Origin of the sequence: Streptomyces sp. SudanB52_2052 (assembly GCF_964272415.1) — a bacterium.
GTDB lineage: Bacteria > Actinomycetota > Actinomycetes > Streptomycetales > Streptomycetaceae > Streptomyces > Streptomyces olindensis.
In genome coordinates, this window is record NZ_OZ186796.1 from 5,911,883 (window position 1) to 5,969,553 (window position 57,671).

The 57,671-nt window shown below is 71.6% G+C and carries 45 protein-coding genes, 1 tRNA gene and 2 pseudogenes (2 of these 48 running past the window's edge); 23 read left to right on the forward strand and 25 right to left on the reverse strand.

All coding sequences use genetic code 11. The features are described 5' to 3' along the window. The 3 genes and pseudogenes from ACSUPV_RS26485 to ACSUPV_RS26495 all read left to right on the forward strand — a co-directional run. A pseudogene (locus tag ACSUPV_RS26485) lies at positions 1-801 on the forward strand (IS982 family transposase); it begins 95 nt to the left of the window's first position. A gap of 275 nt (positions 802-1,076) precedes the next feature. Next, on the forward strand, positions 1,077-1,388 hold the full coding sequence (locus ACSUPV_RS26490; protein ID WP_436949945.1) for a helix-turn-helix domain-containing protein: 312 nt from the start codon (positions 1,077-1,079) through the stop codon (positions 1,386-1,388). Next, on the forward strand, positions 1,334-1,546 hold the full coding sequence (locus ACSUPV_RS26495) for a hypothetical protein (RefSeq protein ID WP_436950002.1): 213 nt from the start codon (positions 1,334-1,336) through the stop codon (positions 1,544-1,546). The genes ACSUPV_RS26490 and ACSUPV_RS26495 overlap by 55 nt, the downstream gene beginning before the upstream one ends. 268 nt (positions 1,547-1,814) lie before the next feature. Here the strand turns inward: ACSUPV_RS26495 and ACSUPV_RS26500 are convergent. After that, positions 1,815-1,887, reverse strand: a tRNA-Arg gene (locus ACSUPV_RS26500). Positions 1,888-2,208: 321 nt separating this feature from the next. On the opposite strand from ACSUPV_RS26500, the gene ACSUPV_RS26505 reads away from it, so the two are divergent. From ACSUPV_RS26505 to ACSUPV_RS26530, 6 genes and pseudogenes are all read left to right on the forward strand, one after another. Beyond that, positions 2,209-3,816 carry a dynamin family protein gene (locus ACSUPV_RS26505; protein WP_382609331.1) on the forward strand — a complete coding sequence of 536 codons (1,608 nt, stop codon included), beginning with the start codon at positions 2,209-2,211 and terminating at the stop codon, positions 3,814-3,816. A gap of 3 nt (positions 3,817-3,819) precedes the next feature. Continuing rightward, complete coding sequence (locus ACSUPV_RS26510) at positions 3,820-5,814, forward strand: GTP-binding protein (RefSeq protein WP_436948695.1); 1,995 nt, start codon at positions 3,820-3,822, stop codon at positions 5,812-5,814. A gap of 335 nt (positions 5,815-6,149) precedes the next feature. Then, positions 6,150-6,626: a single-stranded DNA-binding protein gene (locus ACSUPV_RS26515; RefSeq protein WP_037765927.1), complete on the forward strand. Its 477-nt coding sequence runs from the start codon at positions 6,150-6,152 to the stop codon at positions 6,624-6,626. Between the two features lie 278 nt (positions 6,627-6,904). Next, positions 6,905-8,317 carry a Cys-Gln thioester bond-forming surface protein gene (locus ACSUPV_RS26520; RefSeq protein WP_436948696.1) on the forward strand — a complete coding sequence of 471 codons (1,413 nt, stop codon included), beginning with the start codon at positions 6,905-6,907 and terminating at the stop codon, positions 8,315-8,317. A 112-nt stretch (positions 8,318-8,429) separates the two neighbouring features. After that, a complete protein-coding gene (bamE, locus tag ACSUPV_RS26525; RefSeq protein WP_359789963.1) occupies positions 8,430-8,711 on the forward strand; it encodes an outer membrane protein assembly factor BamE domain-containing protein in 282 nt (93 codons plus the stop codon). A gap of 135 nt (positions 8,712-8,846) precedes the next feature. Further along, positions 8,847-10,225, forward strand: a pseudogene (locus ACSUPV_RS26530) (IS1380 family transposase). 384 nt (positions 10,226-10,609) lie between these two features. Here the strand turns inward: ACSUPV_RS26530 and ACSUPV_RS26535 are convergent. After that, a complete protein-coding gene (locus ACSUPV_RS26535) occupies positions 10,610-10,972 on the reverse strand; it encodes a hypothetical protein (protein WP_359789966.1) in 363 nt (120 codons plus the stop codon). A 1,128-nt stretch (positions 10,973-12,100) separates the two neighbouring features. Here ACSUPV_RS26535 and ACSUPV_RS26540 point away from each other — a divergent pair. The 3 genes from ACSUPV_RS26540 (at position 12,101) to ACSUPV_RS26550 (ending at position 18,195) form a co-directional block, all read left to right on the forward strand. Further along, the gene (locus tag ACSUPV_RS26540) at positions 12,101-17,308 is read left to right on the forward strand and encodes a DUF6531 domain-containing protein (protein WP_436949946.1); all 5,208 of its coding nucleotides are present in this window, start codon (positions 12,101-12,103) and stop codon (positions 17,306-17,308) included. A 1-nt stretch (position 17,309) separates the two neighbouring features. Beyond that, positions 17,310-17,591, forward strand: coding sequence for a hypothetical protein (locus tag ACSUPV_RS26545; protein WP_359762158.1), 282 nt, complete (start codon positions 17,310-17,312; stop codon positions 17,589-17,591). A 439-nt stretch (positions 17,592-18,030) separates the two neighbouring features. After that, positions 18,031-18,195, forward strand: coding sequence for a cold shock domain-containing protein (locus ACSUPV_RS26550; RefSeq protein ID WP_382609314.1), 165 nt, complete (start codon positions 18,031-18,033; stop codon positions 18,193-18,195). A 291-nt stretch (positions 18,196-18,486) separates the two neighbouring features. Here ACSUPV_RS26550 and ACSUPV_RS26555 read toward each other — a convergent pair whose 3' ends face one another. Beyond that, on the reverse strand, positions 18,487-18,783 hold the full coding sequence (locus ACSUPV_RS26555; RefSeq protein ID WP_333933375.1) for a hypothetical protein: 297 nt from the start codon (positions 18,781-18,783) through the stop codon (positions 18,487-18,489). Between the two features lie 592 nt (positions 18,784-19,375). Then, positions 19,376-19,654, reverse strand: coding sequence for a hypothetical protein (locus tag ACSUPV_RS26560; protein WP_382617416.1), 279 nt, complete (start codon positions 19,652-19,654; stop codon positions 19,376-19,378). A 78-nt stretch (positions 19,655-19,732) separates the two neighbouring features. On the opposite strand from ACSUPV_RS26560, the gene ACSUPV_RS26565 reads away from it, so the two are divergent. The 4 genes from ACSUPV_RS26565 (at position 19,733) to ACSUPV_RS26580 (ending at position 23,564) form a co-directional block, all read left to right on the forward strand. Next, the gene (locus tag ACSUPV_RS26565; protein WP_382617406.1) at positions 19,733-20,488 is read left to right on the forward strand and encodes a GntR family transcriptional regulator; all 756 of its coding nucleotides are present in this window, start codon (positions 19,733-19,735) and stop codon (positions 20,486-20,488) included. A 330-nt stretch (positions 20,489-20,818) separates the two neighbouring features. After that, entirely contained in the window at positions 20,819-22,483 is a 1,665-nt protein-coding gene (gene ettA / locus ACSUPV_RS26570; protein ID WP_037765916.1) for an energy-dependent translational throttle protein EttA, read from the forward strand. A 2-nt stretch (positions 22,484-22,485) separates the two neighbouring features. Beyond that, positions 22,486-22,899, forward strand: coding sequence for an acyl-CoA thioesterase (locus ACSUPV_RS26575; RefSeq protein ID WP_031120823.1), 414 nt, complete (start codon positions 22,486-22,488; stop codon positions 22,897-22,899). After that, complete coding sequence (locus tag ACSUPV_RS26580) at positions 22,896-23,564, forward strand: hypothetical protein (RefSeq protein WP_037765913.1); 669 nt, start codon at positions 22,896-22,898, stop codon at positions 23,562-23,564. The genes ACSUPV_RS26575 and ACSUPV_RS26580 overlap by 4 nt, the downstream gene beginning before the upstream one ends. Positions 23,565-23,608: 44 nt before the next feature. On the opposite strand, the gene ACSUPV_RS26585 is transcribed toward ACSUPV_RS26580, so the two are convergent. Continuing rightward, positions 23,609-24,022, reverse strand: a complete 414-nt coding sequence (locus ACSUPV_RS26585) for a globin (RefSeq protein WP_037765910.1) — start codon at positions 24,020-24,022, stop codon at positions 23,609-23,611. Positions 24,023-24,086: 64 nt separating this feature from the next. On the opposite strand from ACSUPV_RS26585, the gene ACSUPV_RS26590 reads away from it, so the two are divergent. Next, entirely contained in the window at positions 24,087-25,070 is a 984-nt protein-coding gene (locus tag ACSUPV_RS26590) for a methyltransferase domain-containing protein (RefSeq protein WP_037765908.1), read from the forward strand. A gap of 50 nt (positions 25,071-25,120) precedes the next feature. Here the strand turns inward: ACSUPV_RS26590 and ACSUPV_RS26595 are convergent, their stop codons facing one another. The 14 genes from ACSUPV_RS26595 to ACSUPV_RS26660 form a co-directional block, all read right to left on the reverse strand. Then, positions 25,121-26,491, reverse strand: coding sequence for an FHA domain-containing protein (locus ACSUPV_RS26595; RefSeq protein ID WP_436948698.1), 1,371 nt, complete (start codon positions 26,489-26,491; stop codon positions 25,121-25,123). Positions 26,492-26,561: 70 nt separating this feature from the next. After that, positions 26,562-27,908, reverse strand: a complete 1,347-nt coding sequence (locus ACSUPV_RS26600; protein WP_436948699.1) for a vWA domain-containing protein — start codon at positions 27,906-27,908, stop codon at positions 26,562-26,564. Between the two features lie 100 nt (positions 27,909-28,008). Beyond that, the gene (locus ACSUPV_RS26605; protein ID WP_436948700.1) at positions 28,009-29,439 is read right to left on the reverse strand and encodes a PP2C family serine/threonine-protein phosphatase; all 1,431 of its coding nucleotides are present in this window, start codon (positions 29,437-29,439) and stop codon (positions 28,009-28,011) included. A gap of 3 nt (positions 29,440-29,442) precedes the next feature. Continuing rightward, positions 29,443-32,004 carry a tetratricopeptide repeat protein gene (locus ACSUPV_RS26610; RefSeq protein ID WP_436948701.1) on the reverse strand — a complete coding sequence of 854 codons (2,562 nt, stop codon included), beginning with the start codon at positions 32,002-32,004 and terminating at the stop codon, positions 29,443-29,445. A gap of 17 nt (positions 32,005-32,021) precedes the next feature. After that, entirely contained in the window at positions 32,022-33,356 is a 1,335-nt protein-coding gene (locus ACSUPV_RS26615) for a hypothetical protein (RefSeq protein WP_037767631.1), read from the reverse strand. A 53-nt stretch (positions 33,357-33,409) separates the two neighbouring features. Next, positions 33,410-34,471 carry a glutamate ABC transporter substrate-binding protein gene (locus tag ACSUPV_RS26620; protein ID WP_436948702.1) on the reverse strand — a complete coding sequence of 354 codons (1,062 nt, stop codon included), beginning with the start codon at positions 34,469-34,471 and terminating at the stop codon, positions 33,410-33,412. Next, the gene (locus ACSUPV_RS26625) at positions 34,468-35,934 is read right to left on the reverse strand and encodes a hypothetical protein (protein ID WP_436948703.1); all 1,467 of its coding nucleotides are present in this window, start codon (positions 35,932-35,934) and stop codon (positions 34,468-34,470) included. Before ACSUPV_RS26625 ends, ACSUPV_RS26620 begins: the two co-directional genes overlap by 4 nt. A gap of 277 nt (positions 35,935-36,211) precedes the next feature. After that, a complete protein-coding gene (locus ACSUPV_RS26630) occupies positions 36,212-37,183 on the reverse strand; it encodes an N-acetylglucosamine kinase (RefSeq protein WP_359794957.1) in 972 nt (323 codons plus the stop codon). Beyond that, positions 37,174-38,439 carry a 6-phospho-beta-glucosidase gene (locus ACSUPV_RS26635; RefSeq protein ID WP_031120808.1) on the reverse strand — a complete coding sequence of 422 codons (1,266 nt, stop codon included), beginning with the start codon at positions 38,437-38,439 and terminating at the stop codon, positions 37,174-37,176. Before ACSUPV_RS26635 ends, ACSUPV_RS26630 begins: the two co-directional genes overlap by 10 nt. An 8-nt stretch (positions 38,440-38,447) precedes the next feature. After that, a complete protein-coding gene (locus tag ACSUPV_RS26640; RefSeq protein ID WP_436948704.1) occupies positions 38,448-39,341 on the reverse strand; it encodes a carbohydrate ABC transporter permease in 894 nt (297 codons plus the stop codon). Continuing rightward, positions 39,338-40,282 (reverse strand): carbohydrate ABC transporter permease, encoded by a 945-nt coding sequence (locus ACSUPV_RS26645; RefSeq protein WP_031120806.1) that lies wholly within the window; start codon positions 40,280-40,282, stop codon positions 39,338-39,340. The genes ACSUPV_RS26640 and ACSUPV_RS26645 overlap by 4 nt, the downstream gene beginning before the upstream one ends. A gap of 3 nt (positions 40,283-40,285) precedes the next feature. Continuing rightward, positions 40,286-41,623, reverse strand: a complete 1,338-nt coding sequence (locus ACSUPV_RS26650) for an ABC transporter substrate-binding protein (RefSeq protein ID WP_436948705.1) — start codon at positions 41,621-41,623, stop codon at positions 40,286-40,288. 52 nt (positions 41,624-41,675) lie between these two features. Further along, positions 41,676-42,887 (reverse strand): ROK family transcriptional regulator, encoded by a 1,212-nt coding sequence (locus ACSUPV_RS26655; RefSeq protein WP_359794962.1) that lies wholly within the window; start codon positions 42,885-42,887, stop codon positions 41,676-41,678. 256 nt (positions 42,888-43,143) lie between these two features. Further along, on the reverse strand, positions 43,144-44,253 hold the full coding sequence (locus ACSUPV_RS26660; protein WP_037767618.1) for a mechanosensitive ion channel family protein: 1,110 nt from the start codon (positions 44,251-44,253) through the stop codon (positions 43,144-43,146). A gap of 313 nt (positions 44,254-44,566) precedes the next feature. Between ACSUPV_RS26660 and ACSUPV_RS26665 the strand changes: the two genes are divergently transcribed. Beyond that, positions 44,567-45,103 (forward strand): HNH endonuclease, encoded by a 537-nt coding sequence (locus tag ACSUPV_RS26665; RefSeq protein ID WP_019760491.1) that lies wholly within the window; start codon positions 44,567-44,569, stop codon positions 45,101-45,103. Between the two features lie 88 nt (positions 45,104-45,191). On the opposite strand, the gene ACSUPV_RS26670 is transcribed toward ACSUPV_RS26665, so the two are convergent. From ACSUPV_RS26670 to ACSUPV_RS26685, 4 genes are all read right to left on the reverse strand, one after another. Further along, positions 45,192-46,547 (reverse strand): FtsX-like permease family protein, encoded by a 1,356-nt coding sequence (locus ACSUPV_RS26670; protein ID WP_436948706.1) that lies wholly within the window; start codon positions 46,545-46,547, stop codon positions 45,192-45,194. Beyond that, positions 46,544-47,230 (reverse strand): ABC transporter ATP-binding protein, encoded by a 687-nt coding sequence (locus ACSUPV_RS26675; protein ID WP_031120801.1) that lies wholly within the window; start codon positions 47,228-47,230, stop codon positions 46,544-46,546. Before ACSUPV_RS26675 ends, ACSUPV_RS26670 begins: the two co-directional genes overlap by 4 nt. After that, entirely contained in the window at positions 47,227-47,760 is a 534-nt protein-coding gene (locus ACSUPV_RS26680) for a PadR family transcriptional regulator (protein ID WP_436948707.1), read from the reverse strand. The genes ACSUPV_RS26675 and ACSUPV_RS26680 overlap by 4 nt, the downstream gene beginning before the upstream one ends. 78 nt (positions 47,761-47,838) lie before the next feature. Next, positions 47,839-50,988 (reverse strand): beta-N-acetylglucosaminidase domain-containing protein, encoded by a 3,150-nt coding sequence (locus tag ACSUPV_RS26685; RefSeq protein ID WP_436948709.1) that lies wholly within the window; start codon positions 50,986-50,988, stop codon positions 47,839-47,841. Between the two features lie 225 nt (positions 50,989-51,213). Between ACSUPV_RS26685 and ACSUPV_RS26690 the strand changes: the two genes are divergently transcribed. From ACSUPV_RS26690 to ACSUPV_RS26700, 3 genes are all read left to right on the forward strand, one after another. After that, positions 51,214-51,471 (forward strand): hypothetical protein, encoded by a 258-nt coding sequence (locus ACSUPV_RS26690; protein WP_031120797.1) that lies wholly within the window; start codon positions 51,214-51,216, stop codon positions 51,469-51,471. Next, positions 51,472-53,556 (forward strand): 4-alpha-glucanotransferase, encoded by a 2,085-nt coding sequence (gene malQ / locus ACSUPV_RS26695; protein WP_037769738.1) that lies wholly within the window; start codon positions 51,472-51,474, stop codon positions 53,554-53,556. Between the two features lie 87 nt (positions 53,557-53,643). Next, on the forward strand, positions 53,644-53,931 hold the full coding sequence (locus ACSUPV_RS26700; RefSeq protein WP_436948710.1) for a hypothetical protein: 288 nt from the start codon (positions 53,644-53,646) through the stop codon (positions 53,929-53,931). A 139-nt stretch (positions 53,932-54,070) separates the two neighbouring features. Here the strand turns inward: ACSUPV_RS26700 and ACSUPV_RS26705 are convergent, their stop codons facing one another. Next, the gene (locus ACSUPV_RS26705; protein WP_031120793.1) at positions 54,071-54,685 is read right to left on the reverse strand and encodes a TetR family transcriptional regulator; all 615 of its coding nucleotides are present in this window, start codon (positions 54,683-54,685) and stop codon (positions 54,071-54,073) included. A gap of 197 nt (positions 54,686-54,882) precedes the next feature. Here ACSUPV_RS26705 and ACSUPV_RS26710 point away from each other — a divergent pair, with 197 nt between their 5' ends. After that, positions 54,883-56,325, forward strand: a complete 1,443-nt coding sequence (locus ACSUPV_RS26710; RefSeq protein ID WP_436948711.1) for an FAD-dependent monooxygenase — start codon at positions 54,883-54,885, stop codon at positions 56,323-56,325. 61 nt (positions 56,326-56,386) lie between these two features. On the opposite strand, the gene ACSUPV_RS26715 is transcribed toward ACSUPV_RS26710, so the two are convergent. Continuing rightward, positions 56,387-56,896 carry a MarR family winged helix-turn-helix transcriptional regulator gene (locus ACSUPV_RS26715; protein WP_436948713.1) on the reverse strand — a complete coding sequence of 170 codons (510 nt, stop codon included), beginning with the start codon at positions 56,894-56,896 and terminating at the stop codon, positions 56,387-56,389. A gap of 105 nt (positions 56,897-57,001) precedes the next feature. Here ACSUPV_RS26715 and ACSUPV_RS26720 point away from each other — a divergent pair, with 105 nt between their 5' ends. Then, positions 57,002-57,671: the 5' portion of an EamA family transporter gene (locus ACSUPV_RS26720; RefSeq protein WP_037769731.1), read on the forward strand. 269 nt of this gene lie beyond the right edge of the window; the window shows 670 of its 939 coding nt (coding positions 1-670); the start codon lies at positions 57,002-57,004; its stop codon lies beyond the right edge, outside the window.

The following is a 57,671-nucleotide window of genomic DNA, read 5'->3' on the forward strand; positions in this document are numbered from 1 at the left end:
GACCGACGCTGAACTGGTCACCCTGGCCGTGGCCCAAGCCATGCTGGGCTTCCACTGCGAGGCCCGCTGGCTGCGATTCGCCCACGCCCACCTGCATGGCCTGTTCCCCTACCTGCCCCAGCGGCCCGCCTACAACAAGCGCCTGCGGGCCCCTCTGGGCCTGGTCAAACGGGCCATCCGGTCCCTGGCCGCAGACACCGACCTATGGCTGGACCCGCTGTGGATCGTGGACTCCACGCCGGTCGAGTGCGCCCGCTCCCGCGAGACCGTCAAGCGCTCCGACCTGGCGGGATGGGCGAACTACGGCTACTGCCGCTCCCACCCACGCTTCTACTGGGGTCTGAAGCTGCACCTGGTGTGCACCCCCGGCCGGCCTGCCGAGCACCTGGGCCCTGGCCGACCCCAAGATCGACGAACGGCAGGTTCTGGCCGGCCTGATCAACACTGAACCGCACCTGACCGGTGACCGACCCGGTCTGCTCATCCTGGCCGACAAGGGCTGCATCGCCGCCGAACTCGACCGCTTCCTGGCAGCCCGTGGCATCAGCCTGCTGCGGCCCTCCTACCGCAACCGCGGCACTCCACGGCCGGGAGAAGCCCTGCTCAAGACGGTCCGCCGGCTGATCGAGTCGGTCAACGACACCCTCAAGGGCCAGCTCGACCTGGAACAGCACGCGGCCGGACCATGGAAGGCGTCGGTGTCCGCGTGGCTCAGCGGATCCTGGCGCTGACTGCGCGATCTGGCACAACCGCGCCATCGGGGCACCTATCACCCGCTCACTGATCGCCTACGACCACTGAGCCATATCGGAACTACTCGTCTAGTGATCTGGTCTTGAGTTCACGTCTCGCCACATGAGTCGCGGTTCGTTTCAGATTGCGGTGTGGGTGATGACGGCGGCTGCCGGCTGCGGTCTGCTGGAGGTGTGGGCGACAGCAGGCTGCAGCCGCTGGTGTTATCCGAGGACGAGCGGCTGGTGTTGCAGGGGTGGGCCAAACGCCGGACAACCGCGCAGGGTCTGGCCAGGTGGGCACGGATCGTGCTGGCCTGCGCGGACGGACTGAGCAACACCGCGGTGGCCGCGCGGCTGGACATCGATCGCGGGACCGCGCGCCGGTGGCGGACCAGATTTCTGCAGCGCCGTCTCGATGGCCTGTCCGACGAGCCGCGTCCCGGCGCGCCCCGCATCATCACCGACGCCCAGGTGGAAGAGGTGGTGGTGCGCACGCTCGAAGAGGTGCCCCAAGGTGCCACCCACTGGTCGAAGCGGGAGTTGGCCCGGCGGGTGGGTATCTCGCCCACGCGTTTGTGCTGTGGATCTGGCGGGCCTTTGTGCTGCAGCCCTGGCGCACGCAGGACTTCAAGATCTTTCCGGACCCGCTGCTGATCGACAAGATCCGTGACGTGGTCGGGCTGTATCTCGCCCCGCCGGCGAACGCGGCCGTCTTCGCGGTCGACGAGAAACCGCAGATCCAGGCCCTTGAACGGACCGCCCCGGTACTGCCGATGGTCCCGGGCACTCCCGAGCCCCGCAGTTTCGACTAGGTCCGGCACGGCACCGTGGGCCTGTTCGCCGCCCTGAACCCCGCCACCGGCAAGGTCATCGGGAAGCTGTCGGCGATGCATCGGGCGGTGGACTTCCGCGACTTCCTCGACGAGACCGACCGCCAGAGCCACCCGCAGGAAACCCGGCGACAGTTGGACGGTGCCGGGCTCTCCCTGCGGTGGCCGGAAGCGGCCCGCGATCTTCAGCGTGTGGCTACGTCCGCCCCGGCCGACACAAAGCCCTCCCCAGAGGGAGGGCGGAGACTTGCGCCCCCGGCAGGACTCGAACCTGCGGCCAAGCGCTTAGAAGGCGCCTGCTCTATCCACTGAGCTACGGGGGCCGGGTGTGGTGGCCTCTGTCGTGGTGCCCTGGTGTGGGCTGATCCGTGACGTTGCCGGGGACAAGGATAGGGCTCCCGCGTCCTTGTCCCTGTTGCTTCGCCTCCGTGGCTCGATGTGGAGGTTCGGTGAAGCGGTCCTGATAATCGCAGGCAGGTACGAATCGTGCATCGCTTTTGGGGTCTGGCGCATCGGGTGTTGTGCACTCGTTATGCCTGGAGGGTGCCCGTGTCCCAGAAGTCCCTTCCGCCCCTTGTGTTCCGTCGGCGCGCAGACATGCTCATATGCTTCAGAATTCCCCTAAAATTGGGCATTCTGCACATGTGGTGACCTTGGACGTACGGCCTCAGCTGCTCGACGCACTCTCCGCCCTGCGCGACCGTGTCGCCGCCGCACGCTTCCCGCTGCCCCTGGCGGGGGCCCCACGCGCGCGTGCCAACCGCGACGAACTGCTCGCGCAGCTCGACGACTACTTGGTGCCCCGGTTGCGGCAGCCCGAAGCGCCGCTTCTGGCCGTCGTGGGCGGCTCGACCGGCGCCGGGAAGTCCACGCTGGTGAACTCCCTCGTCGGGCGGCGGGTCAGCGAGGCGGGCGTGCTGCGGCCGACGACACGGACGCCCGTGCTGGTCTGCCATCCGGAGGATCACCACTGGTTCAGCGGGATGCGGGTGCTGCCCGACCTCACGCGCGTGTGGGTGCCCCAGCAGGACGCCATGGACGACCTGCTCCTCCCCGGCGAGAACCCCGCGCGCGTACTGCGCGTCGAGACCGCCGAGACCCTGCCGCCCGGCCTCGCCCTGCTCGACGCCCCCGACATCGACTCCCTGGTCTCCGACAATCGCGTCCTGGCCGCCGAACTCATCTGCGCCGCCGACATCTGGGTCATGGTCACCACCGCCGCCCGCTACGCCGACGCCGTGCCCTGGCACATGCTGCGCACCGCCAAGGAGTACGACGTCACTCTCGTCACCGTCCTCGACCGGGTGCCCCACCAGGTGGTCAACGAGGTGTCGCGGCAGTACGGGGCCCTGCTCACCAAGGCCGGCCTCGGGCACGTGCCCCGGTTCACCGTCCCCGAACTGCCCGAGTCGGCCTGGGGCGGCGGGCTCCTGCCGGCCAGCGCCGTGGCCCAGCTGCGCACCTGGCTCGTCCACCAGGCCCAGGACCCGGCAGCCCGGCAGGAGGTCCTGGCCCGCACCGCGTACGGCGTCCTCGACTCCCTCAAGTCCCGGATGCCCGCACTGGCCGGCGCCGCCGCCGCGCAGTACGCCGCCGCCCTACGGCTCACCGCCGCCGTCGAGGGGGCGTACGACAGCGAGCACAGGCGCGTGCGGGGCCGGTTGCAGTCCGGGGCCGTGCTCGCCGGGGACGCCCTGAAGCGGTGGCGCGCCTTCCCCCTGGACTGCACCGCCGGCGAACTGCTCGACGCGCTCGTGGAGAGCCTCAGCGCCCTGCTGCTGTGCGCCGTCACCGCCGCCGACGAACGGGTCGAAGACGCCTGGCGGCGTGAACCGGCGGCGGCCGCTCCGGAACTCGCGGTGCGCGACTCCGCAGCGGACAGCGCCGAGCACCGGATCGGGCTCGCCGTACGGCGCTGGCGGCGCGAGCTCGAGGAGTACGCCGAGGACGAGGTGCGCGAGCTCGACCGCGCCCTCGCGCCCGACCCCGAGCTGGTCGCCGCCCTGGTCGCCACCTCCCTGCTGGGCGGCCGCCGGGGGCGGATGGCCGGGGAGGGGCTCGCCGAGCGGATCGGCGCCCACGGGGCGCTGCGGCTGCGCGACCGGGCCGGACGGCTGCTCACCGAGCACGTGGACCGGGTCCTGCACGTCGAACGCGAGCGCCGGCTCGCCCCGCTCGACGCGCTCGACGTCCACCCGGAGCCCCAGGCCGAACTCATCGCCGCGCTGTCCGTACTGCAGAAGGAGAGGTGACCGGTGACCGCCGTCACTGACCAGGACCACACCGAGCACGCCGACCAGCCGGACGACGCGGATCAGCCGAACGGCGATACGCACCAGGCGGAAGCAGCGGGGTCCGCCGGGGGGGCTGCCGCAGGGTCCGACGGGAGGTCCGCCCCCCGGGCCGCTGGAGGGTCCGCCGGGGGGGCCGCCCCACGGGCCGCCGGAGGGTCTGCCGCGTCGGCCCCCCCGAGTCCGGACGCTCCCGAGGGCGGGCAGCCTTCCCAGGAGCGCGCCGACCATGGCACCCACGCGCGTGGGCGGGACGGCCGTACGGACTCCGGCGGCGCCTGGGACGACGGGCTCATCGCGCGGCGGGTCGACGAGACCACCGGCGGAGAGCGGTACCACGCCGCGGACAGCCGGTCCGCCGCCCCGACGGCGGTGACCCCGCTGGTGTACGACGGGGTGCTGCGCTCCCGGCTGGAGGCGCTGCGCGAACTCGTCGGGCTCTCCCGCACCCGGCTCGACAGCCGGACGCTAGCGGGCGCCGGCCGGGTGCTCGACGAGGCGTCCGCGCGGCGCAGGCTCTCCGGGCAGCACACCGTCGTCGCCATCGCGGGTGCCACCGGCAGCGGCAAGTCGCAGCTGTTCAACGCGCTCGCCGGGGTGACCATCTCGGAGACCGGAGTGCGCCGCCCCACCACCGCGGCGCCCATCGCGTGCAGTTGGAGCGACGGGGCGGCGAGTCTCATCGAACGGCTCGGCATCCCGCCCCGGCTGCGCCGCCGTCCGCTGCCGACCGGGGACGCGGAGTCCCAGCTGCGCGGGCTCGTCCTGATCGACCTGCCCGACCACGACTCGGCCGCCGTGCAGCACCGCGAGCACGTCGACCGCATCCTGGGGCTCGTCGACGCCGTCATCTGGGTCGTCGACCCGGAGAAGTACGCCGACGCCGTCCTCCACGAGCGCTATCTGCGGCCCATGGCCGCCCACGCGGAGGTCATGTTCGTCGTCCTCAACCAGATCGACCGGCTGCCGGGTGAGGCCGCCGAGCAGGTCCTCGACGACCTGCGGCGGCTCCTCGACGAGGACGGCATCGCCCTCGGGGAGTACGGCGAACCGGGGACGACCGTGCTCGCGCTGTCCGCGCTCACCGGGGACGGCGTCGGGGAACTGCGTGAGGCGCTCGGCCAGTTCGTCGCGGAGCGCGGGGCACCGGCCCGCCGTATCTCGGCCGACGTGGACATCGCGGCGGCGCGGCTGTGGCCCGTGTACGCCACGCAGCGGCGGACCGGCCTCAGCGAGCAGGCCCGGGAGGAGTTCGCGGACCGGCTCGCGGACGCGGTGGGCGCCACGGCGGCGGGCGAGGCGGCCGAACGCGCCTGGCTGCGCAACGCCAACCGTGCCTGCGGCACGCCCTGGCTGCGGCTGTGGCGCTGGTACCAGGACCGCGGTGAGGCCACCACGGGGCGGCTGCCCTCGCGCACGCAGGCCGACGAGGAGGCCACCGCCCGGCAGCGGGTCGAGCAGGCGGTGCGGACGGTGGCCGACCGGGCCTCGGCCGGGCTGCCCGCGCCGTGGGCACAGGCGGTGCGCGAGGCGGCCGTGCGCGGCTCGCAGGGGCTGCCCGAGGCGCTGGACGAACTGTCCGTGCGCGCGGGCGTGCCGACCGGACGTCCGCCCCGGCCCGGGTGGTGGCCGGTGGCCGTGCTCTCGCAGGCCTCCATGACGATCCTGCAGTTCCTGGGCGGGCTGTGGCTGCTGGGCCAGATCGTCGGGGTCATGGCGCCGAACCTGGGGGTGCCGGTGCTGCTGATGGTGATCGGCATCGTCGGCGGTCCGCTCATCGAGTGGAGCTGCCGGATGGCGGCCCGGGGCCCGGCCCGGCGCTACGGACTGGAGGCGGAACGCCGGCTGCGGGAGGCGGCGGCCGGGTGCGGGAGGGCGCGGGTGCTGGATCCGGTGGCCGCGGAGCTGTTGCGGTATCGGGAGGTGCGGGAGCAGTACGGGAGGGTGGTGGGGGCCTGACTCAAGGGGCTCAAGGGGCTCACGCTCAAGGGGGTCTGAGGGGCTGAAGGGACTTGAGGGACCGGGGGAACAGAGGGACCAGAGGGGGCAGCCTGAGGGACCGGAGGGGCGCAGGGGGCCGGAGGGGCGCAGGGGGTGTAGGGCGTAAGGGGTGCGGGGGTAAGGGTGGCGCTCGGCTCACCCGTTCGGGTGGCGGTGTTGTCCACAGGCAGGCGGTGGTCCACAGCGCTCAGCGGGCCCGGCCCGGCGGCGGCAGTCTGGCGGACACAGCCGTACGGGACGGGCCCGTACGCGTGTCGGCCCGGTTCGGATTCCGGGCGAGGGAGGGGTTCGCGATGAACGAGACGATGGTCTGCGCGGTCGGCCGTGTGGCGACGCAGCCGGTGTACCGGGAGGTGGCGTCCGGCCCGTCGGCGCGGTTCCGGCTCGCGGTCACCGCGCGCTACTGGGACCGCGAGAAGAGCACCTGGACGGACGGGCACACCAACTTCTTCACGGTCTGGGCCAACCGCCAGCTCGCCACGAACACGGCGGCGTCGCTGACGGTGGGCGAGCCCGTGATCGTGCAGGGCAGGCTGAAGGTGCGCACCGACGTGCGCGAGGGGCAGAACTGGACCTCGGCGGACATCGACGCGGTCGCCATCGGTCACGATCTCGCCTGGGGCACCTCTGCCTTCCGGCGCGGAGGCAAGCAGGAGACGGTGACGTCACCGCCGCAGCCGGAGCCCAACTGGGAGACCCCGCCCGAGGATTCCGGGTCGGCCACCGACGTGCCGCCTCAACACCCGGTAGAGACACCGGCGTTGACGTGACGTCAATCACCACCCACCGGCCGTCCGAACTGTGGCTTATCGGCGAGTGCGCACTGTACGCCAGACGTGATCTGCCGATAAGCCCTGCTCACAAGGGGTCTTGGCGATAACGATTCCGAGTCGGATCACTCGTCCGACCGTCTCACCGGCGAGCATGGCTCACCGCGTCCCTAGGATGCCGGACATGGCTCTCGGGGCTTTTGGGGCCCATGAGACCTCTGATTCTGCTGGTGGGACCGTCCCCCCACGTCAACGGGTCCTGCTCGAAGGGGAATTTGGTGTTTGCTTCGTTCTCTGAGCTGTTCGTACGTCGGCGAGGGGCAGCCCGCCTCGCCGCCGCGACGGTGATGTCCGGGCTCGTCACCGCCGGCGGTCTGGCCGGTGCCGGCCAGGCGTCGGCCGCCGACGAGACGACGCAGAGCCAGGGCGGAGCGACCGCGACGATAGCCGGGCTCAAGACCTTCGGGACCGCGGTGATACACGGTGGCACCGGCGACCAGCACGTGTCGGCGGGCCTGTTCGAGATGTCCGTCGAGGGCGGCGGCATGCTGCAGACGTACTGCGTCGACCTCCACAACCCCACCCAGCGGGACGCCAAGTACCACGAGACGTCCTGGAGCGGCACGTCCCTGGGCACCAACAAGGACGCCGGCAAGATCCGTTGGATCCTGCAGAACTCCTACCCGCAGGTGAACGACCTCGCGGCGCTCGCCCACAAGGCGGGCGTCCGCGGCGCGCTGACCGAGCAGGACGCGGCGTCCGGTACGCAGGTGGCGATCTGGCGCTACTCGGACGACGTGGCCGTCGACGCGCTCGACCCGCAGGCCGAGCAGCTCGCGGACTACCTGGAGAGGAGCGCCCGGAACCTCGCCGAGCCCCGCGCCTCGCTCACACTCGAACCGTCCGCGGTCTCCGGCCGCCCGGGTGAGCGGCTCGGTCCGGTGACGGTGCGCACCAACGCCGGCAGCGCGACGGTCACCCCGCCCGCGGACGCCGCCACGAGCGGGGTCCGGATCGTCGACCGGCAGGGCAAGGCCGTCACCTCCACGCCCGACGGCGGGCAGGTGTTCTTCGAGGTGCCCGAGGAAGCGGCGGCCGGCACGGCCGAGCTGACCGTCCAGGCCTCCACCACCGTGCCGGTCGGCCGCGCCTTCGCCTCCGAGAGCCGGAGCCAGACGCAGATCCTGGCTGGGTCCAGCGAGTCGACGGTGTCGGCGACGGCCGAGGCGACCTGGCGGAAGCAGGGCCCTGTCCCTGCCCTGACGGCGGCGAAGAACTGCGCCGAGGGCGGTGTCGACGTCATCGCCTCCAACAAGGGCGACGAGCCGTTCACCTTCGAGCTCGCCGGTCTGGAGCACACCATCGCCGCCGGCGAGACCCGCACGGTGACGGTCCCGCTCCAGGAGGACCAGGCGTACGACTTCACCATCCACGGCCCCGGGAGCTTCCAGAAGCGCTTCACCGGCATGCTGGACTGCCAGATCCAGGGCAGCGGAACGGGCACGACCACGCAGACCCTGAGCGAGCCGAGCCCGGCCGCGGTGGGCGGCACGGCCTCGGACACCGACCTCGCCGAGACTGGCGGCTCCGGCGTCACGCCGCTGATCACGGGCATCGCCATCGGCCTGGTCCTGATCGGCGGGGCGACCCTGGTCGTGCTGCGGCGCCGGGAACCGACGGCGGGTGAGTGACTGCGGGGGCTGCCGGCGAGGGCTGACGGCGGGACCGACCGTTGGGGCTGACGGCGGGGCTGACCGGCCCCTCCGGGGACGGGTCCCGGCAGGCTCCGCCTACCTTGCGCCCATGACCATGGTGGAACCGGGCATGACGCGCAGGCAGGTCAGACGCCTGCTGGGGAGCCCCACGAACTCCGTCGACGACCGGCAGTTCCTGGGCCGGTACACGACCAGGTCCTACCTGGACCTGCGGGTCTGGCGCCGCCGGAGCCGGTCCGAGGCGTGGGTGTACGCGAACACGCCGGACGCGGGCCTCGCGACGTTCATCCACTTCACGCGCGGACGAGTGGAAAAGGTCCTCGTCACTCCCGTGCCCGCCCGCGGGGAACCCGCCGAGGGCGCTGACTGAACCGTGTCGACGTCGTCGGTGTCGCCGCCGCGGTGCGTCAGTGGTGGTGATCGAGAAAGCAGAAAGTGCCTCTGAGCTGCAACGATAGGACTTGCTGAGGGTCCTGTACGTGGTAGCGAAAGAGGCACTTCCCAGGTGAAGAAGAGTAGCGGGTCCTACCCTCGTGTCCGTGTCGGGAGTGGCGGTCGCCGGGTGGTTGCCCAGGCTGGCTCGGTGCTGCTGGTCGAGACGGTTCGCAAGTCCGGTCTGGATACCGCGATATCGGCGGCACTGGCGCCGTGGCGCAAGCCGCGGGCCGTGCACGATCCGGGCAAGGTCCTGCTGGATGTGGCCCTGGCCGTGGCACTCGGCGGCGACTGTCTGGCCGACGTCGGCATGCTGCGGGCCGAGCCGGCTGTGTTCGGCCCGGTGGCCTCCGACCCGACCGTCTCCCGCCTCGTCGACGCGCTCGCCGCGTCCGGCCGAAAGCTCTTGCGGCGATCCGTGGCGCACGTTCCGAAGTGCGCCAGAGGGTCTGGGAGTTGGCCGGGGCAAGCAGCCCGGCCGCCGGCGGCCAGGTGATCGTGGATATCGACGGCGTACTGGTCCTCGCGCACTCCGAGAAACAAGACGCCACCCCGACCTGGAAGAAGACCTTCGGCCATCACCCGCTCGTCGCGTTCGTCGACCACGGCCCAGCCGGGTCCGGGGAGCCGGTGGCCGCGCTGCTGCGGCCCGGCAACGCGGGCTCCAACACCGCCGCCGACCACATCGAGACCGCCCAACTCGCCCTGGCCCAGCTGCCCAAACATCTGTGGCGGGGACGGCAGACGCTGATCCGCACCGACTCCGGCGGCGGCACCCACGCCTTCCTCGACTGGCTCTCCCGGCGCGGGCGATGGCTGTCGTATTCCGTCGGAATGACCATCACCGACGCCATCCACCAGGCCGTACCGAAGATCCCGAAGAAGGCGTGGACGCCGGCCTACGACGCGGGCGGCACCGAACGGCCCGGCGCCTGGGTCGCAGAGATCACCGACATGCCCGACCTGAGCACCTGGCCCACGGGCATGCGGCTGATCGTCCGCAAGGAACGCCCGCACCCCGGCGCCCAGTTGCGCTTCACCGACCTCGACGGCAACCGGCTCACCTGCTTCGCGACCAACACCAAAGGCGGTCAGCTCGCCGACCTCGAACTGCGTCACCGCAGGCGGGCCCGCTGCGAGGACCGCATCCGAGGCGCCCGCGCCACCGGCCTGCGCAACCTGCCGCTGCACGACACCGCGCAGAACCGGATCTGGCTGGAGATCGTCTCGCTCGCACTCGACCTCCTCGCCTGGATGCCGATGCTCGCGCTGACCGGCGAGGCCCGCCGCTGGGAGGTCAAGAAGCTCCGGCTTCGGCTGTTCTCCGCCGCCGCACAGCTCGTGAACACCGGCCGTCGCTGCTGGCTCCGCCTGCCCGCCCGATGGCCCTGGACCGCTGTCATCAGCCACGCGATCGTGAGGCTCCACACTCTGCCGAACCCCGGCTGACCAGCCACATCGACCGTCCCGACAACCCGCACCACCACACCGGTGAAGTGGAACCCGGCGCCCACCCGACGCGAGAACCGGGCCCTCGGCCTGCCCCGGCCCGAAAAGACCGCACCACACAAACGCAGAGTCCCCGTCAGCAAAGCGACGAGGACTCATAAACGAGCGAGGCTAGACGGCTGAATGAAGATCCTCGAAGTTGGTCGAACCGTTCCCAGGCGGGAGGACAGCGAGGCATACGCGCGCCTGGTCGGTGGGCACACCCACCATCGTGGCCGACTGTCGTCGGCTGAGGTTCGTGCCACAACTGTGCCAGACGCAGGGGTCAGCCACGGTCAACACTGGTGCCCCGCGGTCGAGTAGCCACGGTGTCGAGGGTCGACGTCAATCCTCGCGGTGCTGAGCGAACACCTGCTTCTGCTCGTCCTGCCAGTTCCAGTTCGCCGGCCGGGAGAAAGGCAGGCTCCGGGCAAGGGCAGAGAACTGGTCGGACGGCTCCCGACTGGCCTTGTTTACCACGATCGCCGAGAGCATCGGTGCTCGTCCGTCCTCGTTGTGGTGGAGGCAGACAGCCTTGAGGAGGTAGGCCATAACTCCGCGGTGAGGCGGGATGGAGTCGAAGCCCTGTGCCGCCAACTCGGCGCTCAGCTCCCCATACGTGATGGTCTGTCCCTGCCGGGCCCGCTTCCGCAGGATCTCCACGGCCGCTTCGACCGCTGCCGGGTACTCCGGGTCCTTGATCCGCATTGCCCCTCCCCCATCGCGTGGACGTTGCCCAGCCCGCGCATCGTACCGGCCGGACACCAATCCGGTACTGCTACAAGCGGTACAGCAGCGAAGTACAGCAACCTTTCTGACCTCAGCCGACCACCAACGGCCTTCCGACCAGCCCACTGCCCCTCGATGGGCTTTCAGCCAGTAGTTCGGGACGAAGAGGTCGCTCCGTTAGGGTGCGCCGCATGACCGACGACGCCCCGGCCTGTCCTGAGTGCAACCAGACCTTGAAGTCCGGCGGTCTCGTGCTGTCCAAACGAGATGAAGACGGCCGGAGGATCTGCCGCTCTCTGTGGCGGTGTGCTGGTCGGCACACCTGGTGGCAGTGGGCGGACCGGCCGGCCGAACCGCTGGAGGTCTGCCCAGTTCCGGAGCTGTTCCGTTGACATCCAACGCTGACATCAACGAGCCCGGACGGCGGCACACAGCTGCGATCCTGGACGGCCGCCGGATCAGCCAACGATGGCATCAGGGGCGGGCGTAGATCCAACTCCCAAAGCGGGTGTCGCAGGTTCGAATCCTGCCGGGGGCACAACGCCTTACCGCTTCGACCTCTTCCCCAGGGAGGGCTCCTGTTCGACCTCGGACTCCTCGCCCGGGACCATTTGCGTGAACGGATGAGTCGCCAGGCTCTGATATCTCTCGCGACCAGGTTACTAATCCGCACCGTCCGACCCTCCCCAGCATCCACCTTGCAGACACTCTTGCTCATCTCCACGTTCACGTACGAAAAGCAACCTGGTTGGCATGGTCCAGCCATATTTGGAAGAGCGCGCACCGGACACCGATCCAGCCAGGCACTCTGCACCATGGCGGTCGGAGCCAGGGCTGCGAATCCAGCCATAGCTGCAAACCGCACTTATTTTCCACGCCTCCTGATCAAGGATCATCCCTGCACGTAGTTCACAGCCGTCACGCAAGGGATGCACAGTGCGGAAGAGATCACGAAGATCAGTCATAGCCCTGCTGGTTCTGGCCTTGATGGCCACTGCTGGCGTCGTACCGGCTTGGGCTCTGCCCGAGCAACCTGCCTCCACCCTGGCCGCCGTTCAACAGCTCAAGGCTCGGACGGCGGCGGACCTGCCGAAGCCGCCCAAGGCCATGACGTTGGCGGAGCGGCGCAAGCAGGTGAAGCAGTCCCGGGACGAGCTGTCGCCGATGCGCCGCTACCGGGACTCACCCGCCAGGAAGCCGGTGGGCAAACCCCATCCTCGGCCCGCCAAGGGCGCCGTCGAGCGCCGCCTCCTCGCCGAAGGGAGTCCGACGCGCCACCCCTTCGCGGCGGCTACTGCTGATCCGGCGTGGGTGTCGGGCTCGTCCGGGGTGTGGCCGGGGACCCTCTCGATCGGCGGGCACGTGAAGTTCTCCTCCGGTACCGGGTCGTCCTATTCGAGGCTGTTGTTGCTCATCCGGAACGAGGCGGGGACGGTCGTCAAGGCCGAGGAGATCGACAAGGCCACCTACGATCCGGAGGGAAAGGGGCATCTGGACAACGGAGCCTGGTGCTACGGCTGGTGGTCTCCCAACCCATACCCGGACCGTGCCGACGAATGCTTCTGGTGGAGTTCGAGCGCGCTGGGCGGACACCTCGAGGACGGAAAGAAGTACTACGCCCACGTCTACCTCATGGGTTCGGACGGTACTTACAGTCCGAACGGCACCACCTCTCCGCTGATCGATGCGTTCTACACCCCGGACATCCCGGGCGCGCAGGCCGGTATCTGCTCCTGCTACGCGCAGGCTCACCGCGCCGACCCGGTCAACACGGCCACCGGCATGTTCTTCGAGCAGCTCACCGACGCCCAACTGGTGGGTGTCGGCGAGCAGGTGACCCTGGAGCGCACGTATCGCTCCGACTCCACGGCGATCGGTCTGCTGGGTCGCGGCTGGGCCACGCCCTTCGATGTGAAACTGACGGTCGCATCCGGCAAGGTCACTTACCAGGCCGACGACGGGGCGAAGTTCGTCTTCACGCAGAAGAGCGACGGCACGTACACCGCGCCGGCGGGTTCGGCCGCGAAGCTGGTCAAGGGCAGCAGCACCTACAGCGTCACCACCCCTGATCACACCAAGCGCACCTTCAGCAGCACCGGTCAGCTGACGTCGGTCGTCGACCGTAGCGGCCAAGGCCTGACGCTGACGTACACGTCCGGCAAGCTGTCCTCCGTCAAGGACGCCGCCGGCCGCACCACCGGCTTCACCACGAACGCCGACGATCAGGTCACCAAGGTCAGCCTCCCCGATGCCACGTCGGTCTCCTACGCCTACACGGATGGCCTGCTGACGTCCGTCACCGACCCGGCGGGCAAGGTCTCCACCTACGGCTACAGCACCGACAAGCGGCTCTCCTCCCTCACCGACCCGGCGGGCGGCAAGGTCTCCAACACCTACGAGACCAACGGCAGGATCAGGTCCCAGACGGACCAGAAGGGCAAGACCACGTCCTTCACCTGGGACAGCGGCGGCGAAGAGTCCCACATGACAGCCCCGGACGGCGGAGTGTGGACCGACATCTATGCCGGCAACGTGCTGATGGAGAGCATCGACCCGTACGGCAAGAAGGTCTCCTACACCTACGACCGCTACCTGCGCCCGGTCGAGATCACCGACCAGCGTGGCAACACCACGTCGATGACGTACGACAGCGCCGGACGCATGCTCACCCGCAGCGCGCCCGCGTCCTTGGGCTACAAGGAGAGCTGGACCTATGACAGCGCCGGCAACGTCCTCAGCCACACGGACGGCCGCGGCAACAAGACGACGTACACCTACAACGCGTCCAACGAGCTGACCTCCAGTACCGATCCGCTCGGCGGCAAGACGACGTACACGTACACCGCACTCGGGGCCCTGGCGACCGTGACCACCCCACGCGGCAAGACCACGACGTACGGGTACGACGCGAAGGGCAACCGCACCTCTGTCACCACCCCGCTCGGTGAGAAGACCACCTTCACCTACGACGACGTTGGCCGCATCACCTCCAAGACCGACCCCCGCGGCAACACCTCCGGCGCCGACCCGACCGCCTACACCACGAAGTACACCTACGACGGCCGCGGCCTGCTCAGCACCGCCACCGACCCGCTGGGCCGCACCACCAGCTACGGCTACAACGGCGCCGAACAGCTGACCTCGGCCAAGGACCCGGCCGGCAACACCACCCGCTACGAGTACGACGACGCCGGGAACCTGACCAAGACCACCGACGCGGCGGGCAAGTCCGTCACCCGTGGCTACGACGCCGGCGGCCGCCTCACCTCCGAGACCGACCCGCTGGGCAACAAGACGACCCACACCTACGACAAGCTCGGCCGACTGCTGAGCACAGTCTCCGCCCGCGGAAACGTCACCGGCGCCGATCCGGCCGCCTACACCACCAGCTACACCTACGACGCCGCAGGAAACCGCACCAAGGTCACCGACCCCAGCGGCGCGACGGTCAGCACCGAATACGACGCCGTCAACCGGCCCGTCAAGGTCACCGACCCGCTGGGCAAAACGACCGCCTACACCTACGACGCGGTCGACAACGTCACCAAGGTCACCGACGCCCTCAGCAAGAGCGTCTCCTCGGTGTACGACAAGAACAACCGGCTGACCAGCACCACCAACGCGCTGGGCAAGACCACCACCCACGCATACGACGCCGACGGCAACCTCCTCAGCCGCACCTCCCCGCTGGGCTACAAGGAGACCTGGACCTACGACGGCGACGGCCGCCAGGCCACCACCGTCGACCCCCGCGGCAACATAACCGGAGCCGACCCGGCCCAGTACACCACCACCAACAGCTACGACGCGGCCGGCAACCTCACCACCGTCACCGACCCGCTCGGCGGCGTGACCAGAACCGAGTACGACGCGGCGGGCAACGTCACCAAGCGCACCGACGCCGACAAGCGCACCACCACCTACGGTTACGACAAGCTCGACCAGCTCACCACAGTCACCGCCCCTGACGGCGCAAAGACGGCCTACGAATACGACGCGGCGGGCAATGTCACCAAGCGCACCGACGCCAACAACCACGCGACCGCCTACGGCTACGACGCGTCCCGTCGCCTGACGGCGGTCACCGACCCCCTGGACCGCGTGACCTCCTACGCGTACGACGCCGAGGGCAACGTCACCAAGAAGACCACCCCGCGCGGCTCGACCAGCTACGTCTTCGACACCCGCGGGCTGCTCACCAAGGTCGACTACTCGGACTCGACGCCGGACGTGAGCTTCGGCTACAACGCCGCCGGGCGCATGACCGCGCGCGCCAACGCGAAGATCTCCGAGGACTTTGACTACGACGCGGTGGGCAACCTCACCAAGACCCGCGGCTTCGCCTACACCTACGACGCCGCCGGGCAGATGCTCACCCGCAAGTACTCCGACGGCAACACCATCACCTACTCCTACGACAACGACGGCCGCACGTCGTCCATGACCGCCGACGGAGTCACCACCAACTACACCTGGGACGCCGCCGGCCGCCTGACCCGGTCCGCGCTGCCCAACACCGAGACCGAGGACCGCGCCTACGACCGCGCGGGCCGGCTCACCGCGGTCACGTCGTCCAAGGCCGGGACCACCGTCACGAAGACCGCGCTCGCCCTGTCCTCCGCCGGACTGCCCACCCACGTCGACGTCACCCGGGCCAGTGTCGGCACCGGAGGCTGGGACCTCACCTACGACGCCGCAGGCCGCCTCACCTCCGGCTGTGCCCCGCAGCCCTGGGTCACCGGCTGCGCGTCCAGCCGCACCACGGCCTACACCTACGACAAGGTCGGCAACCGCCTGACCTCCACCCTCGGCACCACCAGCACCAACTACACCTACGACGCGGCCGACCAGCTCACGTCCACTACCACCGGCGCAACAACCACCACCTACGACTACGACAGCGAGGGCAACCAGACCAAGGCAGGAGCCGACACCTACACCTACGACCTGACCGGACAGATATCCGCCGCAACCGTCGCCGGCAGCAGCTACACCTACGACCACGACGCCAGCGGCAACCAGGTCACCACCAGCAAGGACGGCACGGTCACCAGCCGCACACAGTGGGACCCCAACGGCCCGCTCCCGATCCTCGCCACCGAGTACGACAGCGCCTGGGCACTCAAGCAGTCCTACCGCTACGACCCGCTCGGCCAGCCCACCGCCACCAAGACCGGCTCCGGCGCCCTCTTCTACTACCACCACGACACCCAGGGCTCCCCGGTCGACGTCACCGGCAGCACCGGCACCCTCCACCAGCGCTGGGCCTACGACCCGTACGGCGCCCGCACCCTGAACACGGTCGCCAGCGGCGCTCCCGCCAGCACTCCGTCCTACACGGGTGCCCGCTACGAGACCACCACAGGCAACCTCGACCTGCACGCCCGCCAGTACAACACCGCCAACGGCCGCTTCAACCGCCCCGACCCGGCTGCTCCCGACCGCAACAGTCCCTACGTATCGAGCTACGCCTACGCCAACAACACACCCACGCTGTACACCGACCCGAGCGGTCTGACACCCGTGCCGGGCGACGCCAACAACAACGGGAAGGTCGACAGCCTCGGCGAAGGTCTGAAGATCTTCGGCGACGGCTTCCTGCAGGGCCTGAAGGCGCCCTTCGAGTTCCTCGGCGATGCGCACGACGCCGTCACCGGACAGAACGGCGGAACCGGAGCCTTCCTCGACAAGTACCTCCCCGTCCGTCCCGCCTATCGGCTCTACCGAGCCGAGTACATGCTGCGACAGCAGGGCTGCGACGCCCTGGCCGACATGTACGCCGACGCAGCGGACGAACTCGCCCAGCAGCTCGCCGTCACCGGTGTCGGCGGTCTGACGGGGTGGCGCAGGGCCGCAGTCGAACCGGGTGGGGGACGGTACTACGGTGAGCCGAGCTCGACGCGGTTCGGACTGCCCTACTACACGCCGGAGACTCCGTCGTCAATGAGCCGCATCAACCCGGAGGGCGGCAGAAGGAACTGCGGACTGTGCGCGACCGCGGGCGACGACCTGATGGCCGGCCGGAACCCGAACGCGGTGTCCGGTGCAGATCGTCCGCTTACGCGTGCAGAAGTGTCGGCGATGACGGGCCTTCCGTTCCAGAAGGTCGGTGGCCTGAACGTTATCGTGAGTGACATGCTGCGCTGGGGACCCGGCGCTCGGGCGGTCGTAGGAGCATGGCCGAGGAAGGGTATCGGCCACTACTTCAACGTCGTCAACATCGATGGAAAGGTGGTCTTCCTCGATTTCCAGTCGGGTAAGGCAAATCCGGCGCACAAGAAGTACCGCGACTACTACGTGATGAGGACCAACTGACATGCTGGCCCCGGAGGAAGCCGAGCGCAAAGCCGCGGAGTTCCTTGCGGAAGAAAGTCGAACATGGGGGGCCTCCTCGAACGTGAGGATCATCCCTGATTACTGCTTCACGGACGGGGGACGCTTCATCGCTCCCTACGACCATGTCGAATACCTCGATCACGGACGTGAGGACATGCAACTCGGCGGGAACCTGCCGGTGGCGGTCGACCTGACCACCGGAGCCTGCTCTTTCATCACCTGGGAAGAGGCGGACGACATGATGGAGCGCGACCTGCTCTGAGGGGCGCCTCACAGGGGGCAGCGGCCCGCGACGATCGACGTCACGGGCCGCTGGCCCAACAACAGCGCGCTCCCCTTCCACGAGGGCCGTCTGGGTGAGCGGTGCGTGAGCGGAAGGTGGGGCACCGGCCGTCCAGAGCGTGGACGACGCAACGTGTCGCGTGGCGCTGACCTGCGCGGAAAGCACCACGAGACACGGGCCGACGCAACTCGGCAGGGATCCTGAGGCACTCCTAAAGCGGGTGTCGCAGGTTCGAACCCTGCCGGGGGCACCAGCCAGCCAGGCCCCGGACCGATCACGGTTTGGGGCCTTTGACGGCAGGGGACCCAAGTCGCTGGGAGATGCATGGCGGGAAGACCTGCTCAAGCCCTTGATGCCCTGAGCTTCCCGCGCTGAGGTCCCGGTACGTCGGCGCAGCCGACACTCGTATAGTCGCGGCATGGTGACTGCGACTGTCCGTGAGTGGCACGACGCCGACATCCAGACGAAGGGCTTTCATGCGCTGTCGCCGGGGCAACGTGTAAATCTCCAATGGGAAGCCCCCGGCTTCAAGCAGGACGGCTACGCCTATCGGGCAGTGAACATCGTGCCTCGGCCCACCTGACATCCACATCTGACATCAACGACGGCAGACAACAGCAGCTACGAGCGGCCCCTGACGGCCATGCCGTCCGGGCACCCGAAGCTCCTGAAGCTCCGTTGATCGAACTCCTAATGCGGTGCTCACGCACGAGCGCCCTCCCGGGCCGTCCTCGGGCCGTGGAAGGGCACTCACTGGTGACCAACGTCGACAGGTGCCGACAACTCGGCAGCAGGTCAGGAAGTCGACCGATAAGACGGCCGCAGGTCACGGCCGCCGATGATCAGTTGTGGCTGTGCAGCAGCTAAGTGCCGCTCAGGGGCGTGCACGCGCGACGGGGCCTCGTCCTCGGCTGGTCGCTACTCGCAGCACGTCCCGCAAAGCGCTGGTCAACTTGGCGGCGAGAAGATGGAGCTCCTCTAGGTCTTCGGTCTCGTCGTCGAGTACCTGGCTTGAGTGCTCCAGCAGTTGGGACGCCATCCCGAGTTGGAAGGCCTCGATGTGGTCCGCCAGGCGGGACACGTAGCCGCCTTGGTCATCGGTGCTCAGATAGCACGGTTTGCCGTCCGGTCCCGCCCACGGGAGAAGTCTGAGTTCGTCCTGTGTTGTCATCCCTGCGTGCGCCTCTCGGTGCTCTCGACGTTCGGAGCCGGCGTGCCAGTGGATGCGGAGTCGCTCACAGCCCTACTCCCGGGCCCGGACTGCCCCGGTGCCGAGTGGCACACGCATTCGCACGCCTCGTAGATCAAGGGCAGGTCGACCGGCGCTGATTCCGGAGACGACTCCGCGCAGGCGGGGTGCGTGCCGATCTGGCAAGCGGTCGAGCGGTACGAGGTGGCCGAGGCGTCCGGGCCAAGAGTCTGCCGCTGCGAGGGCATCAGTGGACCCCCAGGAGTGTCGTCCAGGCGTCGGTCGGCATCCGCGGAGCGATGACGACCGTCGGGTGCCGTCGTGCGCGTTCTTCGTGCGCCAGTACGTAGGGACGGACGAGTGCGGTGTCCTCGCCCCTGAGCGGCTGCCAGCAACTCGCCCTGTCGAGGTTCTGGCCCAGGACGGCCGTCGGCTCGTCAGCGAATGCAGAGGAAGCGGGGGCGGGTGTCGGCCGGGACGGCCGTAAGGGGCGGCGGTGCCTGCCCTTGGGGAAGTACCGCGCTCTGGTGAGCAAGGCGGCACGGCGGATACGGTTGAGCACGCTGGTCAGCTCCTATCGCTGATGGCTCGGTCCCCCGACATCGCCCGTCGTGGGGACCGCTTTGCGTACGACCGCCCAAAGGGTGCGGCCGTTCAGGCTGGTGGCTAGAAGCCCGAATCGATCGGCTTCAGCCACCGCTTCCAGGACCTCCCGCCATAAGTCGGCGGTGAGTGAGTCAGGTACCTCCGCCTCGACCGACGTGTGCCGGTCGTGCTCCTCCACGCGCGCGGGAAGCCCGAGACCGGACAGCCGGGCAGCAATGGCTGCCGCGCGAACTCCCGAAGCGGGCACAGGGCAGCCTCTGTCACCGGCGATCACTTTGAGTGAAGCTAGTTAACTAGATTTGAGCTAGTGGACTAGATTTTCCATATGCCTGAGCAGCCGCCCTACCTCCGCATCGCCGACGAACTCCGGCGGCGGATCGCGGAGCACGTGTGGGAGCCGGGGGACCGACTGCCCTCCCGCGCCCAGATCGGCCAGGAGTGCGGCGTCGGCGAGAACGTGGTTCGCCGGGCGCAGGAGCTGCTGATCTCCCATGGCGTGCTGGAAGGCCGCGCCGGATCAGGGACCTACGTCGCCGAACCCCGGCAACGGGTACGGGTTGTCCGGTCGTCTGCGCGCGAGCAGCCCGAGAAGTCGCCCTTCCGTGCGGACATGAAGGCCCTGGGCAAGCAAGGCGACTGGGAGAGCAGGACCGACGCCAAGGTGCCGGCCCCGGCCGACATCGCGGCCCGGCTCGGCATTGCCGAGGGCGACCTGTGCGTCAGGACGTCGTACGAGTTCCTGGCCGACGGCAGGCCGGTGCAGCTGTCGACGAGCTGGGAGCCGTACGACCTCACGGCAGGGACTCTCGTCGTTCTCCCCGAGGGAGGCCCGCACGCCGGGGCCGGTGTCGTGAACCGCATGGCCGCGATCGGTGTCACCGTCAGCCACGCGGTGGAGCAGCCGGAGCCGCGTCAGGCGACCGCCGAGGAGGCCTCTCTTCTGGGCATCCAGAAGGCCGCCCTCGTCACGCACATCCGGCGGACGTATTACAGCGACGACGGGCGCCCCGTCGAGACAGCGGACATCGTCGTGCCCGCAGCTCACTGCGAGATCGTCTACGAGATCCCGATCAACCGGTAGGGACAGGCTTCGCGCGCGGGCTGCGACGGTGCTTCGGTGCGTCCACGTCTGTCGCAGTGAGGGCGGTCAGCCCTGCCGTTCACGTCGCGACGGCGGCCCAACCCCGTACAACGCTGCCATCGAGTGATCACCCCTGGGCCGTCTCTGGGCCGTGCGAGGGCGCCCGAGGTCGACCAACGGCGACCGACAGTGACAGGCGAGTCTCAGCCGTCCATCTCAAAGACCCAGGTCAGGCCCGCGCAGCTATACGCGTTTCCGCCCAGGGCTGGCGGTACGGCAAGATGGGGTGTATCTGCCCACTGCCAGATTCAAGCTGCCGGACGGTTTCTCTTGGCTGAGTTCATTTACACCATGCGCAAGGCGCGTAAGGCGCACGGCGACAAGGTGATCCTCGACGACGTGACGACGAGCTTCCTGCCGGGGGCGAAGATCGGCGTCGTCGGCCCGAACGGCGCCGGAAAGTCGACGATCCTGAAGATCATGGCCGGGATCGAGCAGCCGTCCAACGGTGACGCCTTCCTCACGCCCGGTTACACGGTCGGCATCCTGCTCCAGGAGCCGCCGCTGAACGAGGAGAAGACCGTCCTGGAGAACGTCCAGGAGGGTGTCGCCGAGATCAAGGGCAAGCTCGACCGGTTCAACGAGATCGCCGAGCAGATGGCGACCGACTACTCCGACGAGCTCATGGACGAGATGGGCAAGCTCCAGGAGCAGCTCGACCACGCCAACGCCTGGGACCTCGACGCCCAGCTGGAGCAGGCCATGGACGCCCTGGGCTGCCCGCCCGGCGACTGGGCCGTCACCAACCTCTCCGGTGGTGAGCGCCGCCGCGTCGCGCTGTGCAAGCTGCTGCTGGAGCAGCCCGACCTGCTGCTGCTCGACGAGCCCACCAACCACCTCGACGCCGAGTCGGTGAACTGGCTGGAGCAGCACCTGGCCAAGTACCCGGGCACCGTCGTCGCGGTCACCCACGACCGGTACTTCCTCGACAACGTCGCCCAGTGGATCTGCGAGGTCGACCGCGGTCGCCTCTACCCCTACGAGGGCAACTACTCCAAGTACCTGGAGACCAAGGCCGCCCGTCTGAAGGTCGAGGGGCAGAAGGACGCCAAGCGGCAGAAGCGGCTGAAGGAGGAGCTCGAATGGGTTCGCTCCAACGCCAAGGGGCGGCAGGCCAAGTCCAAGGCGCGTCTGGCCCGCTACGAGGAGATGGCCGCCGAGGCCGACAAGATGCGGAAGCTGGACTTCGAGGAGATCCAGATCCCGCCGGGCCCGCGTCTGGGCAACGTCGTCGTCGAGGTCAACAACCTCACCAAGGGCTTCGGTGACAAGCTGCTCATCGACGACCTCTCCTTCACGCTGCCGCGCAACGGCATCGTCGGCATCATCGGGCCGAACGGCGCCGGCAAGACGACCCTGTTCAAGATGATCCAGGGCATCGAGGAGCCGGACTCCGGTTCGATCAAGGTCGGCGACACGGTCAAGATCTCCTACGTCGACCAGAGCCGCGAGAACATCGACCCGAAGAAGACGCTGTGGGCCGTCGTCTCCGACGAGCTGGACTACATCAACGTCGGCCAGGTCGAGATGCCGTCGCGCGCGTACGTGTCCGCCTTCGGGTTCAAGGGGCCGGACCAGCAGAAGCCGGCCGGCGTGCTCTCCGGCGGTGAGCGCAACCGGCTGAACCTCGCGCTCACCCTCAAGCAGGGCGGCAACCTGCTGCTCCTCGACGAGCCGACCAACGACCTCGACGTCGAGACCCTCTCCAGCCTGGAGAACGCGCTGCTGGAGTTCCCCGGCTGCGCCGTCGTCGTCTCCCACGACCGGTGGTTCCTGGACCGCATCGCCACGCACATCCTCGCCTACGAGGGCGAGTCCAAGTGGTTCTGGTTCGAGGGCAACTTCGAGTCGTACGAGAAGAACAAGGTCGAGCGGCTCGGCCCGGACGCCTCCCGTCCGCACCGCGCCACCTACAAGAAGCTGACCCGGGGCTGATCTTGCGGCACATCTACCGCTGCCCGCTGCGCTGGGCGGACATGGACGCGTACGGCCACGTCAACAACGTGGTGTTCCTCCGCTACCTGGAGGAGGCCCGTATCGACTTCCTGTTCCGCCCGGAGAAGGACTTCAAGCAGGGGTCCGTGGTGGCTCGCCATGAGATCGACTACAAGCGGCAGCTCGTCCACCGGCACCACCCGGTGGACATCGAGCTGTGGGTCACGGAGATAAGGGCGGCGTCCTTCACCCTCACCTATGAGGTGAAGGACGACGACGTCGTCTACGTCCGCGCCTCGACGGTGATAGTGCCGTTCGACTTCGAGGCGCAGCGGCCGCGCCGGATCACCGCGGAGGAACGCGAGTTCCTCCAGGAGTACACGGATGACGACGAGGGGGAGGCCGTCGCCGCATGACGGTGCTCCACCTCGCCGACGAGGGGGAGGCGGCGGATCTCGCGGCCTTCCTCTCCCGGCTGCTCCACTACGACCGTGGAGCCGCGGTGCGACTCCAGGCCGCCGGCACCGCGCTCGCCGTCTTCGGGCGGCCGCCGTCCTTCGAGGTGCTGGCGATCCGCGCCGTGCGGCTGGCCAAGCCGTACGAGAACGGGCTCGACGTCACGCTGGACGTGACCGTGTCCGCCGGTGAGCTGCTGGAATCGGTGGACGAGGCGGGCGCTACGGCCGCCGTGCCGGGCGCGGTGACCGGGCCGCCCTGGGCCGGTGTGCTGCCGCCGCGCGGCGGCTGGCGGACCGAGCCGGGGCTGCCCGCGCCGGACGCGCTGCGCTCCCTGGTGGCCGCCGCGGTCGCAGAGTTCCGCTCCCGCACGCAGGAGTTGCCCGACGAACGGCGCACCCGCGCCGAGCTGGACCGGATCGGGCGGGACATCTGGTCCCGTACGGTCGGCGACACGCGGCTGCCGGTGCGGGCCGTGCACGCGGCGCAGTCGCTCGGGTTCCTGCGGCCGGGGGCACCCCTGGGGCTGTTCTCGTCGGGCGCGTGGCTGCGGCTGCGCACGCCGTACGGGTCGATAGCCGTACGGCGGGCCGGGCTCGGGGCGCTGGACGTCAGCGTCCGCTGATCGTCGTCGCGCTCCCGGGATCAGATCAGCCTGAGAGCCCGTGATCAGCCCGGGGTGTTCACCATCGACGCCGCCGCGTACGTCAGGTAGTTCCACAGCGTGTGCTCGTGCTCCTCGGACAGCCCGAGTTCCTCGACGGCGACCCGCATGTGCTTCAGCCAGGCGTCGTGCGCCGCACGGTCGACCGTGAAGGGCGCGTGCCGCATCCGCAGGCGGGGATGGCCGCGGTTGTCGCTGTACGTCGTGGGGCCGCCCCAGTACTGGATGAGGAAGAGCGTGAGGCGCTCCTCGGCCGGGCCCAGGTCCTCCTCGGGATACATGGGCCGCAGCAGCGGGTCCTCGGCGACTCCCTCGTAGAAACGGTGGACGAGCCGACGGAAGGTCTCCTCCCCGCCGACCTGCTCGTAGAAGGTCTGCTCCTGAAGCGTGCCGCGCCGAATCTCTTTCACGCCCTCCATGCTCTCAGACGTGGGGACATAGGACTCAAGGCCTAGGACCCGCCCGTGCCCTTAGTGTGGGGGTATGGGCGGGCATGCTCCCGACAGGGAACTGGACGATCTCGCCGCCTCCGCGCGGGCGGCGCTGGTACGCCGGATCGACGCGAGCGGTGCCTGGGCCGCCGACCCGGTGTGGCGGGAGGCGTTCGCCGCGGTCCCGCGCCATCTGTTCGTGCCGTACTACTACGTCGGCGTCGTCGGCGGCTACGAACGCCGCTGGGGCGAGAGCCCCGAGCGCGAGGCGCGGGAGCGGTGGGTGCGCGGCGCCTACGAGGACACCCCGCTGGCGACCCGGCTGCGCGACGGCGAGCTGCTGTCCTCCAGCAGTCAGCCGTCGCTGATGGCGGACATGCTGGCCGCGCTGGAGGTCGCGGACGGCCATACCGTCCTGGAGATCGGCGCCGGCACCGGCTACAACGCCGCGCTGCTCGCGCACCGGCTGGGCGACGACAAGGTCACCACCGTCGATCTCGACCCGGAGATCACCGAGTCGGCTCGCCGGCACCTGGCCGCGGCCGGGTACCACCCGGTCGTCGTCACCGGCGACGGCGCCCGGGGCGTGCCCGAGCGCGCCCCGTTCGACCGGATCATCGCCACCTGCGCCCTTGGCACCGTGCCGCGCGCCTGGCTCGCGCAGAGCCGCCCGGGCGGCCGGATCCTCATCCCGCTCGCCACCGGCCTCGTCGTACTGACGGTGAGCGACGCCGGGCACGCCGAGGGGCGGTTCCTGCACACGCCCGCCTACTTCGTGCCGCTGCGCGGCGCGAGCCGGCCCGGGGGCGAGCCGGTCCAGCTGGGCGGGGTGCCGCGCCGGGCCAGGGAGGACGACCTGTTCCGCTTCCTGCTGGCCCTGACCCGCGGCAGCCTCGACCCGCAGGAGGCCGTCGCGCTGTGGGAGCAGGAGGGCAGGCCGCAGCGCGAGCGCTACGGCATCACGGTAAGCGGCGAGCGGGAGTGGGCCTGGCTGGACGACCCGGAGGGGCCGTACGCCTGGCCCCTCCCGTCCTGACGAGAACCGACTCCTGACTCGGCCGGCCGGGCCGACCGGCCCGGCCGGACTCAGCCGCGGCGGATCGTGATCGTCGTCCAGGCGCCCACGTGCACCCGGTCGCCGTCCTGCAGCGGCACGGGCACGAACGGCTGGATCGGCTCCTCCGAGCCGTTGACCGTCGTGCCGTTCGTCGAGTTCTGGTCGACGACCGCCCAGCTGCCGTCCGGCTGCTGGACCAGCACCGCGTGCTGGTGCGAGACGCCCGGGTCCTCCGGCGGCACCGACAGGTCGATGTCGGGGGTGTCGCCGGTGGAGTGCCGGCGGCGGCCGATCGTGATCTGGTTGCCGGTGAGCGTGCGCTGCTGCTCGGGCGAGTACGCCGGCAGGTTCAGGCCCGCGGCCTCGGGGCCGGAACGCTGCATCATCGCCATGAAGTAGTCGCGGTCCGGGCCGATGGTCGCGGTCCACGTCGCCGGTCCCTGCGGCGCCTGGGGCTGCTGCGGGAAGCCGCCGGGGCCGGGCGGGGCCTGCGTCGCGCCGGGCTGCGGGTAGCCGTAGCCGCCGCCCTGGCCGGGGCCGGGCCCGCCATGGCCGCCCGGGCCGGTGGACGACGGCGGGGAGATCACCCAGTCGTCGTCACCGCCGCCGAACGGACCGCCCTGCTGCGGCGGCCGCCGGGTCTCCTGCGGGAATCCGGGCGGGGCCGGCGGGCCGGCCTGCTGGAAGCCCTGCGGAGCACCGCCGGGGCCACCGGGACCACCGTGTCCGCCAGGCGCACCGGGTCCGCCGGGCCCACCGGGACCACCAGGCCCACCGGGGCCGGGCGGCGGGGGGACCGGCCGGGACGGGTCGGGGCCGAATCCGGGCGGACCGCCGGGGCCACCCGGGCCGGGAGGAAACTCACGCCCCGCGGGACCGCCGGGGCCGGGAGCGCCGCCGCCCTGGTGGGGCGGGCCCGAGGGGCCGCCGCCGAACGGCGGGATGGGCTCGGCCGGGCGGTTCACCTGCGACGGGCGGGAGCTCTGGTAGTCGTACGCGTCACCGCCGCCGTACGACGGGCCGGGCTGGCCCGGCGGCTGGAAACGCCCGCCCGGGCCGGGCGGGGGCGGAGCGGCGGGGGTGTACGAGGTCGCCGTGTTCGTCAGGAAGTTCCACCGGCACTCCTCGCAGAACGGGGCACCGCCCTCACGGGGCGTACGGCACTGCGGGCAGAGCTCCGGCTCGGCGTTCGGTACGGCGGACAGGTGCGGCGGGCGCCCGCCCGGGCCGCCGGGAGGGCCACCGGGGCCGCCCGGGCCGGCGGGGGGCGGGAAGCCGTAGCCACCGCCGGGCGGGGGCGGCGGGGGAGGAGGCGGAGGCACGGCACCCGCCATGCGGTGACCGCAGACCTCGCACCAGTCGTCGGAACCCGACTGGTGTCCGTTCGGGCAGGTCGGCATGTCGGCGCGTCCCTCCTTCGTTCCTACTGGGCCGCAGCTCTGGGCCACTGCTCCAGGCCGCTGCTCTGGTTCACTTCTTCACGCGAACAGTCTTGGTGGACCGGGTCTCGAGCGTCATCTCGTCGGCCTCCTCGACCTTCGCCTTCAGTCGCACAGTACCGGTCGCGGCATCGACCACGTCCACCACCTTCGCAAGCAGTTTCGCAGTATCGGCGTTCCCGGACGCACTCGCGAGCTGAACGGCCCTGCCCAGTTTGGCCGTTGCTCCATCGATATCTCCCGACTTGCGGAGATCCAGACCTTGTTGGATGGCTTGTGCCAGTTCGGCCTGGCCGGTGTAGTGGGCGACCTGGGGGTTGATCGATGTCGAGGCGACCATGTCGTCCGTCCACACGGCCCGCACCAGGCCCTGCGCTCCGAGGTTCTGGACGCTGCCGTCGGGCTGCGGGATGACCAGCGAGATCCGGGCCGCCAGCATCTCCTGGCCGATGTTCGCGGCCGGGACCTCCACGCAGACGTGGTAGTCACGGGACTCGTCTCCCCAGGAGCCAAGGGGGTAGTCGCCCGCGCGCGGGCCCGCCTCGGTGCGCCGGTCGGTCAGTTCCTCGACCGTGGGCGCGACCTGCTTGACGAACCTCACAGTCGTGTCGACCGGGGTCCACAGCCGCAGGGAGACGTCCGCGACCTCCTTGCCCATCGCCGTCTCCATCATCCGCGTGAAGTCGGCGGCGAGCCCGGCCGGATCGGCGACGATGTCGGCCGTGCCGAGCAGGGCGGAGGCGATCCCTGTGACTTCTTTCACTTCCCAGTCGGTGCCCACGCCGCGCGCGTCGCACGTGAAGCGCCCGGCGCACGCGTCGAGCGCGGCCTTCAGGTCCTGGGGCGACTCGTGCTCGTTGCGGCCGTCGGTGAGCAGGATGCCGTGCCGGATGGCGACGTCCGCGGAGGACAGCAGACGGTCGGCGAGTTTCAGCCAGGTGCCGATGGCCGTGCCGCCGCCCGCGCTGAGCGACCGCAGCGCCCGCTTGGCCTGCTCGCGGGTGGTGGCGTCGGCGACCGCGAGGCGTCCGCCGCCCGGGTAGACCTCCTTGGCCTCGTGCGTCCCGCCGATCACCGCGAAGTGGACGCCGTCGCGCAGGGTGTCGATCGCCGCGGCCGTGGCGTCGCGGGCGTTGCGCATCTTGGTCGGCGGGTAGTCCATCGACCCCGAGCAGTCGACCATGAGCGCCACGGCCGCGGACGGGCCCTGGCCGGGCGAGTAGAGGTGGGGCGCCGCGACCGCGCTGCCGACCGTGCCGCCGCCGGTCGCCGTCACCGTGACGATGGCGTTGACCTCGCCGGCGCCCTCCGGCAGGTACTCGTTCTGGTACACGTCCACCGAGAACCGGGGCACATTCGACTTCGAGAAATTGGCCATGGCTGCTTCGATCCCCCTCCAAAGCCCCCACCGCGGCGGGGTGATGACAGTGGAGCGGACCGGTCCCCTCCGGTCCGCCGAGGCGTCCCCGTACGTGGCCTCAGGCCGATCCTGCCCCCTGGGGCACGGCCGGGAACGGCACGAGCGCCACTGTTACGTTGTCGTGGCCCCCGCCGTCCAGGGCGTGGCCGACGAGCACCCGGGCGCTGTGCAGCGGGTGCGTGGCGGCGTCGAGCGGAACGACCCGGGCCATTTCCTCCGCCGCCTCGGCGTAGTTCCACAGGCCGTCCGTGCAGACGACGACCACGCCCGGCCGGTCCGGCTTGAAAGCGGCGGTGTGCGGCTCCAGTTCGTAGGCGTCCGCGCCGAGCCAGCCGGTGATCGCGTGGGCACGCTCGTCGGCGTAGGCCTCGGCCTCGTTCATCAGGCCCGCGGCGACCATCTGCGCGGCCCAGGAGTCGTCCTCGGTGAGCCGGGCGGGGGGAGCGCTCCGGTCGACCGGGACCCAGTAGGCGCGGCTGTCGCCGACCCAGCCGACGATCAGCAGGCCCGACGTCACCACCGAGCCGACGATCGTGCACGCCGGGGCGTTCTGGTGCGGGGCGTGCTCGCGGGCCGTGGCGGGCTCCTCGGCGAGCGAGTTGACGGCGCGCGAGGCGGCGACGATCGCGTCGTGCATCGCCTGCTGCGGGTGGACACCGCGCGGCAGCGCGGCCAGCAGGGTCTCGCTCGCCGCCCTGGCCGCCGCCGCGGAGGCGTCGTCGGGGCGGGTCGCCGAGGAGACGCCGTCGCAGACGATCGCCACGGAGGCGGGGGAGCCGTCGGGCAGCGCGGTGGTGCCGATGGCGAACGCGTCCTCGTTGCGGTGGTGGCGCAGGCCGCGGTCGCTGACCGCGGCCACCGGGCCGGACTCCTGCTCCATGTGGTCCCGTTCGCGCGGCTGGGCGTGGCCGCAGTTCTCGCAGTAGCCGTCGTCGTCCACGCGGCCGGCTCGGCAGGCCACGCAGACCTTGCCGCCGGTGCCCGCGGCCGGGGCGGCGGGCTCGGCGGACACCCGGGGGTCCGGCGCCTGGAGGGGGTACTCGTCGGGCTGGGTCCGGTACGCCTCGGCCGGCGTCGCGTACCCGTCGGGCTGCGGCGGCCGGTCGAACCGCACACCCGCGGCCGGGGCCGGCGGGGCGGCCGGGGGCGGCGGGGTGTTCGGCGGCAGTGCGTTCGGCGGCAGCGCGGAGCCGCCCGGGCCCGTGCCCGAGAGGTCCGTCGGCAGGTGCGCCGCGCCCGGGGCGCCCGAGCCGTCCGGCCCGGGGCCGGGCCAGGGCGCGCCGGCGGGCGGCGCCGCCGGGGGCTCGGGATACACACCGGCCGGAACGCCCTGGACGGGCACCGAGCCGTTCATGGTGATGGTCGGGTTGTCCTGAGGCCGTGCCGGCACGGCGGACAGGTCGTATCCGCACGCGCCGCAGAAACGGTCACCCGATTCGAGGGGTTCCTCGCAACTCGGGCAGGCGGACAACTGGGGCATCTGCGACATCAACTACACCCACGTCCGGGGGCGGTAACGATTGGCACGTTCCACCAGGTCGATCCTCTCCTCGCCGCCCCGCGCCAGCCTGGCCAGCGTGCGGTACGAACGCTCCAGGCCGAAGCGCAGGCCCCGTTCGTCCAGGCCGCTGCCGAGCAGCGTCCGTCCTCCGGCGGCGGGAGGGGCGGAACCCTGGCCCCCGGAGAGTACCCAGTCCAGCGCGCAGCCGAGGACTTCGGCCGACAACTGCTCCCGGCGCGCCGGATCCAGACCGTACGCATCCAGCGCCTCGACCTGCGCCGCGGCGGCCGTCAGGTCCTCCAGGAACGGTACGTCGGAAGACGTCGCCGTGCGCTGCCGCAGCCGCGCCCGGACCGCCGCCACGCGGGCGGCCGTGTAGTGGATGGAGGACTCCGGGACCGACTCCAGCGTCCGTACGGCACTGCGCCGGTCCCCGGTCGCCAGCTGTACGCGGGCCAGCCCGAACGCGGCGCTCACATGGCTCGGGTCCGTCGACCACACCAGCCGGTAGTACTCGGCGGCGTTGTCGAGCTGGCCCAGCACCTCCGCGCACAGGCCCAGCGCCAGCTTGGGCGCGATCTCGCCCGGGAAGGCGTCGTAGATCGCGTCGAAGGCGAGGGCGGCGCCCTCGTCGTCGCCGGTCACCAGCGCGGCCACGCCCCGGTACCAGACCACGCGCCAGTCGTCGGGCCGTTCACCCTCCAGCCGGACCAGGGCCTGCAGCGCGGCGGCCGGATCGCCCGTCTCCAGCCAGGCCCGGATCTGCCGCAGCCGCGTCTCGACCGACGGGGTCGGAGCCGCCGCGAGGGCGCCGAGCAGCTCGGCCGGGGCGGAGGTCATCAGGCCCGCCAGGAAACCCGCGTTGGGGTCGGTCGGGTCGACCCGCGGGACGGGCAGGGCCAGGGCGGCGGCGGAGGTGTCGACGGGTTTGACGAGGCCGTGGACGGTGCCGGGGTGCTGCGGCTGGGCCGCGGCGGCGGGCAGGGCGGGGGCGCGGCGCCGGGTGCGGACCGCCCGCGCGCCGAGCCGCGACACCTCCCCGTCGGGCTTCGGGAACAGCTCCGTGTCCGTGACCCGCAGCTCCGGGCCGAACAGCGTGGACAGGGCCGGCCGGGCGCGGCCCGACTGGAGGGAGACGACCTCCCGCAGGACGCCCGTGAGCTGCTCGGTCATCTCCTGCGCGGAGGCGAACCGGCGGGCCGGGTCGGGGTCCGTGGCGCGGACCAGGAGGCGGTAGAACGACTCGTACTGCCGGAAGACCTCGATGTGGTCCGGGTCGGGCAGGGAGTCCGCGTAGACGTTCGTGTAGCCCTGGAAGTCGAAGGTGAGGACGGCGAGGGTGCGGGCGACGGTGTAGAGGTCGCTCGCCACCGACGGGCCCGCCTCCGCCACCTCCGGCGCCTGGTAGCCGACCGTGCCGTAGATGGCCGACTCCTCGTCGTCCATCCTGCGCACGGCGCCCATGTCGATCAGCTTCAGCTGGTCCTCGGTCTGGATCGCGTTGTCGACCTTGAAGTCGCAGTAGAGCAGGTTCCGGCTGTGCAGGTGGCCGAGCGCCTCCAGCGCCTCGATGCCGTACGCGCAGGCCTGCTCCACCGGCAGCGGGTCGCGCCGGCCCTCCGGGGTGCGGCGGGCGTTGGCGATCTCCTTCAGGGACTTGCCGCCGACGTACTCCATGACGATGTAGCCGTCGAGCGAACCCGTGCGCTGGTCCAGGTGCTCCACGAAGTTGTAGATCCGCACGATGTTGGCGTGCTCGATCTCCGCGAGGAAGCGCCGCTCGGAGATCGCCGCGGCCATCGCGTCCTGGTCGCCCGTGTCCAACAGGCCCTTGAGGACCACCCAGCGGTCCGAGACCGCCCGGTCGACGGCGAGGTAGATCCAGCCGAGACCGCCGTGCGCGAGGCAGCCGACCACCTCGTACTGGCCGTGCACCACGTCCCCGGCCTTCAGCTTCGGCACGAACGAGTACGGGTGCCCGCACTTGGTGCAGAAGCCCTCCGTACGGCCCGGCCGGTCGCCGCGCGCCCGGCCCACCGGAGCGCCGCAGTCCGAGCGCGAGCAGAACCGCTTCCGCTCGGGCACCTCGGGGTGGTCCAGGACCATCGCCCGCGGGTCGGGCCGCGGGATCGGCGGGACCTGGACCAGCCCGGCGCCCAGCCGCCCCCGGGACGCGGAACCGGCGGCGGAACCGGAGCTGCGCACCGACACCGAGCGGCCCGTCGACTTGCCCGACAGGGAGCGCGAGAGGCGCCCCGACACCGAGCGGCGCGACTTCGACGACTGCGACGACGTACGGGAGGAGCCACGGCTGCCTGAGCGGGAGCTGCCGCTGCCGCCCGAGCCGGCCCCGCCCCCGGCGGTGATGCCGGTGGGGGGTGAGCCGACCATGCCTCCCCCGGAGGGGGGACCCCCAGCCGCGACGACCGGGGCGAGGCCGCAGGTGTCGCAGTACAGCTCGCCGCCGCCCACGTCCTCGTAGCTGCCGTCGCAGGTGGGGCGCTGGCAGCCGCTGGGTGACGGGCCGGGTGGTTGCTGCGGTGCCTGACTCATGGACTCCCCCTTGTCGCTCATGCGCCCGGCCCCCTCCGGTCGTCCTCCACGGCGCCCTGGTCCGGCACCCGTGGACCGCCGAGCAGTTCCGCGGCCGCCTGCTGGTAGCGCAGCACGGCCTGTTCGGCCGCGCGCAGGTCGCAGGGGGCGCTCCACAGCATGCGGCGCGCCTTCTCGTAGCGCTCCACCAGCAGGGCGTCCTCCGCGAAGCCGTGCCGGGCGACCTTCGCCTTGTACGCGTCGAGCCGGCCGCGCAGCTCGGCGCGGACCGCGAGGGGCGCGGTGACCGCGGTCAACGACTCGCGGGCGCGCAGCAGTTCGTCCTCGGCCTTCTGCTCCAGCGACTCCAGCAGCGGGGACAGCCGGTGCCACTGCGCCTGGCGGCGGTACTCCGCGGCCGCCGCCAGCTGCTCCTGGAGCGCGGTCGGCGGTCCGCTGACGACCGGCACCTCCGTCGCGGCGATCTTCGCGAGGACCTCGCCGCGGGCGGTGCGCGCCTCGGCGAGCGTACGGTCCGCGCGGCTGAGGACGTCCCGAAGCTTGACGATCCGCTTCTCGGCGTCCTGACGCACCGTCAGCACCGCATCGATCTCCCGGCGCACGTCCTCCAGGGCGCGCGCCTCACGGTCGTACACCGTCGTGTCCGGCCGGCCGCCGCCCGGCGCCGAACTGCCCTCGGCCGGGACCCAGAACGCCAGCGGGTCCGACACGACCTCCGCGCGCAGCTTCGTCAGCGTGCGCGTGATGCGTTCCAGGTCGTCGCCCGACGGGTGCTCGCCGGGGCGCACGCCGACCGAGTGCGCGAGCCGGCGGGTGCGCTGGAGTTCGGCCGCCAGCAGGTCGATCCGGGCCGGCAGCGCCGACCAGACCGCGTCCGCGGCGACCACCATGTCCAGGCTCGTGGCGTACAGCTCGTTCATCCGGTCGACGAGCGCGGAGAGCGAGTAGCGCTCGCTGAGCTTGTTCGGAGTGCCGTTGAGCGTCGGGGCGTTGGCCGTCGCGGTGGCGCTGCCCGCGATCGTGACGGACTCGCCGCTGAGCAGCTCCGTCAGCTCCACCAGGTCCTCGCGGCTGGACCAGCGGCGGCGGGCCCGGATCTCGCGGGCGGTGCGCAGCGCGTCCGTGTACGCGTCGAAGTACGTCCACAGCAGCGTGATCGACGCCTCCGTCGACGTCCAGCGCTCCCGGGTGACACCGGTGAGCTCGGCGCCCTCCAGGAGTCTGCGGCCCGCGTGGTCCTGGAGGGCGAGGAGCGAGGTCTCTATCGCCTCGTGCTCCGCGCCGAGCCGCGCCAGCGCACGGTCCACCTCGTCCCGGTCCATCACCGGCCCGGTGGATCCCGTGACGCCCATCGATCACCTCTCGCTGCGGTTGTGCCGGTTGGGGGGTCGGTCCGTCCCGTTGTTCAGGTCCTGCGGAGGTACTCCGGTGCCGGGGGTTCCGACTTCTTCGCATCCTTGCCCAGTGTTGCCGACAGCCATTTGTCGTACGACGCCTGCCAGCCGTTCGCCGTGTCTCCGCGGTAGTCCACCAGAATCTGGTTGACCCGGCGTACCAGATCGTCGGCGTCCTTCTTCATCGCCACGCCGTAGTACTCGGCAGTGAAGGCCTCACCCTTGAGCTGGACCGTCGGATCCTGTGCCGCCTGGCTCGCGGCGAGCGCGCCGTCGGTCACCACCGCGTCGACCTCGCCGAGCTGGAGCCGCACCAGGCAGTCGAGTTGGTTCGGGACGGTGGTGGAGATGTCGGTGGTGGACGGGAGTTCGCCCTTCTTCTGGTCCGCCTCCAGCGTCGAGTACGCCGTGGAGCCCGCCGCCGTGCAGATCCTGCGGTTCGCGAGCGTGTCGTCGTAGCCCTTCACGGCCGAGGACTTGGGCGCCAGGACCTGCTGGCCCGTCTTGAAGTAGGGCGCGGAGAAGGCGACGTCCTTGATGCGTGCGCAGTTGATCGTCATGGTGCGGACGACCATGTCCACGCGGCCGTCCTTGATCGCCGGGATGCGCTGGTCGGTCGGGATCGCCTTGAACTGGACCGCGTTCGGGTCGCCGAGGATGTCCTCGGCGATGCGGTGCACCAGATCGATGTCGAAGCCTTCGAGCTCCGCGGTCCTGCCGCTGTTGGGGTTGCGGTAGCCCCAGCGGTAGCTGTTCTGGTCGACGCCGACGATCAGCTTGCGCTTCTCGCCCTCGCGGTTCTTGATCGCCTGGATGGTGTCGCCGTCCGCGGAGGACGGGGCGAGGGTCTGCTTCTCCGGGTCGTCGCAGTCCTCGTCGGCCTTGGTCTGGGCGGTGGGGGTGGTGTGGGCGGTGCGGGTGGCGGCGCGGCCGTCCGTGGTGACGGCGGTCCGGGGGAGGCACAGGGCGATGAACGCCACCAGGGCGCAGACGACTGCCATCGCCGTCACTCCGCCCCAGCCCCTGAGAGTGCTTCGCACCGTCGTGCCTCCTCTCGTCCGTGGTCCGTTCATCGGTACTCCGACAGCCTGCGGCCGATGCCCAGGACCGCGCCCGCGGCGCCCAGGACGGCGAGGACGGCCGCGCCCGCCGCGAGGCCCGTCAGGGCGTCCCTGCCGTCACCGGCCGCGCGTTTGAACTCGGTCTCCTCGTGCACGAGGGCCGTGTGCAGGTTCTTGTCGACGCTGTCGAAGCACTCGCCGGTCGCGCCCCTGGGGCCGATGACCCTGTCCAGTGCCTGCTGGTAGTTGCCGTTCTCGTCCAGCTCGCGGGCCGCGGTGTGGCGCTTCTGCCACTCCTTCATGTTGCCGACGGCGGCGGTGACCGGCTGTTCGCCGGAGGTGTCGTCGGCGAGCTTCCCGGCCGCCGCCAGGTGCCGGCCGAGGGCCTTGATGTCCGTGCCGAAGTCGTAGTCGTAGGCGTCGTACGTCTCGTCGCCGACCTTCTTCGTCTCGGCGCCGCGGGCCACCAGCGTCAGGTTCTCGTTGCCCCGGGCCTTGAGGGAGGCGATGCGGGCGTCGTGCAGGACGTTCAGGGAGCGGACGCCGTGGTCGTAGGAGTCGTTCAGGCCGGCGCGGGCGACGCTGTGGCCGACGACCAGCCACAGCAGGACGACCGTCGCCGTCGCCGTGGCGGCGACCAGACCGTGGTTGAGGACCCGGTTCGTCCGCTGGTACGTGCGGTGCTGGGCCCAGGCGAGGGCGGCGAGGGCGGCGACGCCGAGGGCGATGGCCGCCCAGGGGTAGGGCGTGGCGTCCGCGTAGTCCGCCCTCAGGCGCTGGTTCTCCTTCTTGTACAGGTCCTCCGCCGCCGGGAGCATCTGCTGCTGCATCTTCTCGTTGGCGTAGCGGAGGTAGGCGCCGCCGACGGGGAAGCCCTGGCGGTTGTAGGTGCGGGCGCGTTCGACCAGGCCCTTGTACTCCGGGAGGAGCCGGTTGAGCTTGGCGATCGTCGCGGTGGACGGGGAGTCCGGGTCGGCGTTGGCGGCGGCGTTGACGAGTTTCTCGGCGGCCGTGCGGATGTCCTTCTCGTAGCGGTCGCGGGTGGCGGCCGTCTCCTGGCCGCCGGCGAGGAAGCCGCTGGAGGCGGCGGTGTTGGCGTCCGCGAGGGAGCGGTAGATGTCGGCCGCGTCCGAGCTGAGGGGCTGGCTGCTGGTGAGGACGTCGTCGGCGGCGGTCGCGCGGGCGGTCATCTGCCAGGCGGTGACGGAGCCGAAGGCGATGACGAGGAGGGCGAGGAGGGCGCCGATGATGCGGAGGCGGCCGGGTTCGGTGGTGGCCGCGGCGCGGAGTTGGTCGAAGCCCTCGGCGAAGGCGGTGCGGCGGCGAGGGGTGGGGGGCGGGGTGGGGCTGCTGCCGGTGCCGGTGCCGGTGCCGGTGGGTGCCGGGGCCGGTGGGGCTGGTTGGGCGGGTACGGCCGGGAGGGTGGGCAGGTTGGGGCCCGGTGGTGGTGCGCTGCTCTTCGGCGGGTATGTCACTGTGACCTCCCCCATGGTCATCCGTCGCCGCAAGTATCGCTGCCGGGACCGACATCCGCACCGGCCTTGCCTCGATCTTGATCGGATCGCAGCGTGCAGCAACACCGCTTGTAGGAACACGTCGGGGGAGGGGGTTCGGTTCCCGTGGGGGTGCGCGTCTTCGCCTGCGCCGGTGGTGGGTTGGGGCCGCGCCGGGGGGTGTCCGTCCTCGGAACGGCACGATCGACTTGCGTGCCGACTGACTGTTCGTTGACGCGCCAACCGCTGCGGGCCTGTTCTAGGCGCCGAAGTGCCTGCGCAACCTCTTCTGCGCCCCCTTCCCGGCCCCCACCCTGTCCAGCCCCAGCAACGCCGCCCCCAGTACCGGACTCGCCGTCACCACCCGCGGTGTCGCCTTCGGCGCCCGGTCCGTGAGGAGGTGTGCGATGTGGTCGTTGAGTTGGGGGTGCCGCGCTGCCAGGACGCCGCCGCCCAGGAGGACGGGGGTCTCCTCGGTCAGGAGGTCCAGGCGGGTCAGGGCCACCACCGCCATGGAGACGACCTCTTCGGCCTGGCGTTCCACGATCGCGCGGGCGATCGTGTCGCCGTCGGCGGCCGTGGCGAACAGGACCGGAGTCAGTTCGTGGCGTCGGGGCGGTGGGATGTGCCCCAGGTGCAGGGCCTCGATGAGGGCGTACATGGAGGGCAGGCCGAAGTGGGCGGGGAGGGTGTCGGCGAGGGCCGTGGGGGCGCCGCGGCCGTCCTCCGCGCGCGACGCGTGCCACAGGGCCTCCTCGGACAGGCCCCAGCCGCCGCCCCAGTCGCCGGAGACCCTGCCGAGTGCCGGGAAGCGGGCGGTGCGGCCGTCGGGGCGCATGCCCACACAGTTGATGCCCGCGCCGCAGACGACCGCGACCCCCCGGGGTTCGGTGACACCGGCCCGGAGGATGGCGAAGGTGTCGTTGCGGACCGTCACCGTCGTGCCCCAGCCGCGTGCCCGCAGGGCCGCCGCCAACTGGTCCTCCTCGACGGGGAAGTCGGCGTTGGCGAGGCAGGCGGAGACGTGGGTGACCGAGGTGGTCCCGGCGGTGGTGAGAGCCTGGGTGACCGGGGCGGCGAGGTTCTCCATCGCCGTGTCGAGGCCCACGGCCGGGGGACGGAAGCCGCCCCCGCGTGCCGTGGCCAGGACGTCTCCGTCCGCCGTCACGATCGCGACGTCCGTCTTGCTGTTGCCCGCGTCGATCGCGAGGACACGTGCGGTCAGGCCCACGCGAGGTGCTCCCGGTTGTGTGCGATGAGTCGGTCGGTGAGCGTCTCGGCGTACGCGTGCTGGGCGATGAGGGGGTGGGAGAGCAGGGCGCGGAAGACGCGGTCCCGGCCGCCGTGCAGGGCGGCTTCGAGGGCCAGGTGCTCGTAGGCCGTGACGTTGGCCATCAGGCCCGCGTAGAGGGGGTCCACGGGGTGGACGGGGAGAGGGGAGGCGCCCTTGGGGCCCACCGCCGCCTGGACCTCGATCACCGCGTCGTCGGGGAGGAAGGGGAGCGTGCCGGCGTTGCGCGTGTTCACCACCTGGTACGGAGTACCCGCGTTGCCCAGCAGGGACGCCGCCAGGTCCACCGCCGCCTCCGAGTAGTAGGCGCCGCCCCGCTTGGCGAGCAGGTCCGGCTTTACGTCCAGGGCCGGGTCGGCGTACATCGCCAGCAGACGCCGTTCCATGTCGGCCACTTCGGCCGCCCGGGACGGTTTCGTCCTGAGGTCGCGTACGACCTCGTCGTGCGCGTAGTAGTAGCGCAGGTAGTAGGAGGGGATCACGCCCAGCGTGTCGAGCAGGGGGCGGGGGAGGCGGAGGTCGGCCGCGATCGTGTCGCCGTGGGCGGTCAGCAGTTTCGGGAGGACGTCCTCGCCCTCCGGGCCGCCCAGGCGTACCGCCGTCTCCCAGGTGAGGTGGTTGAGGCCCACGTGGTCCAGGTGGAGGTCGGTGGGCGCGACGCCCAGCAGGCCGGCGAACTTGCGTTGCAGGCCGATCGCCACGTTGCACAGGCCGATCGCCTTGTGGCCCTCCTGGAGCAGGGCACGGGTCACGATGCCGACCGGGTTGGTGAAGTCGATGATCCAGGCACGGGGGTTGGTGCGGCGGACGCGGTCCGCGATGTCCAGGACGACCGGGACCGTGCGCAGCGCCTTCGCCAGGCCTCCGGCGCCGGTGGTCTCCTGTCCCACGCAGCCGCACTCCAGGGGCCACGTCTCGTCCTGTTCCCGGGCCGCCTGGCCGCCCACGCGCAGTTGCAGGAGGACCGCGTCCGCGCCGTCCACCGCCGCGTCGAGGTCGGTGGTGGTGGTGATCCGGCCGGGGTGGCCCTGGCGGGTGAGGATGCGGCGGGCGAGGCCGCCGACGAGGTCCAGGCGGTCCTGCGCCGGGTCCATCAGGACGAGTTCCTCGACGGGCAGGGTGTCCCTCAGGCGGGCGAAGCCGTCCACGAGTTCGGGGGTGTAGGTCGAGCCTCCGCCGACCACGGTGAGTTTCATGAGCGTTCCTAACCCTTTACTCCGGTGAGCGTGACACCCTCTACAAACGCCTTCTGGGCGAAGAAGAACACGAGGATCACGGGGGCCATCACCAGCACGGTGGCGGCCATGGTGAGGTTCCAGTCGGTGTGGTGGGCGCCCTTGAAGGACTCCAGGCCGTAGGAGAGGGTCCAGGCGCCCGGGTTCTCCGAGGCGTAGATCTGAGGGCCGAAGTAGTCGTTCCAGGCGTAGAAGAACTGGAAGAGCGCCACCGCCGCCATGCCCGGTTTCGCCATCGGGAGGACGACCTTCAGGAGGGTGCGCAGGTCGCCGCAGCCGTCCACCCTGGCCGCGTCCAGGTACTCGTCGGGGATCGTCGTGAGGAACTGGCGCAGCAGGAAGATCGAGAACGCGTCGCCGAACGCCATGGGGATGATCAGCGGCCAGAGCGTGCCGGACAGGTCCAGCTGCTTCGCCCAGAACAGGTACATCGGGATGATGACCACCTGCGGCGGCAGCATCATCATCGAGATGACCAGCATCAGGGCCAGGTTGCGGCCCCGGAAGCGGAACTTCGCCAGGGCATAGGCCACCGGGATCGAGGAGATCACCGTGAGCGCCGTGCCCAGGACCGCGTAGAACAGGGTGTTCCGCCACCAGGTGAGGAAGCCCGGGGTGTCGAAGACCCTCCGGTAGTTGTCCCATTCCCAGGTGTGCGGGATCAGGTCGCGGCTGAGCGCCTGGCTGTCGCTCATGAGCGAGGTCAGCAGGACGAAGAGGAACGGGAGGGTGAAGAAGAGGGCTGCCGCGACGCCCAGGGAGTGGATCGCGATCCACTCCAGGAACGCCCGGCGGTGGGCCGTGCGGGCCGCGGGAGAGTGCGGCGCCTTCGACTCCACTGGCTTCTCCAGGAGTTGCGTCATCGTTCACCTGCCTGGATCAGGCCGCCCCTGCGGCGCATCAGGAGTGCCGTGAAGGCCATGGAGAGGGCGAAGAGGACCAGGGCGACCACGCAGGCGGAGCCGTAGTCGAAGCGCTGGAAGCCCAGGTTGTAGACGAGTTGGGGGAGGGTGAGGGTGGACTTGTCCGGGTAGCCCGGCTCGAACTGCGTGCCCGCGCCCTGGATCACGCCCGACGCGACCTTCCCGGCGATCAGCGGCTGCGTGTAGTACTGCATGGTCTGGATCACGCCGGTGACGACGGCGAACATGATGATCGGGGAGATGTTCGGCAGGGTCACGTAGCGGAAGCGCTGCCAGGGGGTCGTGCCGTCCAGTTCCGCCGCCTCGTACTGCTCCTTGGGCACGTCGAGCAGGGCCGCCATGAAGATGACCATCAGGTCGCCGATGCCCCACAGGGCCAGCAGGGTCAGAGCGGGTTTCGACCAGGTGGGGTCGTTGAACCAGCCGGGGGCGGGGAGCCCGGTCTTCTCGAGGATCGAGTTGACCGGGCCCGTGCCGGGGTTGAGGAGGAAGGCGAACGCCATCGTGGCCGCCACGGGCGGGGCCAGGTACGGCAGGTAGAAGAGGGTGCGGAAGACGCCCGTGGCCGTTCTGATCCTGGTGATCAGCAGGCCCACGCCCAGGCCGAAGGCGACCCGGAGCGTGACCATGATGACGACCAGCCACAGCGTGTTGCGCAGGGCGGGCCAGAAGAAGGGGTAGTGCGTGAAGACGTACGTCCAGTTCTTCGTGCCCGTCCAGGCCGGCGGCCGGAAGCCGTCGTACCGCATGAAGGAGAAGTAGACGGTGGAGATCAGGGGGTAGGCGAAGAAGACCGTGAAACCGATCAGCCAGGGGGAGAGGAAGGCGAGCGTGCGCAGGGTCGAGCGGCGGTGTTTCGCGCGCAGGGCGGAGGTGCTCATCGCTCACTTCGCCTGTGCGATGTCCGTGTCGATCTGCCGGGCGGTGTCCCTCAGGCCCTTCTTCAGATCGGTGACCTTGCCGCTTTCGTAGTCGTAGCCGAACTGCTGGATCGTGGTGAGGTAGACGCCGCCGTTGACGGAGGCGGGGGCGGTGGTGGAGTTCGGGTTCGCGGCGATCTCCAGGAACGTCTTGAAACGCGGGTCGTACTTCAGCTTCGGGGACTTCAGGGCTTCCAGGGTCGAGGGCACGTTGTGGATCGCGTTGGAGAAGTTCACCACCGCGTCCGTGTTCGTCGTCATGTACTTCACCAGCTCCCAGGCCGCGTTCTGCTTCGTGCTGGTCGCGGCGATGCCGGCGATGGTGCCGGTGATGTAGCCCTTGCCGTACTGGTCGGCCTGGTCGTCGGGGACGGGCAGCGGGGCCACGCCGATGTCGAACTTCGGCTTGGCGGCCAGGGCCATGCCCAGGCGCCACTCGCCGTCGAGCTGCATGGCGACCTGGCCGGTGTGGAAGGGGTGCTTGGGGCCCCATTCGTCACCGAGCTTGGAGCGGTAGGTCTCCAGCTTGCGGTAGCCGCCGAGTCCGTCGACCAGCTTCTTCTGGACCGTGAAGGCCTTTTCGAAGGCGGGGTCCTCGGCCACGTTCGACTTGCCGTTCGCGTCGAAGTACGTGGGGGAGAACTGGCCCAGGTAGTGCTCGGTGGTCGTTTCCCAGCCGTGGTAGTTCGGCATGAAGCCGAGCTGCTCGAAGGTGTCGCCCCGGGGGATCGTGAGCTTCTTCGCGACCTTCTCGAATTCCGACCAGGTCCTGGGCGGGGCGGTGATGCCGGCCTTCTGGAACGCCGTCTTGTTGTAGTAGAGGCCGTAGGCGTCGCCGAGGAGGGGGACCGCGCAGCGGTTCCCGTCGAACTGGGTGTACTCGTTCATCGCCTTCGGAAAGGTCTTCGCCGGGTCGATGCCCGACTTCTCGAAGAACGGGTTGAGGTCCACCAGGGCGCCGGAGGAGCAGAACTTCCCGACGCTGTTCGTGGTGAAGGACGAGATCACGTCCGGGGCCTTGGCGCCACCGGCGCGCAGGGCCTGGTTGATCTTGTCGTCCGTCATGTTGCCGACGACCTTGACCTGGATGTTGGGGTGCGCCTTCTCGAAGCCGGCGACGAGGTCCTGGACGGCCTTCACCTCCGAGGGCGCGCTCCAGGCGTGCCAGAAGTTGAGGGTCGTCTCCTGGGAGGCGTCGTCGCTCGCACCGGCGTCCGACTGGCCGGTGCACGCCGTGGCGAGGAAGGCGAAGGAGGCGGAGGCGGCAAGGATGATTGCCGCCTTACGGGATGTTCCGGGCATGGCAGAGCTCCCTGAGGCACGGGGGAAGAGGGAAATACCGGAGAGGGGGGAGTCAGCGGGAGGTGTCGAAGACCTCGTCGCGCGTGGTCGCGAGCGCGCTCTCCAGCGCGCCGCGCAGCACGGGGTGTTCACGGACGTCGCCCACGACCAGGCGCGGGCGGGACGCGGCCAGCTCCTCCAGCTCGGCCTGGACGAGAGCGCGCAGCTCCTCGCCGCCCGAGGTGAGGGCCGTGCCGCTCAGGACGACGAGCTCGGGGTCGAGGACCGAGACAAGGGAGGCCAGACCAGTGGCGAGCCGGGTCGCGTAGGTCCGCAGGAGACGGCGGTGGGCGTCGTCGTCGGCCTGCGCCGCCCGGGCCACCAGCTGTGCGGCGGCCTCGGCGTACGGGCCCTCGGGGATGTCCTCGATGCCCAGTTCGCGGGCCAGGCGCGGGACGGCCTGGGAACCGGCCAGCTCCTGGTAGCCGCCGCTGTTGGCCTTGGTGACCTGGCGGACCAGGGGTGTGCCCGGCACCGGCAGGAAGCCGACCTCGCCGGCGCCGCCGGTCCAGCCGCGGTGCAGCCGGCCGCCGAGGACCAGGGCGGCCCCGAGGCCCTCCTGGTTCCACAGCAGGACGAAGTCCGCGTGCCCGCGGGCCGCGCCCAGGCGCTGTTCGGCGAGCGCGACCAGGTTGACGTCGTTCTCGTACTCGAACGGCATCGGCAGGGCTGCGGCGAGTTCGTCCAGCAGCGTGGGGGAGTGCCAGCCGGGCAGGTGGGAGGCGTAGCGCAAGCGGCCCGTGGTGGGGTCGAAGGCGCCGGGGGTGCCGATGACCAGGCGGTGGACGTCGTCCCGGGCGAGGCCCGCCGCCTTCACCGCGCCGTCCAGGGCGTCGGTGACCTGCTGGACGACCGGGGTGCCGGTGCGCCTGCCGGGGGTGGGCAGTTCGAAGTGGCCGACCGTGCGGCCGGTGATGTCGGCGACCGCGGCCAGGATCCGTTCGGGGGTGACGTCGAGTCCCGCGGCGTGACCGGCCGCCGGGTTGACCTCGTACAGCTGGGCGTTCGGGCCCGGCCGGCCTTCGGTGGTGCCGGTGGCCAGGACGAGTCCGGCCGCCTCCAGGCGGGCCAGGAGCTGGGACGCGGTCGGCTTGGACAGGCCGGTGAGCTTGCCGATGCGGGTGCGGGACAGCCGGCCGTGTTCCAGGAGCAGGTCGAGGGCGGCCCGGTCGTTCATGGCGCGCAGGACGCGCGGGGTGCCCGGCGTGCCGGCGGTTCCTGCCATGCGTGTCCACACCTGCCTCTCGGCTGCTCAGCTTCTCAGTGACCCGTGACGGAAGTCCATCGTGCATGACTTTGGGTGCACTGTTAGGAAAGTTTCCTATCGGTGGGGAGGAAAGTAAGCCCGTCGCCGCACGGCCGTCAAGAGAGGGGCGGCCCATAGCTTTCCGGGCATGTCGTCCTCCTCCGGGCATGCCGTCCTCCGGGCATGCGAAGAGGGCGGCACCCGGATCTGCAGGGTGCCGCCCTCCGGGCAGTCGCTACTTCGTGGTGCTCGTCGGCGCGGGAGGCGTGAGCGGGGACGCCGCCGCCGACTGCGGGGACGCCGTGTTCGCGTACACCGACGGGGCCGCCATCCCCGCCGTCGGGTCGGCGGGCTCCTCCTCCACCGGGGCCGTGGCGCCGCCGACGATCCGGATGTCCGCCGCGTCGAAGGCCCGCTTGACGCGCCAGCGCAGCTCGCGCTCCACCGTCAGGGACTTGCCCGGCATCGTCTTGGCCGAGAGGCGCACGACCATGGAGTCCAGCAGGACGCTGTCGAGGCCCAGGACCTCGATCGGGCCCCACAGCAGCTCGTTCCAGGGCTCCTCGGCGCCCATCTTCTCCGCGACCTCGTCCAGCGTGGATTTGACCTTGTCCAGGTCCTCGGTGGCGGCGACCGTGACGTCCACGTTGGCCGTCGCCCAGCCCTGCGAGAGGTTGCCGATGCGCTTGACCTCGCCGTTGCGGACGTACCAGATCTCGCCGTTGTCGCCGCGCAGCTTGGTCACGCGCAGGCCCACCTCGATGACCTCGCCGGAGGCGACGCCCGCGTCGATCGTGTCACCGACGCCGTACTGGTCCTCAAGGATCATGAAGACGCCGGAGAGGAAGTCCGTGACCAGGTTGCGGGCGCCGAAACCGATCGCCACGCCCGCGACACCGGCGGAGGCCAGCAGCGGGGCGAGGTTGATGTTGAACGCGGAGAGGATCATCAGCGCCGCGGTGCCCATGATGAGGAAGCTGGCCACCGAGCGCAGCACCGAGCCGATCGCCTGCGAGCGCTGACGGCGCCGCTCGACATTGACCAGGAGTCCGCCCAGCGGGCTGCCGTCCGAGCTCTGCGCGGTGCGGCTCATCCGGTCTATGAGCTTGGTGATCGCCCGCCGTACCGCGACCCTCAGCACCGCCGCTATCACCAGGACCAGCAGGACCTGGAGACCGATCGCGAGCCAGGTCGACCAGTTCTGCTCGACCCAGCCGGCGGCGTTCGTCGCACTCTCCTGCGCGTCCTGGAGCGAGGGCACTCTCGGGGACTGGGTATCCGACGGGGTCGGCGACGGTGACGGGCCGGCGGCCAGCAGGACGGCGTCCGCAACGGACAAGGACACGGCAGGTACCTCCAGGTGCAGCGGTCTGCCCCGGTGCGGTGGTCCTGGGGGGTCAAGGTCACGGTTGGGTCACCGAAAGGGCAGAACCACCACACTAACGGGGCATTGTGTGTGCTCCCTCGGAATGTGTGAAGGAGAGACCGTGCTCACCTGGGCTTGAACAGGCCATGATCCGGGGGATGAATCAGATGTGGTCGAAAACACTCCCAGCCCGTTACGGGGACATGGTGGCGCTTCCACCAGGCATGAGGGGAGACTGACTACGAATCGTCCCGGCGCGAGCCACGCGCCGCCGGCGTCCAAGGAGGCATCCGTGCCGCATGTCCTGGTCCTCAACGCGTCGTACGAGCCGCTAGGTGTCGTACCGCTCCGCCGCGCGCTCGTCCTCGTCCTCGAGAACAAGGCCGTCTGCCTCGAGGAGTCCGGCGCCTATCTGCACAGCGCGACCGTCACAGTCCCCGCACCCAGCGTGGTCCGGCTCAAGCGATTCGTCCGGGTTCCCTATCGGGGGCCCGTTCCTCTGACCCGCCGGGCGCTGTTCGCCCGCGACGGGGGCCGGTGCATGTACTGCGGTGGCGTCGCAACCAGCGTCGACCACGTCATCCCGCGCAGCCGCGGGGGCAAGCACGTCTGGGACAACGTGGTGGCGTCCTGCCGCCGCTGCAACCACGTGAAGGCCGACCGTCACCTCTTCGAGATCGGCTGGCGGCTGCGCCACAAACCCGCTCCGCCCACCGGCCTGGCCTGGCGCATCATCGGGACCGGCCATAGGGACCCGCGCTGGCTGCCGTACTTGCAGCCGTACGGCGCGGACGACGCCTTGGCCCGGATCGACGGCATTTCCGCCTGACGACGATCCGGGCCTTCGTCTTGCCGCGTGCGGCCGACCGGCCCGGGGAACCCCCGTTCCCCCGGGCCGGCCTGTCATGGGAGGGCGCTCACGCGTACCGCAGCTCCCCCGGGCGCAGCGAGCGGCGCAGCAGGGGGAGTGAGGTGGCCGCGGCCAGCAGGCAGGCGGCGTAGACGGCGACGGGCACCAGGGTGATCGCCCAGGGCACCGGCCGGTCGCCGAGCAGGGCGTACCAGGTGCCGATGGCCGTCCCTCCCAGGCCCGCGAGCAGCACCGCGGGGGCCAGCGGCAGCGCCGTCTCCAGCAGCAGGGCGCGGCCGAGCACCGTGCGCGGCACCCCGGCGGCGGCCTGCGCGGCCAGTCCCCGGCGGCGGGTGGCCAGGGACTCGGCGGTGCCGACGGCGAGCCCGGAAAGGGTGATCGCGAAGGCGACGACGATGGCGGCGCCGGTGAGGTCGAGGCCGGTGGTGTAGTAGGACGCGCTCTCGGCGAGGTTCCGCTCGGTCCGCACCACGTCGCTCAGCACCTGCCGGATGCCCATGAAGCCGGTCCCCACGACCGTCACCAGCAGCACCGCCGCATGGGTGCGGGCGGCCGACCAGGGGTCGTCGCGCAGCCGTTCCGCCGCGATCAGCGTCGCCGCCGACCGGGCCCGGGCCGCGAGGATCCGCCCGGTCGCCTTCGCGGTGGCCCCGGAGAGCCACACCGCGCCCGCGCCGACCGCGAGGACCACGCCCATCAGCTGCAGCGGCGGCTCGCCGTTCGGCCGGTTGGGGGCGGCCGTGGACGTGGTGGTGACGGTCAGCAGCGCCACCACCGCGACGAGCAGGACCCCGGCCAGGAAGAGCAGCCCGGGCCCCCGGCCGTCGCGCGGCCCGACCCGGCGCACCCAGCCGAGCGGGGAGGCCACGACCCGGCGCAGCGCCAGGGCGCCCGCCGCCGCGCCCAGCAGCGGTACGGCGCCGGCGACCAGGGCGATCCCCACCCAGGCCAGGGCGGTCGGCCGGTCCCACTGGCGCAGCAGGAGCAGCAGCGACAGGGCGGTGGCGACCGCCGAGCCCAGCAGGCAGGCCAGGCCGGTCTCCAGCGCGGCGATCCGCCGCACCTGCCAGGGTGTCGCCCCGGCCAGCCGCAGTCCGGCCAGCCGCCGGTCGCGGTGCACGGCGCCGATCCGGGCGCACTGGCCGAGGAAGCCCAGCACGGGCACGAGCAGGAGCAGCAGGCCGACGATCACGCCGGCGCGCGTGCCGGGCTCGTCGAGCAGGCCCGCGGCGACGGGCACCCGGTAGCTGCCCCGCAGCGCGGCCAGGGCGACGGCGGCCAGCGCGAAGCCGGTCGCGAGCGCGGCGCCCGTCGCGGTCAGCGCGACCCGCCACCACTCCCCGCGATCGGAACCACGGGTGAGTTCCCAGGCCAGGCGCAGGTCGGAACGCAGGGAGCTCATGCCGTCACCCCCAGCTGCGCGACGGCGCCGTCCCGCAGCTGGACCTCGCGGTCCGCGTACGCCGCCACCTGCGCGTCGTGGGTGATCAGCAGGACCGCCGTGCCCGCCTCGCGGGCCGTGTGCACCAGGGCCGTCATGACCTGCTCGCTCGCCAGGGAGTCCAGCGCACCCGTCGGCTCGTCGGCGAAGACGACCCGCGGGCCGGTGACCAGGGCCCGGGCCAGTGCGGCCCGCTGGGCCTGGCCGCCGCTCATCTCGCCCGGCCGCAGGTCCCGCTGGCCCCGCACCCCGAACCGCTCCAGCCACTCACCGGCCCGCTCCCGGGCCCCGGCCCGGCCGGTGCCGGCCAGCAGCAGCGGCAGGGCGACGTTGTCCAGGGCCGTCAGCTCGGGGATGAGCTGCCCGAACTGGAACACCACGCCGAACTCGGTGCGGCGCAGCTCGCTCAGCCGCTTCTCGGGCAGGTCCTCCAGGCGTCGGCCGTCGTACGTCACCGAGCCGTCGTCCGGGCGGACGATCCCGGCCAGGCAGTGCAGGAGCGTCGACTTCCCGCTGCCGCTCGGGCCGGTCACGGCGAGGATCTCGCCCGCGCCCAGTTCGATCGACGCGCCGCGCAGGGCGGTTGTCCTGCCGTGCGCCTTGACGAGGCCACTGGCCGTGAGAACGGGCACGGGTCTGCTCATGCTGCGTCGACCTCCGCGGTCAGGGTGGCGAGCCGGGCCGCTGTGGTGTTCATCCAGCGGAGGTCGGCGTCGAGGTGGTTGAGGGCGTAGTCCGCCGAGAGCACGGTCGCCAGGTCGGCGCTCTGGGCGGCCTTGACCGCCGTGAGCTCCCGCATCCGCTCCATGTGGGCGGCGCGCTGGGCACTCAGGTACGCGGCCGGGGCGCCGCCCCCGAGGATCGCCACGACGACCTTGGCGAAGATCTCGTTCGTCACGAAGGGCGCGGGCGGGGCGATCTCGGCGGCCCAGCGGGCCAGCTCGCTCGTCCCCTTCTCCGTCGCGCGGTACATCGTCCGCTCCGGGCCGCCGTCCGAGTCGGTGCCCTCGACCTCGGCGAGGCCGTCCCGGACGAGGCGTTGCAGGGTCGTGTAGACCTGCCCGTAGGCCAGCGGGCGGGCCTGCGGGAAGCGTTCGTCGTGGCGTCGCTTGAGGTCGTAGCCGTGGCTCGGACCCGTGGCGAGCAGGCCCAGCAGGATGTGGCGGGTGCTCATGCCGATCATTATGTACTCAGTACATGTACTGAGTGAATAGTGGGCGCGGAAGAAAATCGCCGACGGGTCTCGCCGCGTTCACTCCGTGACGGCGTAGGCCTCCGCCGACCACAGCGAATAGCCGTACGGCGTGGCCCGCTTCTCGCCCTGCACCCGTACGAAGCGCACGTCCGGCTCGTCCATGCGGACGCTCTCCCGACCGCCCCGGCCGTCCCGTACGGCGGCCGCCGTACGCCAGCGGCGGCCGTCCGGCGAGACCTGGACGCGGTAGGCCGAGGGGTGGGCGTCCTGCCAGCGCAGCACGACGCGTCCGAGGCGCGTCGGGCGGGGCAGCTCGACCTGCCACCAGGCGCCGTCGTCGACCGGGGAGGACCAGCGGGTGTCCGGGTCGCCGTCGTTCGCCGCCGACGCCGGGAAGTCGGGCGTCTCGTCGCCCGAGGAGCGGGCGGTGCCGGTGCGGGCCAGGTCGGGGCCGCCGGTGGGCGGGAAGGCGCGCACGGTGAGCGTGCGGGTCGCGTCCGCGAAGCGCAGCCGGACGTCGTACGACCGCATCGGCGTGCCGCGCTCCACGGTCACCTCGACGGGGACCTCCACGGTCGTGCCGCGGGGCACGGTCAGCTCGGTGCCCGGCACCCGGACGCGGACGCCCTCGGGCGCCTCGACGGTGAGCCTGCCGCGGGCGTCGGCGGGACGCAGCGAGCCGAGCCCGGCCGTCAGCCGCCGGACCCGCCCGGGCTCGGCGTCCACACGGTCGCGCGCCAGCTCCAGGGAGGCCGCCGGGGAGTCCCCGAACCACGGCACGAGATGACGCACACGCGACGGGGCCACCCCGACGACCCGCACGGCGTCCACGACCCCCCCGCCCGCCGCCCGCCCGGCGTTGCCCGGTCCGGCCGCGGCCCGGCCGGGCTCGCCGCTCAGACCGGACCCGGCGACCCGACCGGCACCGGGCCGGTCCCGCCCCGGCACGGGCCGCGCGCCCGCGTCCGGGCCGGTCGCCGTCGCGGGCTCCCGCCCGGCGTTCCCCGGTGCGGGGTCGTCGCTCGTGGCGGATCCGGCGGCCCCGCCGACACCCCGCCGGTCCCGCCCGGGCACGGGCTGCTCGCCCGCGTCCGGTCCCGTCACCTCCGGGCCGGGGCCTCGGCGGGTCTCGTCGCGGAGGGGAAGCTCGCTCGCGCCGGAGGCGGACAGGCGGCCGACGGTCCGCCAGCCCCGGCCGGGTACGTGGACCTCGGCGGTGCCCTTTGTGCCGGGGTCGGTCAGGACCGTCACGGCGGTCAGGGGGCGGGGGTGCGGGAAGCGCAGGGTGCGGCCGTCGCCGGGATCGCGGGGCGGCTCGTGGTCGATGCCCGCCCAGGCGGCGTACGACTTCTGCGCCCGCCGCAGGAACGGGTCCAGCACGTCCCCGCCGACCTCGACCCGGGCCGACTCCAGCCGGGCCCGCAGGCCGCCGAGCCCGCGGTACGCCGTCCAGGCCGCCGCCGCGTCCCCGGCGCGCTGCGCGTCCAGCATGTCGAGCGCGGTCGTGCCCGCCTCGCCGTACCGCGCCAGCTGCTCCGCCCAGGGGCCGACCTCCCTGGCGAGGCCCGTGCCCGACAGCCGCCGGGGCAGCTCGCGCAGCACTGTGAAGGCCTCGCGCAGCCGGCGCGCGGCGGCGTCGTCGCCGCCGGTGCCGCCCGCCGTACGCGCACGCCAGTACGCCTCGGTCAACGGCCGCAGATACGCCGACTCCTCCTCGTCCAGCACCGACGACGCGTCGTTGCCGGCGAGCGCGGCCAGGGCCTGCTCGCGGCGCCGGTCCCCGCCCGCGAGGTCGGCGATCGCGGCCCGCCAGGACTCGCCCGGCCGGTAGCCGCGCGGGTTCCAGGCGAAGTCCGCGGCGGTGAACAGCGGGATGCGGGACGCCTCGGGCTGCTGCATGGCGTTGGCGAGCAGGGCGGCAGAGCCGGTCGCGACGGCCGGCTCACGGCCCTGGTAGGGGCCGAGGAAGATGCGGTCCGGCTCGTAGTCGTTGACCGGGTAGTTGTCCATCGTGACCAGCGGGTGCCGGAACGCCTCCCGCGCGGCGGCCAGTTCACGGCCCGTGATCGTGCGGGGCACCACCCCGACGCCCGTCCACGCCACCTCGACCCCCTCGGCCAGCGCGCCCGCCATCGCCCGCCGGTAGTCGGTCGTGCCGTCCTCGTAGTACTCGGTCGGCATCAGGGACAGCCCGGCCGCCCCGGGATGCCGTTCCGCCAGGTGCCGGGCCACCGCGTTCGCCACCCGGGCCTGCGCCCGCGCCGCCGCCTCGGGACCGGAGCCGAACCGCTCGGCGTCCGCCTCGCAGTGCCACTCGCTGTAGCTGACGTCCTGGAACTGGAGCTGGAAGGCCCGGAACCCCAGCGCCCACATCGCGTCCAGCTTCCGCGTCAGCGCCCGCACGTCGGCGTCCGACGCGAAGCACATCGCCTGCCCCGGGGCCACCGCCCAGCCGAGCGTGACGTGGTTGCGGCGCGCCCGCTCGGCCAGCCCCCGGAACCCGGCCCGCTGCTCCGCCGGGTACGGCTCGCGCCAGCGGGCCTGCCGGTACAGGTCGTCGCCGGGGGCGTACAGGTAGCGGTTCTGCTTGGTGCGCCCCATGAAGTCCAGCTGCGCCAGCCGCTGCCGGTGCGTCCACGCGGTGCCGTAGAAACCCTCGGTGATGCCGCGTACGGCGGTGCCCGGCCAGTCGCGTACGACGGCCGCCGTGAAACCGCCGTCGGGACGCAGCAGCTGCCGCAGCGTCTGCACGGCGTGGAACAGCCCGTCCTCGCCGGTGCCGGTGAGGCTGACGCCGCCCGGACCCACGGACAGCTCGTATCCCCCGGCGGGCAGGGCGTGGCGGTCGCCCCGCCGGACGGGCTCGGTCCGCGCGCGCACGACCAGGGCCCCGGGCCCGGCGGAGTCCGTGATCCGGCGTGCCCCGGCCTGCCGCAGCAGCTCGCGCAGGGCCTCGACGGCAGGGCGGTCGGCTCGCCCGTCGCTGATCAGCGCCACCTCGTCCGGCACCGCGACGGGGGCGCCGTTCGCGCGCAGGGACTGCGGGCGCGGCCACACGGAGAGGCCCGCCCCGGCCGTGTCGGACGTCGGCGCGGTGGTCGCACCGGGAGGCGGCGGGGCCGCCACGGCGGCGGGCGGGGCGCCGAGGCTGCCGGCGACGACCGCGACCGCCAGGGCCGCCGCACGCTTCCCACGCCGCAGTCCCACAGGCCCCCTCCACAGGTGTTCGACCGGCAGAACGAGCCCACCACCCGGCCGGTGAGAGTGTCAACGAGAGTGGCCGCTCTGACCGGATTTGACGGAATATGGTCAGAGTGGAGGGGAGCGGGATGTGAGCAGAAGCACGATGTTCGGCCTGGGGCGTCTGCCTTCGCGTCGACTGGGTAGGGCTGCGATAACCCGTCGAATGCCGTACCAGACAAGGAGGCCCCCGTGGCTGCGATGACTTTCCTTCCGCTCCCGGCCCCGTCCAAACCCGTGGCGGACCCGTCCGCCGACCTAGACGACCCCCACTACGACGACCCCCACTACTGCGTCTTCAGCTCCGAGAGCACCTGCACCGAACCCCCGCTGACCAGCGAGCCCCCGCTGCCCGACGCCGAGCCCCTCACCAGCGAGCCGCCGCTCGCCGAAGCCGCCCCCCTGACCAGCGAGCCCCCGGCCTTCGTCCCGGACTTCACGAGGCCCTAGATGACCGCACCCCGGCCGGCCGACGCGCCCTCCGAGGACCTGTCCCGCCTCGCCGCCCTGCACGGCGTGGCCACTTCCTACAGCCCGTCCCCGGACCGCACGGTCGCGGCCTCGGCCACCGCGGTCACCCTGACCCTGGCCGCCCTCGGCGTGGACGCGAGCACGCCCGGCGCCGTCCGCGCCGCGCTCGCCGCCCGCGAGCGGGAACAGGCCGAGAGGCTGCTGCCGCCGACCGTGGTCGGCTGGGGCGGCAGCCCCCCGGCCGCCCTCGCCGCACTCCCCGAGGGCAGCCGGCTGCGCATCGAGACCGAGCAGGGCGAGACGCGCGGCTCCACCGACCAACTCCCGCCCGGCGTCCACCGGCTGACCGCCACCGCCCCCGACGGACGCACCGCGGACGCCCACCTCATCGTCGCCCCGCCCCGCCTACCCACCCCCACCGGACGCTCGTACGGACTCCTCGTCCAGCTCTACTCCCTGCTGTCCCGCCGCTCCTGGGGCATGGGCGACCTCGGCGACCTCGCCGAGCTGGCCGGCTGGGCCGGCCGGTCCCTCGGCGCCGGGTTCGTCCAGGTCAACCCGCTGCACGCGGCCGTGCCCGGCGCCCCCACCGACCCCTCCCCGTACCGCCCCTCCTCCCGCCGCTTCCCCGACCCCGTCCACCTGCGGATCGAGGACGTCGCCGAGACCGCCTACGTCGAGGACCCCGAGCGGCTGCGCGCGCTGCTGGAGAGATCCGGCCGGCTGCGTGCGGCCGTCCTGGAGAAGGGCGCCCTGATCGACCGGGACGCCGTGTGGGAGCTGAAGCGGGAGGCGCTGGAACTGCTCGGCGCGGTCCCCCTCGGCCCCGGCAGACGCGCCGCCTACTGCGACTTCCTCGCCGAGCAGGGCCAGGCCCTGGAGGACCACGCCACCTGGTGCGCGCTCGCCGAGGTGCACGGCTCCGACTGGCACCGCTGGCCGACCGGCCTGCGCGACCCGCGCTCGGCCGACACCACCCGCGCCCGCAACGGCCTCATGGACCGCGTCGACTTCTGGTCCCGGCTCGCATGGCTGACCGACACCCAGCTGACCGCCGCGCAGCGCGCCGGCCGCGAGGCCGGGATGCCGGTCGGGATCGTGCACGACCTCGCGGTCGGCGTCCACCCCGGCGGCGCCGACGCCTGGGCGCAGCAGGACTACTTCGCCGCCGGCATGTCGGTCGGCGCCCCACCGGACGCCTTCAACGCCCGCGGCCAGGACTGGGGCCTGCCCCCGTGGCGCCCCGACCGCCTCGCGGCATCCGGCTACGCCCCCTTCCGCGAGCTGCTGCGCGCCCTGTTCCGCTACGCCGGAGCCCTGCGCATCGACCACGTCATGGGCCTGTTCCGACTGTGGTGGGTCCCCCAGGGCCACCCGCCCACCGAGGGCACCTACGTCCGCTACGACGCCGAGGCCATGCTCGCCGTCCTCGTCCTGGAGGCCTCCCGGGCCGGGGCCCTGGTCATCGGCGAGGACCTAGGCACCGTCGAACCCGGCGTCCGCGAGGCACTGCGCGAGCGCGGCGTGCTCGGCACGTCCGTGCTGTGGTTCGAACGCGACTGGGAGGGCGACGGCCGTCCCCTGCCGCCCGAGAGCTGGCGCGCCGACTGCCTCGCCACCGCCACCACCCACGACCTGCCCTCCACCGCCGCCCGCCTCACCGGCGAGCACGTCGAGCTCCGCGACAGCCTCGGCCTGCTGACCCGCCCGCTGGAGGCGGAACGCGCCGAGGCTGCCGCCGACACGGCGGAGTGGCTGTCCCTGCTCTCCGAGCTCGGCCTGCTGCACGGCACCGGCGGCGGCACCGACACCTCCTCGGAGGAGGCCGAGATCCAGGCCGTCCACCGCTTCCTGCTGCGCACCCCGGCCCGCATGGTCGGCGTCTGGCTCCCGGACGGCGTCGGCGACCGCCGCCCGCAGAACCTCCCGGGGACGTGGGACCAGTACCCGAACTGGCGCCTGCCGATCGCCGACGCGCAGGGGCGCCCGGTGACGCTGGAGGACCTCGCCGCCTCACCGCGGCTGCACGCGCTGATGGAGGTGCTCAGAGACGCGGGCACCTGACGCCGATACCGGACGCCGGCACCGGACGCCGGGCTCTTACGGCACCCCGGACGCGCGTCCCCACTCGGCGTTGGATACTTTGACACCGTGGACAAGAAGAACGCCCTGCGCGCCGGCGCCCTGGCAGCCGGTACGACGCTGATGATGCTGCTCATGTCGTCCCCCGCGAGCGCGCTCACCCGCGACGACGGTGACGACCCCGGCCCGGGCCTGAGCGTCATCGAGACGCTGGGCCTCTTCGTCGTGGCCCCGATCGTGCTGTACCTGGTCATCGCCGGACTGGTGATGATCGGCGACAAGTCGCACAAGAAGAAGGACCCGACCAGCTCCAACATCAGGACCAAGGCCGACGCCAAGGCCGACGCCAAGGCCTGACGCGGGACTTCGCCCGGGCCGCCGCCGCACGGCTTTCCGAGGGCGCCGTTCGCAGCGTACGTACGCGCGATCCCGCCGTACGTGTGCCGCGGACGGCGCTCTCCTCTTTCGCCGTCGTCTTTCGCCCTCGTCTTTCGCCCTACGGGTGCGGGGCCGTCAGATAGCGCTGCACCGTGGGCCCCAGCCACGCCACGATCTCCTCGCGGGGCAGCGCCACGGCCGGCGGGAGCCGCAGGACGTACCGGGTGAGGGCGAGCCCCAGCAACTGCGCTGCGGTGAGCGCGGCGCGCGTCGCGGTCTGCTCGGGATCCGGACACACCCGGCGGGCGACGGGCATCACCTGGTCGCGGAAGACGCCCTGCATGCGCTCGGCCCCGGCCTGGCTGCCGGCACCGACCCGGAGCAGGGCGGTGAGCACCTCGTTCCCCTCCCATTGGTCGAGGAAGTGCGCCACGAGGACGCGGCCGACCTCCTGCCGGGGCAGCGTGCCCAGGTCGGGCAGCCTGATGTCGACGGCGACGGCCGCCGCGAACAGGCCCTCCTTGCTGCCGAAGTAGCGCATCACCATCGACGGGTCGATCTTCGCGTCCCGGGCGATGGCACGGATGGTGGCCCGCTCGTACCCGTCGGCCGCGAAACGCTCGCGGGCGGAGTCGAGGATGGCGGCGCGGGTGGCGTCGGAGCGTCGGGCGTGCGAGGGGGAGGGGGCGGGGACGGGGGTGGGAGGGCTGCTGGGTGACGTGCTGTCGGGCATGCCGGCGAGCCTAGGCCAACACGCGTAGGCCAACAACCGTTGACGCGACTGGGTGCGCGCCGTACGTTGGTCAACGAGCGTTGGCAAACAGTTGTTGGCCATCGAGCGTTGACGCCAAGCGTCAGCGGCCGACCGTCGGCAACCAACTGTTGGCCCACGCGTGTTGACCAACGCACGTTGGCCCCAGGGAGGCCCTGATGAACGGCACCGCCCGCTCCGTGATCGTCGTCGGCTCCGGCCCCACCGGTCTGCTCCTCGCCGGCGACCTCGCCACCGCCGGAGTCCCCGTCACCGTCATCGAGAAGCGCCCGCACCGGATCAGCAACCTCTCCCGCGCCTTCGTCCTGCACGCCCGCACCCTGGAGCAGTTCGACGCCCGGGGGATGGCCGACGAACTGGAGCGGGTGGGCCGGCGGCTCGCCCGGTTCCGTCTCTACGGCCGCCTCTCCCTCGACCTGTCCGCGCTGCCCTCCCGGTTCAACCACATCCTGGTCGTCCCGCAGTACGAGGTGGAGGAGGTGCTGGAGCGGCGGGCGACCGAGGCCGGGGTGCGGTTCCGTCACGAGACCGAGGTGACCGGGCTGACGCAGGACGCCGAGGGCGTGACGGTCGAGGTCCGCGGGCCCGGGGGCGGTACGGAGTCGCTGCGCGCGGCGTACGTCGTCGGCGCCGACGGGATGCGCAGCACCGTGCGGAACGCGGTCGGGCTGCCCTTCCCCGGCCGCTCTGTGATCCGCTCCCTCATGCTCGCGGACGTACGGGTCACCGAACAGCCCGGCGAACTGCTCACCTTCAACGCCGTCGGCGACACCTTCGCCTTCCTCGTCCCCTTCGGCGACGGCTACCACCGCGTCATCTGCTGGGACCGGGGCCGTGAACTCCCCGACGACGCGCCCGTCGGCCTCGACGAGATCAAGGCGACCACCCGGCGTGCCCTCGGCCGGGACTTCGGGATGCACGACCCCCGCTGGATGTCCCGCTTCCACAGCGACGAACGCCAGGCCCCGGCCTACCGCGCGGGCCGGGTCTTCCTCGCCGGGGACGCGGCGCACGTCCACACCCCGGCCGGTGCCCAGGGCATGAACACCGGCCTGCAGGACGCCGCCAACCTGAGTTGGAAGCTGGCCGCCGTCCTCCAGGGGCACGCGGACGACGCCCTCCTCGACACCTACCAGGCCGAGCGCCACCCCGTCGGCCGGTCGGTGCTGCTGAGCAGCGGCGGCATCGTGCGGGCCGCCATGGCCAAGCGGCCCTGGACGATCGCCCTGCGCACGGCCGTCGCCTCCGTGATCGACACGGTGGGCCCGGTGCGGCGCAAGGCGCTCGGCCAGGTCACCGGCATCGGCTACCGCTACCCCGCGCCCCGGGGCTCCCACCGCTTCACCGGCCGGCGGGCACCCGACGTCGCCCTGGCCGGCGGCACGCGTCTGCACGAGGCCCTGCGTGGTGGCCGGTTCGTGCTGATCACCCCGGAGGGGGCCGGGGCGCGAGCCGAGTACAAGGACCGGCTGGCCGTCGAGCGCTGGGCGAGCGGCCGTCGGACGACCGTGCTGGTGCGGCCCGACGGGTATGTGGCGTGGGCGGCGGAATCGGCGGACGAGCGGACGATCGAGACGGCCCTCGCCACCCACGTGGGGTGAGCTCGCCGCCCGCGTGGGGGAGCTCGCCGCCCACCTGCGGTGAAGCGGCGCGGTCGGCGCCCTACCCCTCGGTGGACCGGAGCAGCTCGCGCAGCAGGTCGGCCAGGTGGCCGGCCTGTTCGGCGTCCAGGGCCGACAGCGCCTCCGTCTGCGCCGCGAGGCCCACGCCGACCGCCTCGTCGACCAGGGCCAGGCCCTTGTCGGTGAGGGTGACGTGCAGGCCGCGTCGGTCGTGCGGGTCGGGGGAGCGGCGCAGCAGGCCCGCGCGCTCCAGCTTGTCGAGGCGGCCCGTCATGCCGCCCGTGGTGAGCATCAGCGTGGCGGAGAGCTGCCGGGGCGAGAGTGTGTAGGGCTCTCCGGAGCGGCGCAGGGTGGCCAGGACGTCGAACTCCCCGCGGGAGATCCCGAACGCCGCGTACGCCTTCGTCACCCGGTCCGCCATCGCGATCGACAACCGGTTGACCCGGCCGAAGACCTCCATGGCGGTGGTGTCCAGGTCGGGCCGGACCTTCGCCCACTGCTCGATGATCGCGTCGACGGGGTCCTTGCGCTGCTCCGGGTGTTCGCTCATGGCACGAGTATCGGCCGCCGCTCGGTCACCCGCAAGAAAGTAGCTTGACGGAAAGTTGCTTAACGCTAAGCTACTTTCTGCTGACCTACTCGAAGGGTGCTTCCCATGGCCGCGTCCCGCCCCGCTCTCATCGCCCTCACCGCTCTCGCACCCGTCTCCTGGGGCACGACCTACGCGGTCACCACCGAGTTCCTCCCGGCCGACCGCCCCCTGTTCACCGCCCTGGTGCGGGCCCTGCCCGCCGGTCTGCTGCTGCTCGCCCTCGCCCGGGTGCTGCCGCGCGGCGCCTGGTGGTGGAAGGCGGCGGTGCTGGGCGCGCTGAACATCGGCGCCTTCTTCCCGCTGCTGTTCCTCTCCGCGTACCGGCTGCCCGGCGGTCTGGCGGCGGTCGTCGGCTCGGCCGGTCCGCTGTTCGTGGCCGGCCTCTCGGCGCTGCTGCTCGGGCAGCGGCCCTCGGCGCGCACGCTGCTCACCGGCGTCGCGGCCGCGTTCGGCGTCAGCCTGGTCGTGCTGCGGGCGGCCGGGCAGCTGGACACGCTGGGACTGCTGGCGGCCCTCGCCTCCACCGCGTCGATGTCGACCGGCACCGTGCTCACCCAGCGGTGGGGACGCCCCGAGGGCGTCGGCCCGCTGGCCCTCACCGGCTGGCAGCTCACCGCGGGCGGCCTGCTCATCGCGCCCCTCGCCCTCCTGGTCGAGGGCGCGCCGCCCGCCCTGGACGGCCCGGCGGTCGGCGGCTACCTCTACCTCGCCGTCGCCAACACGGCGGTCGCGT

Coding starts and splice junctions, on each gene's coding strand:
- ACSUPV_RS26515 (WP_037765927.1), top strand. CDS start 6,150: ATGAACGAGACGATGGTCTGCGCGGTCGGCCGTGTGGCGACGCAGCCG.
- bamE (WP_359789963.1), top strand. CDS start 8,430: ATGACCATGGTGGAACCGGGCATGACGCGCAGGCAGGTCAGACGCCTG.
- ACSUPV_RS26535 (WP_359789966.1), bottom strand. CDS start 10,972: ATGCGGATCAAGGACCCGGAGTACCCGGCAGCGGTCGAAGCGGCCGTG.
- ACSUPV_RS26540 (WP_436949946.1), top strand. CDS start 12,101: ATGACGTTGGCGGAGCGGCGCAAGCAGGTGAAGCAGTCCCGGGACGAG.
- ACSUPV_RS26545 (WP_359762158.1), top strand. CDS start 17,310: ATGCTGGCCCCGGAGGAAGCCGAGCGCAAAGCCGCGGAGTTCCTTGCG.
- ACSUPV_RS26550 (WP_382609314.1), top strand. CDS start 18,031: ATGGTGACTGCGACTGTCCGTGAGTGGCACGACGCCGACATCCAGACG.
- ACSUPV_RS26555 (WP_333933375.1), bottom strand. CDS start 18,783: ATGACAACACAGGACGAACTCAGACTTCTCCCGTGGGCGGGACCGGAC.
- ACSUPV_RS26565 (WP_382617406.1), top strand. CDS start 19,733: ATGCCTGAGCAGCCGCCCTACCTCCGCATCGCCGACGAACTCCGGCGG.
- ACSUPV_RS26580 (WP_037765913.1), top strand. CDS start 22,896: ATGACGGTGCTCCACCTCGCCGACGAGGGGGAGGCGGCGGATCTCGCG.
- ACSUPV_RS26585 (WP_037765910.1), bottom strand. CDS start 24,022: ATGGAGGGCGTGAAAGAGATTCGGCGCGGCACGCTTCAGGAGCAGACC.
- ACSUPV_RS26590 (WP_037765908.1), top strand. CDS start 24,087: ATGGGCGGGCATGCTCCCGACAGGGAACTGGACGATCTCGCCGCCTCC.
- ACSUPV_RS26595 (WP_436948698.1), bottom strand. CDS start 26,491: ATGCCGACCTGCCCGAACGGACACCAGTCGGGTTCCGACGACTGGTGC.
- ACSUPV_RS26600 (WP_436948699.1), bottom strand. CDS start 27,908: ATGGCCAATTTCTCGAAGTCGAATGTGCCCCGGTTCTCGGTGGACGTG.
- ACSUPV_RS26605 (WP_436948700.1), bottom strand. CDS start 29,439: ATGTCGCAGATGCCCCAGTTGTCCGCCTGCCCGAGTTGCGAGGAACCC.
- ACSUPV_RS26610 (WP_436948701.1), bottom strand. CDS start 32,004: ATGAGTCAGGCACCGCAGCAACCACCCGGCCCGTCACCCAGCGGCTGC.
- ACSUPV_RS26615 (WP_037767631.1), bottom strand. CDS start 33,356: ATGGGCGTCACGGGATCCACCGGGCCGGTGATGGACCGGGACGAGGTG.
- ACSUPV_RS26620 (WP_436948702.1), bottom strand. CDS start 34,471: ATGAACGGACCACGGACGAGAGGAGGCACGACGGTGCGAAGCACTCTC.
- ACSUPV_RS26635 (WP_031120808.1), bottom strand. CDS start 38,439: ATGAAACTCACCGTGGTCGGCGGAGGCTCGACCTACACCCCCGAACTC.
- ACSUPV_RS26640 (WP_436948704.1), bottom strand. CDS start 39,341: ATGACGCAACTCCTGGAGAAGCCAGTGGAGTCGAAGGCGCCGCACTCT.
- ACSUPV_RS26645 (WP_031120806.1), bottom strand. CDS start 40,282: ATGAGCACCTCCGCCCTGCGCGCGAAACACCGCCGCTCGACCCTGCGC.
- ACSUPV_RS26650 (WP_436948705.1), bottom strand. CDS start 41,623: ATGCCCGGAACATCCCGTAAGGCGGCAATCATCCTTGCCGCCTCCGCC.
- ACSUPV_RS26655 (WP_359794962.1), bottom strand. CDS start 42,887: ATGGCAGGAACCGCCGGCACGCCGGGCACCCCGCGCGTCCTGCGCGCC.
- ACSUPV_RS26670 (WP_436948706.1), bottom strand. CDS start 46,547: ATGAGCTCCCTGCGTTCCGACCTGCGCCTGGCCTGGGAACTCACCCGT.
- ACSUPV_RS26675 (WP_031120801.1), bottom strand. CDS start 47,230: ATGAGCAGACCCGTGCCCGTTCTCACGGCCAGTGGCCTCGTCAAGGCG.
- ACSUPV_RS26680 (WP_436948707.1), bottom strand. CDS start 47,760: ATGAGCACCCGCCACATCCTGCTGGGCCTGCTCGCCACGGGTCCGAGC.
- malQ (WP_037769738.1), top strand. CDS start 51,472: ATGACCGCACCCCGGCCGGCCGACGCGCCCTCCGAGGACCTGTCCCGC.
- ACSUPV_RS26705 (WP_031120793.1), bottom strand. CDS start 54,685: ATGCCCGACAGCACGTCACCCAGCAGCCCTCCCACCCCCGTCCCCGCC.
- ACSUPV_RS26710 (WP_436948711.1), top strand. CDS start 54,883: ATGAACGGCACCGCCCGCTCCGTGATCGTCGTCGGCTCCGGCCCCACC.
- ACSUPV_RS26715 (WP_436948713.1), bottom strand. CDS start 56,896: ATGAGCGAACACCCGGAGCAGCGCAAGGACCCCGTCGACGCGATCATC.